Source organism: Enterovibrio gelatinilyticus, from assembly GCF_028683095.1.
Lineage (GTDB): Bacteria > Pseudomonadota > Gammaproteobacteria > Enterobacterales > Vibrionaceae > Enterovibrio > Enterovibrio gelatinilyticus.
The window spans coordinates 57,672-115,342 of sequence record NZ_JAJUBC010000017.1 but is presented as its reverse complement, the minus strand read 5'-3'; the positions used below and the strand labels follow the sequence as shown (position 1 = coordinate 115,342).

The following is a 57,671-nucleotide window of genomic DNA, read 5'->3' as shown; positions in this document are numbered from 1 at the left end:
TTACGTGCTCTTTGCTCTGCCCATCCACCGTCAGGTGGTCATCCACTTTGATGTGCGAAAACCGCTCGTTCTCCACATCCAAATGCAAGTCATGTTTGATGTTGTCTTTGCGGTCATTTTCGACCAGCAAGTTCATGTCCTTTTGGGCATGCACGTAGATTTCTTCTTGTCCTGCTTGGTCCTCGAAACGCAACTCGTTAAAGCCTTCCCCCTGATGGGTTTCTGTTCTGATAACCGTGCGGGTTTTGTTTGCTGGCAGCGGGTAGGGCGGTACATTGGTCGCGTGATAGGTGCGGCCAGTAATAATCGGTTGGTCAGGGTCACCTTCAAGGAAGGACACAATCACTTCATGGCCGATGCGCGGTATCGCCATCATGCCGTATTGGCCGCCTGCCCAACCTTGGGAGACACGCACCCAACAGCTTGATGCTTCATCACTGTTGCCGTATCTGTCCCACGGGAACTGCACTTTCACTCGCCCGTGCTCATCACAGAAAATTTCTTCGCCCGCAGGGCCAGTGACTATCGCGATTTGTGGACCATGCACACAGGGTTTGGCTTCTGGACAGGGGCGCCAAGGGCGATGGCCCGGAATGACCGAAAACGTATTGTGGAACGAGGTCATGCCTTCGCCGCCATGCTCTTCTAGTGCTTGAGGCTGGGTGCCTTCACAATGCAGGGTGACCACAATCCAATCACGGTTGGTGGTGTCGTCAGGGTGATCCTCAAGGTTAAATACCATGCCCACATCCACCTGCATGATGTTGCTGGAGGCTGTCGCGGTTAACGCATCACTGCGAAGGTGTTCTAAGCGGTATTGGGTAAATGGCTTGCCCGCTGCATCGCTTTTGAAGCGACCCGGGTAGTCATAGTGTTCATAGGTGCCGCGCTGGAAACTCATTTCTGTGCCAGCTCTGTCGTGCAAAAAACCGTAAGCCGGTTTCTTAAAACTGTAATCTTTCAGCTGAGCTGAAGAAGGGCGCGTTTGTGCTGAAAACTGCCAACCTTTTACAAAGGCTTCATCACTCTTACCGCCGACATTGGCGTTGTAAGGGAATGCTTGCCCTGAGGCGGTTAAGGTCTGGGTATCATCAGAAAATAGGACCGTGTGCTTGTCTTTGTCATGCAAGAAGCAATAGAAAATACCTTCTTCTGCCGCTAAACGCTGAAGGAAATCCAAATCCGTCTCTCGGTACTGGACACAATACTCACGGACTTGGGGTTGCCCTGAAATGGAAAAGGCATAGTCATCAATACCCATCTCTTGTAATAGGATACTCATGATTTCAGGGGCAGATTGCTGCTGGAAAATGCGGCTGTTATGACGAAGTGATAAGCGAGACAGCGCTGGTACCATCTCAAGGGCATATCGGGTGTGGCTGAAACCCGTGTCACCGAGAGTAAAGCGGCGCACAATGCCGTGATAGCGTTGTTCAAGCTCGCCATTGCTCCACAGCATGAGGGTGACATTGCGGTCAACAATCTCGTCTTGAGAGACAGATTCATTGCGACTGGCCAGTTTGACCTGATACAAAAAAGGCGTAGAGAGTGCAGACTCTCCCGAGAATTCGACTACCGCAAAGGTGTCGTCAGGTAAGCCTTCAACAGCAAGAGTAAATTGGAGACCGCTTTCCGTAGCCATAAACCATCCCAGCAAGACCCTGTGTGGTCAGAGTTGATACATCAATAAAATCCGGTCGTCCTGCGTCATGGCTTGACGACAAAACCCGCCCAGAAGGCGGGTTGGTCACAAAGGGCTTACGCCCCTTGCGAAGAAGCCTTAGGCTTCAATCGGCGCACGCCAGTCATCAGCACCCGAAGTACCCGCGACAGTGTGTTCCCAATCAATCTTGCGGTAAGCCACAGACACGGTCACTAGCTGGGTGAACTCTTTCTTGCCTGCGTCCTGACAATGCGGCATTTGGCAATCGATATCGATGATGGTGCCGTCAGTGAGAATGGTCGAGAAGAAGTGCTCTTGTTTACCTTCCACAGACGTGCGGTACCACTTCAGTTCAATTTTTGGAAGCATTTCGCCAGACGCGAGGGAGTTGTACATCAGCGGTACGGCTTTGTTCAGTGCGACAGTGAACTTGAACGGCTTATGCACGCGTTGGCCTGAAGGCTGGCCGCTTTGCGGGTCAGTCGGTACGGTTACAATGTGGTCAAAGGCTTGAACCAGCATTTGGTCTTCGTGGCCTTCGACGTAGATGTTACCGACAGAGTCAGCAGTGAACGCACCAGCAGTGATGTTGCCCTGAGTTTTGCCTTCGATGGCGATATAACATGGAGTTGGCATTGCGATGTCCTTATGCATTAGATACCGACCAAAAAGGCAGGTATAGACGTTAGTTTTGATTACAACGAAAGAGATAACGCAAGGGGTGTGCCAACTATATATCTTAATTAAAACAATGACTTATGAATCCTCGTGGAGGTGGAGAGCAAGAAGTTGCTTAAATGCTGGGCGAAAAATTGCTCGCTGAGCAAGAATTGGCCGAGTTTTGAACATAAAGGGTTATAGCTAAATAACCTGAAATTCCGGATCTTCAGCTTGTTTGGGTATATCAATTCAAAATTACATTCAGGGTATAGACTAATAGAAAGGTTCAGGGATGAGGATCAATCTGTGCGCACAGAAGAGCAAAAACAATACCATACCTTTCTTACAACACCTTTGCTGGCGATGGGGCAGGACATTTCAGGTGAAGGCGACCTAAGAATTGATGAAACGGCGACTCGTGCCAGAGCGGGTTTACTCAATATCCTTTCTGCCGTCACTATGTTCATTTTAGTCGTTCGCCCTGAGTGGGACCCTGTTCTCTATGTTGGCCCGTATGTAATTTTTGATATGACGATGGCCGCCTTGTTTGGGCTTACACCACTCAGTCCTAGCGGTGTGTTGGGCACGGCGATCACCATGAAAATTAAGCCAGTTTGGAAGCCTATAAAACCAAAACGATTTGCTTGGATTTTGGGCGCAACGATGGGGTTCACCTGTTTGGCATTCCGATTGCTCGATTTCTCTAGTGTATGGCTGTTTTCGGTTTTAGGTATGTGTTTCATGCTGACATGGCTTGAGGCGGTTCTGGGTTTTTGTGTGGGGTGTTGGATGCATAGCAAACTCTTTGGCTGTGAGGTGTGCAAGACAGAATGAATCACCCAGTGATTCGGTAAATGTCATGACAGCGGGTAAAACAATAAGAGCGCCAGCAAGACGAGTTTATGTCGTTCTGCTGGCTTTTTCGGATCTGAACTCCGTAAACCTATACACTGCCCTCTTGTTTCCCCGTTTCAAAGCGTAGAACCCATGCTAGAAAAAGAAAATATGCTCAAACTTGCTCGAATGAAAATGCCGTTTGGTAAATACGCAGGAAGGGTGCTTATCGATTTGCCAGAAGAATACCTACTATGGTTCGAAAGACAGGGATTTCCGAGTGGAGAGCTTGGCAAGCTGATGGCGCTTTGTCTTACTTTGAAAATTGAAGGGTTAGATGAGATTGTGAAACCGTTGAAGAACATGTAACGCCATATAAGTTCTCATTATCAGTCGCTCCAGCTGAGGTGAAATCGTTTACATTTGTGGGTGATGATCACGAAATTGGGACTTAACTGCTTGATAAAATGTATCGCTATTGCCATTAATCATTGAGTTCTTGATGCAAATGAGAGAAGAAATGTTACCCCATCTTTCCCACATTCATGCTGCAATGACGTCGCATCCTGCTGCGGACAATCGCCTTGCGACGGTTGTGCACCTTCAAAATGCGGGAGGGATGACAGCATCATTCATGGATATGGGGGCGACGTGGCTTAGTGCAAATTTGCCAGTGGGTAGCGAGCGCCGTGAGGTGCTGCTTCGCTCTCTTGATATGCAAGCGCATTTGGAGCAAAGCGCTTACTTTGGTTCGATTGTTGGTCGGTATGCGAATCGTATTAAAGGCAGTCGTTTTTCGTTGAATGGTATCGAGTATATTTTGGCCTCGAATGAAGGCAAGAATACCTTGCATGGAGGGCCAAAGGGATTTGACACTTTGCGTTGGGAAATTGTTTTCAAGGCGCAGCAACAGGTGACCTTTCAATTGAACTCCCGTGATGGTGATCAAGGCTTCCCCGGTAACTTTAACGTGACAGTGACTTACACCCTGACGGATGACAATGCTGTAGAAATTCGATATGAAGGGCTGTGTGATGCCGATTGTCCGATCAGTTTGACCAACCACGCCTACTTCAACCTTGATGGGGAGAGCAGCGGTGCTAAGTGTCTTGACCATTCGCTGCAACTGCGCGCAAGCCATTACTTGCCAACACGCGATGATATGACGCCAAAGAGTGAATGGCTGAGCGTGATGGGTACAACGTTTGATTTCAACACCTCAAAAAATGTTGGTCGTGACTTCTTGCAAGGTGATGATCAAGTGACGGCAGGCGGGTATGACCATGCTTTCATCCTGGAGAGTGCGTGTTGCGATGGAAAAGCAGTCGTGGCCTTGGTTAGAGCGCAAGACGAAGTTGTCTCTATGGCAGTGAGCACCACCAAACCATCAATTCAATTTTACTCTGGAAATTTCCTTGATGGCTCTTCGGGTGCAAGCCATGCGTATGACAAATATGAAGGTTTGGCACTGGAGACGCAATATCTTCCCGATGGCCCTAATCAACCGCAATGGGGCACCTTATGCGGCATCCAAAAAGCGAATGTGCCATATCAACACCTGACGCGTTATCAGTTCATTTTTTGATGTGCTTGCACACCCATGATTCTCTATTTTTCGTGAAGAGAAAAAGCAAACCCCAAGACGAAAGCTATCCGTTTTGGGGTTTGGAGAGGTGATAGATCGATTGCCTTGTTCAGCCCTGTCGACGAATCAAGATTCACGATTACCGTATTGGGTCATCGAATCCAAGTACACATCGAGTACTGCCTGATCGTTAACCGCAATGGCAACTTGTTGTGGTCTCTTCTCGGCCCATTCATCGGTTTTGTGCTTGGTGGGTTTGTGTTTTTGTATGGTCAAACCTTCAGCGGGGCCGTCACAGACTACTCGGATTGGACCTTTGCGAAGCGTAAATAAAGATGGGTCGATGACATAAGCGATGGCGGAAGGGTCGTGAACAAAACAGCCATCAACATCCATACGAGATTTGTAAAAATCTAAGTAGAAGCGGCTAATATCCCACATAAATTCACCCACCTCACCGCAAGTATCTCTAAGTGTGTCGATGTAATCCGTTGAGAAGAAGGTTTCATGAGTCACATCGAGGCCAATCACGGTGACAGGCCAGTCAGCAGTAAAAACGATATCAGCGGCATGCGGATCATCATGCACATTGGCTTCTGCAAACGGCGTGACATTGCCTGTGTGATCATGCGTACCAAACGCTCCGCCCATGATCACCACTTCTTTTACCAAGTCACCGATCTCTGGGGCTTGGGTGATAGCCATTGCCAAATTAGTCAGCGGACCAACAGCCACCAGTGTGATTTCTTTTGGTGCCGCTTTCACAGTATCAATGATGTATTGATGAGCGGGTCGAGGATCTGCTGCGATGGTTGGCGCGTCCAACGCAATATCACCAAACCCATTCTCTCCGTGAACAGCGGTGCTAGCACCAACGGGATCACGTAGCAAAGGTTTGCTCACCCCTTTGGCGACATCACAGTTCATGCCAAAACGTTGTTTGAGGTAGAGTGCGTTGCGCGTGCTGGTTTCAATATCAGCGTTGCCAAATACCGTTGTAAGAGCAACCAAATCTACGTTTGGATTTGCTTCCGCAAACAGTATGGCCATTGCGTCGTCGATACCTGGGTCGGTATCAAGGATAATTTTTGTTTTCATTTTGAATGTACCTAGCTCTGCATATGCCTTGAGTATACTGCCAAAGCAAATTGAATCTGTTGGCATTTATTATGAGAAACATCAACAAACAGAACAAAAAGCGAAACGGATTGACCTGTTGATCGAGAAGGGTGAAATGAGAGGGACATCAATGGTTCTACCCCCTCAGTTTTCTATGTGCCTATGCGTCTATGCGAACGTTACTCTTCGACTTTTAAGCCTGACTTCTCTGCGATCTGCGACTCAAAGCCATCCAAGCTGGTTTGGTTTTTCTTAAGCCAGTACTTTTGAATACCTTGCTCTCCTTGTCTAGTTGACCACTTTTCCAGTTCGTGACGATCGCCTTCGTAGCTAAAAAAGGGAACTGACATGCCGCATGATGCTTGCACTAAATCGATATCTAACAGGAATATTTGACGTGATGCGATGCTCTCGGGAAACAAAGAGATATAGATTTCCCACTCAGGATCGTTGCGGTGAATCGCACGTGCATGACCGTAGGCACGGAGAATGAGTGGCGAGCCTTCGAAGGCACAAAACATCACCGTCATGCGAGGTTCTTGTAACACATGTGCCGCTGATTCGTTTCCGCTGCCTGTTAAGTTGAGCCATGCCAGTGTTTTATGGTCGATCACGCGAAGAGAGTCGCCACCTTTGGGCGAAATATTCACTGTGCCAGTCGGCGCTGCCGTACCAACAAAGTACATTTTTTGCTGTTCGATAAACGTTATCTGCTTTTCGTTGAGCGATTTGGTGGTTTGCCCCATGGTCTTCCTCTGACGTGTGGTGATTGAAGTCACGAGTATATCAGGTGGTTATTAGTTAACCATCCACCGTGATGAATCGCTGTTTTTGAAAGGAAAAAGCTAGATACCACCTCGTACGTTGCCTAGGCTGTAACTACAGTCAATCTGAGGTGTCGAACATAATGGGTCAATCGTCTTTGTTTTTCTTTAAAGGGTATATGAAAGCGCTGAAAGTCGCGGCTAGCGTGATCCCTATCCCTCGACCAACATTGTTTGCTGGCGCAGATAGCACAGAACAGATGTGTGAAGCGATTGGTTTGATGAATCTCGGTAAATTGCTGATTGTGACTGACCAGCCGTTAGTGGATGTGGGTATTGTTGAAAAAGTGGAAGACCACCTGTCACAGTGCGGTGTGAGCTTCGTTCGCTATGCCAGTGTGAAGCCCGACCCAACCTACCCAATGGCAGAAGAAGGCCGAGAGATCTATCTGCGCGAACAATGCGCCGGTATTTTAGCGATCGGTGGGGGATCCCCCATGGACTGCGCAAAAGTGATTGCGGCGCGAGTGACAAACAAAAAATCGATTCGTCGGCTATCGGGTATTTTGAAAGTGTGGCGAACGCCAGCGCCACTGTTTGTTATTCCTACCACTGCTGGTACGGGTTCTGAAGTGACGGTTGCCGCAGTGATATCAGACCCATTTACCCATCAAAAAACACCGTTAATGGACCCGAAATTGGTGCCAATGATGGCAGCGCTCGATCCTGTCTTGATGACAGGGCTTCCACCTCAGGTGACTGCGGCGACGGGTATGGATGCATTGACGCACGCGGTTGAAGCTTATTTGTCTGTGAATGCCACCTCGGAAACCGATGGTTATGCTAATGCGGCCATTACGCTCATCAGTCAAAATCTTGTTTCCGCCTATAAAGATGGTCAATCGTTGAAGGTGCGGCTCAATATGGCAATGGCGTCTTACTATGCAGGGCTCGCGTTCACCAAAGCCAGTCTAGGGTACACACATGCTATTGCACACAATCTTGGCGCGAGATATGGCACGCCTCATGGTATTGCCAATGCGCTGGTATTGCCGCATGTGTTGAGGTTCTCTCAACCGAATGCAACGTCCCGCATGGCAAACCTGGCTAAAATGGTTAATGTTGGCGATGAGGGATGGGATGAAGCCACCAATGCAGTCGCGTTTGTTGACTATGTGGTGTCGTTACAAGATGTGCTTGGTTTACCTAAAACGCTGGTCGACATCCAAGCGTCAGATGTGCCATTGATTGCTAAAAATGCCATTCAAGAAACGAAATGGAACTACCCCGTCCCGCGTTATGCGACTCAACAAGAATGTGAGCAAATCATCGAGAAAATCATGGTGTAAGCGATGTTCCCTGAGCGGTACTTTTGTGGTGTAGAAGTCCGTGAATAGACATTGCTCTGTTTTTCAAATCACTCGTGCTAGAATGCGCGCCCTTTGTGGTGGTGTTATCTGCCATACTTGTTGTCATTTCTTTTTACGCCGAGATTTCTCATGCCATTCTCCAAGCTGGGCTTAAGCCTGCCGATTGTTTCTGCTGTCACTGAACTTGGGTATCAAACCCCAACGTCGATTCAGGAAAAAGCCATTCCAGTGATCTTACGTGGTGAGAACCTGCTTGCTGCGGCACAAACAGGTACTGGCAAAACGGCGAGTTTTGTATTGCCTATTTTAGAGATGCTAAAAGGCGGCGAAACTCAGCGTAAAAAGCGTGTACGTGCATTGATCCTAGCTCCGACTCGAGAGTTGGTGGCGCAGGTAGAAAAGAATGCCGAGCAGTATGCTAAGAACTTGTCGTTGACCACGATGGCAATGTATGGCGGTAAAGAAATCGCCGCGCAAAAACAGCGCCTGATTGAAGGCGTTGATATTTTGGTGGCAACGCCTGGGCGCTTGTTGGACATGTATGCGCAGCGCGCTGTCCACTTTGATGAAATTGAAATTTTGGTGTTGGATGAAGCTGACCGCATGCTAGACATGGGTTTTATCGAAGACATTAACAAGATCATCGAACGTTTGCCTGTTGAACGCCAAAACCTGCTTTTCTCAGCCACCTTGTCGGACAAAATTCGCTGGTTGGCGAAAACAGCGGTGCCAAACCCCGTTGAAATTTCAACCGCGAGCTCTCAAAGCAAAGCCGAGATCCAGCAATGGTTGACCACCGTTGATAAAGACAGAAAATCAGCGCTACTTAGCCATCTCATTACCGAGCATCAGTGGGATCAGGCGTTAATCTTTTTGGAAACCAAACACGGTGCCGCTAAGTTGGTAGAACAGCTTGGTAAACGAGGCATTGCGGCTGAGTCTTTCCATAGTGGTCGCAGCCAAGCGGTGCGTGAGCAGTTGTTGGAAGATTTCAAAGCTGGTGACCTCAAATTCCTTGTAGCGACGGGTGTTGCATCACGCGGTATTGATATTGAAGAACTGACTCGCGTCGTGAACTACGATTTGCCGTTCCCTGCGGATGACTATATTCACCGCATTGGACGTACGGGGCGTGCGGGTGCGAAAGGCGAAGCGATCACTTTCTTGTCGAAAGATGACTTCAAAAACCTATGTATGATTGAGAGCCGTTTAGGGCATTTGATTGAGCGTCGAGAAATTGAAGGCTTTGAACCTCGCAAGCCAGTGCCAATTTCTGTGTTGAATTATCAGCCAAAGAATAAGCCAAAACCAAAGGCCAAAAGTGAGCGATCTGAACAACGTGATGGTCGCAGTGAGAACACATTCTCTGGCCCATTAAAAAGCCGTTCAAACGATGCCAAGCGTTCGTCGGGTGATAAGCGCCGCTCTGATAGCAAACCGGCTTCGCGTCCAGTACGTTCAGATTCCGGTCGCACTTCCCCTTGGGATACGGTGAAGCCGCGCTCTGGCCGATAAGTCGGCAGCCAACGATTCGCAGCGCTAAATATTCTGAAAATTGCATTGATAGAAAGTCCGCTTCGGCGGGCTTTTTTTATGTCTGTTACCTACGATATTGACGTACACCAAAGAGCAGGAGAAAGTGAAAGTTACCTTTGCTCATGTTGTCGTATCAAGGGTTGATGTCACGGTGACAAACAATAATGATAAACATTTTGTTGCGCATGTGCTTGGTCACCCAAGAATCAAACGAATAACGTGAACCCAAAGAAGGGTTGGTTTATGTTAATAATATGAAAATCAATGTGGTGTATCGCTGTTGTTTATCGGCAGGTTGAATGTCCGTGTTGGTGGAAGAGCGACCAAGATGGTCGTGATTTATAGGGATAGTATGATGTACCGTTGTTTTTCAGCGACATCATTAAAGGGAATTTAGGTGGCCGATTGAGACAAATAACGTACGTATTGACGGCAACCGTGCTCGTTGGCTGTGTGAGTGCCCCTCTAGATTGGGTGGCATTGAACGGTGCAGAGTTAACGCAGAGTGACGTGATAGGTATTGAAGGCCAGTGCGAGGCCGATCAAAACACGCAGATCGAGAATAGCAATTTAGGAGAATTTGATGCCTGTATGCTGTCCTACGGACTTATTCGGCAAGACGCCATTTATGACGCTGCTCCCTATCTTGTGAAAGCCGCTGCGGTGCGCCTTAGTCGCAATCTACCCGCAATGGTTGATGAGGACACTCGCTTAGATTCGGTGACCCATGAAGGGCGTACGTTGCGCTTGAATCACACCATTGTCGATGATGTTGCCGACAACATTAATATTTCTTACTTTCTGCAAGTCGTTCCTCCTCTTGTTGCTAACAATGCCTGTAGAGCGCGCTCGACTGTTTTGCTTTTTGAGAATGATGTTGTTTTTCGTTACAGCTACTTTGATGCCTTAGGTGCGAAAATTACGCAATTCGATGTAAAACACTCAGATTGCCATGACAATACGTCTGCCAGTGCGCCTTAGCTCTTGAATATTGTTTTCTCAGTAGGCTGATTAGCGATGAGAATTTTAGAAGTGTGCCGCACAAAATGGCACTCTTCGCGCTATTTTTTGCTCACTGTGTCATAAATTACACTCCACTCAATAGTAGCCACTTTGAGAGGAGTTTTTTATCAGCAATCCACTGCCTTTTCTCGCTGATTTCAACGTGAGTGAAAAATCACCCGTTGAAAATTCGTCCTGATTGACGAGCGCCCGGCTGAATGCATCTCGATGAGATAACCTTCAGCACGGGTGGTTTCTTTTCTGCTTTTATTTCAACTTCCTGATGATCCTGATGATTGGCTTGCTGCAATGAGCAAGCCGATTCAATCAAGCAAATTTTGTCGCCGCATGACGAGCAAGCCCCGACGTTACCGAGCCAAAATAGTCCCCAGCAACAATAGGTACACCAGGTAAGGTGGTTTCGAGTAAAGCACGTAAGATCGGTGACCTAGCACTGCCTCCGGTCATGAAGATGACTTCAGGCTTTGTTTCAGCTTGCGCCAGCGCTTCGGTGACCAATTCAGCGATTTTCGTCACTGGCTTGATAATGGCATCCGATAGTTGCGTCGAAGCTATATTAACTGCCAGTTCTTTACCTTGGATCGGCAATGTCACCCTTGCAGCTTGTTGCTCTGAGAGCAATATCTTAGCTTCTTCTGCGCTGCGAACGATCTGATAGCCAAGCGTGTCGCGATGGACTTTGATTAAGCGCTCAATCTTCTCTGGCTCGGTGGCATCGCGCATCAGTTGTTCGAGAGCTTTTCTGTTTGCAGAAGCGTAAAAGTCAGATTGCGCTGCTACGTTGTTAATGGCAATGGGGTTCCAAAACTGCGTGACAGGCATTTCAATGCCACGTTGCAGTGTTGAACCTTTGCCAAACAACGGCATCAGTTGTTCGAATGCTAAATGGATATCGAGATCGTTACCGCCAACGCGACAGCCCGAGTGCGCTAGTAATGATGCTTGTCGATCGTCTTGGTTTATCCAGCTTGGGCCCATTTGAATCAAGCTGCAATCGGTTGTACCACCACCAATATCGACAACCAAAACGGTGCGGTCTTGGGTTAATGTGCTTTCATATTCCAAGCCAGCAGCCACTGGCTCAAATTGGAACAGAACATCTTTAAAGCCAGCACGTTTTGCTGCGGCAGTGAGAATAGATTCGGCTTGTTGGTTCGCTTTCTCGCCACCACTCCCTTGAAAGTTAACAGGGCGACCAATCACGGCTTGCGTAATATCATCTTGAAGGTCGGATTCAGCTTGCTGTTTGATGTTAGACATCATGGCGCAAACGAGATCTTCAAAGAAGCTCACCTGCACATCGCGCAGCCCAGTCGCGCCAAGAAACGATTTTGGCGATTTAACGTAGTAAACCTCTTCAGGATCTTCTAAATAGGTGGCAAGTGCCGATCGCCCGAAACGCAAATCACCTGACTCTACATCAATGCCTTCTTCGCGATTAAATGCAACAGCACGGCGTAATAACTGCTCACCGACTTGATCGCTAGGTTTGATATCAAAGTGACGCCAAAGATACTCGCTCACCGCTTCACGTGTTGGTGCGCAAAGTGTTGAGGGGATAAAAGGGCTGTCGCCTTCTAAAGAAAGCAAGCGCGGTGCGCCATTCTCAATGACAGCCACAGAACAGTTAGCGGTTCCGTAATCGAAGCCGATAAACATTAGAACTCTCCTGCGTCAAAAAAGTCGGTCAGTTTACGTGAATAGGAAATCATAACAAGCAACTAAACGTAATTATTGATGGTGAAATTGTCGTTTTTTGATGTTTTTTGCCCTTGATTGAAGCCAATCAGCATCATGACTAAGAGGTTGAGTCTGAACGTCACAACCTGAGCAATAAAATAGAAAGAGAAGAGGCTGAACTGGCCAACGAAGGGTGTCATTAAACTGTTGGCTTTTTGCCCAATAAAACAAAAAAAGCGAAATATTTTTCTTATTGATATTGAATGCGTTAGCCGTTTGCGAAAGATCGATTCAACAACAATCAATAAGATAGATATCATGCGGTAAGCGACGTTAATTTGCTTTTCCCTCCACTCTGCTAAATTAGTAAGACAACGTTATTTTTTATTGGCTGCTGCCTTTTCCTATCGTAGCCCTAACGTTCCTGTTGACCTAAAACTGTGCATTCGAAACGTATTTCTCTTCCAGATAGGGCTAACCCTTACTGCGCAAGCCTAAGTGCATTAAAGGCTGCGTTCTTCAACTAATCATGACCTTGGAGTGACCTATGTTGCCAGCAACAGAGGTGAAAGCCGTTGTTTTTGAATTGGATGGTACCCTGGTTGATACTGCCGAAGACGTCTGTATGGCAGCGAAAGAAATGCTGGCAGATTTGCATCTGCCCAGCTTAAACACTGAGCTCGTTCGTGACTGGATCGGCGATGGAACAGACAGGTTGGTTCATCGTATTTTGTCTCGCAAGATTGACGGCGTGGTGCCCGACTCACTCTTTCGAATTGGAAGCGCACTATTTTTGAAAGCCTATCAACGGCGTAACCATGCGGCTGCCGAGTTGTATCCCGGCGTGGAGGCGTGTTTACGTCAACTTACACGGAAAAATGTCCCAATGGTGGTGGTGACGAATCAGGCCACGTCGTTGGCGAATGACATATTGATTCGTTTGGGAATTCGAAATCACTTTGCTTTGGTGCTTGGTCGAGACGCGCTTCAGGAGCCCAAGCCTTCTCCTGACGGTTTATTAGAAGCAGCATTGTTGCTTCAATTAAACCCTGATGAATTGATGGTGGTAGGAGGCAGTGTGAATGATGTGAATGCTGCACGAGCGGCGGGATGTCCTGTTGTGTGTGTGAGCTATGGGTTTAATTATGGTGTTGATATTCGCTATTCGGCGCCAGACGAAGTGTTGGACTCCCTTGCTTCGTTTCCTGCCTACTTGAATAAAGGTTTGTCGAAGCCAGCAAAAACCAAGCTCGGTAAGTCTGGGCTTGCCCCAAAACTGGCTAAACCGATAAACCGATAACACAGGCGCGTTCATCTTCCGAAATGTCTAAAGAGAAGCGCTGGTTGGCGCTTCTCTTTTGTCTGTTTTTTTCTGAAACTGCTGGAGGCACTAATACATATTCACCATATGGATCGTCTTGGCCTGCGTCTTGTTATGAGAGAACTTTATCATGTCAAAGGTTGGAGGACCTTGAAGAATCGGGTTGTTACTGAAGCCAAACCCTTCCGATGGAAAGCCGCTAGCGTTTAACGACAGCATCATGTTTTTGTCTAAATCCTGAAATACCAAGATGGCGTAGTCTCCAGACTGTATCGGTGCTAGCGTAACACCATTGCGCATTTGCTCTGTGGTATAAGTTCCGAAATGCTCGCTCGGTGCGCCCGTTAAATCATCGGCGTCTGTATATATCAGAAGTATCATGTCGGCATCGTCTTCTTTGATATCTTTAACTGTGACAGTCAGAGGGTAGCTTTGATTAACGTGCAATACTTCTGTAATGGCTGGAGAGGCGTCCTGTCTGGTACTCACAAAACTCGCGGCCAGAATTAAAGCAAATGTGGACGCGAGTAGAGCAGTTTTTGGTAGTGTGTTTGATGCTTTATTTCGACTGTCCTGCCACCACGCTACCACCCATAGTGTCGCGGTGCAGGCTAAAACCAGAGCAGTGTAGTAAGGAGAAAGCCTGACCGAATTTAAGAATGGCGCACAGGCGAAAATCAGTACGGTTTGCCATGTGAACACCTGAAGCGAGTATTGACCGACATAGCCAAGCGGTTTGAATACTAGAGCATTGGGAGCTGTGCGAATAACTACAGCGATGAGGTAAATCCAAGCGGCAAGATTCAGTAGTCGTAGCCAACCTAATTCGGGTTTATCTGCGAGGTTATAAAGCACACCCTGATGAATTCCCCATGACAGAAAAGTACCGTGGTGTGCTGCAAACATGCCAATTGCAAACAAGCCCGCAATACCCGTTATGATGGGGTGATGCCAATTCAATGTACCTTGTCGCTGCTTGAAGCCTAGCGCTGCGCCTGAGACAAAGAGAAGCTGCCATGCAAAGGGGTCAAAGTAACCAAATTGCGCCTTGAAATTGGGTGCAACGGATGTAAGTAACGCAGATAGTGCAGATGAAGTAATGCTGCCACTAAAAGCCCAAACCACAACACTTCCAGCCAATACAAGCCATAAATACCCTTTTCGAAAAGCGACTAGCACGAGCGGCAGGATCAACATGAACATGATATAGAGTGGTAAAATCTCTAAGAAATCGGGTCTGTTGATGAGTAAGGCACTCAGGGCAATCGTCGCAATAGGAGCTTCTAACAGATTATTGAAACTACTTCCAAGAGACGTGGCTGCAGAAGGAAAAGCAAAGATGCATAAGGAGAACCAGAGCATCACAATAAATAAACTGGCAATGTGATACTTGTAAATAGTGAAAGCACGGTTCAACACTTTTTGGGTTGTTTCACGGTTTGAATACTCACTGCGGCAGTACACCGCCCCTGCTAAAAGACCCGAGATAAAGACAAACCCTTCCGCAGCACCAAATTGACCCAAAGGTTGCAACGAGAAGTATTGAAGTACACTTCGACCACCGCTGATCCAAATCAGATGGTTGATGGTCATTATCACCAGCAGTAGTCCGCGAATACTGTCCAGTGCAGGTATCCTATTCATTGTCTTTCTCCTATCAATCCATTGCGAGAGATTCTATTGAAGGAAAAATCACGAAACATGATGGAAATTGCGGTTTCGAATGAAAAAGAGTGGGTTTTATAAGCAACTGTTAAATGGATCTAAAAAGGCGAGAGAGTGATCGAGTGTGGGTTAAGTAAAAAGCACTCTCACCTGTATGTAATAACAAAAAGGGAGCACGAAGTGCCCCCTTTGGGTGTTTTCAGTAAGCGGGAATTAAACCGTGAAATGGCTGACCATTTTGTCGAGCGACTCTGCGGTTTCTTTCAATTGGTGGTTACTGCTTTGTGATTGGTTTGCAGCGTTTGATAGTTCTGTTACCACTTGGCTGATTTCCACCAAATCTTGGCTGACTTGTTCGGATACCATGCTTTGCTGAATCGCAATGCTGGCAACTTCGGTATTCAGTAAAGAAATATTGTCCACTTCATCGGTCATTTGTGTCAGTTGAGCGGCGGCGTCATTGGCCAATTCTACGCAGCCTTGCGCACTTTGACTTCCAGAGTCCATCGCTTCTACGGCACTTTTAGCATCCACTTGAAGCTGAGTGATGAGGTCATAGATTTGTTGTGTTGATGACTGGGTACGCAGTGACAAAGAGCGAACTTCATCTGCTACGACCGCAAAGCCGCGACCATACTCTCCCGCTCGTGCGGCTTCAATAGCGGCATTTAACGCAAGTAAGTTGGTTTGGTCGGCAATACCTTTAATGACATCAATAATGCCATGAACGTTTTGGCTGTTTTCACCTAGGCGGGCGATAACACTAGACGCTTCCAAAATTTCAGTTTCTAGCTTCACGACAGCTTGCTGAACGTCAGACAGCATACGCTGACCTCGGGCTGCCGCATTCTGCGTAGTGGATGCTGCACTGGCGGCACTTTCTGCATGTTCCGCAACGGTTTGGGCTGTTGTGCTCATCTCTGTTGCAGCAGTGGCAACTTGATTCACCATTTGCATTTGACGGCTTACGCCTTCAAGCGTTTGTTGAGAAACCGCAGAAGATTGAATTGTGCTATCAGAAACCGCGTGGCTGGTGGTAATCACCTGTTTGATCACTTGTTGGGTTTGATCCAAGAAGGTGTTGCAGGCACGAGCAAGTTCGCCCGTTTCATCTGTCGCCTTTGCTTCTTGGGTCAGCCGACGAGTGAAATTGCCGTCTGCGACTTGAAGCATAAACTGCGAAGTACTTCGAAGTGGAGACGCGATACGACCTGCAATCATCCAAATCAGCGCGATGTTAATCAGCAATACGGTCACTCCCATCATGAGGGAAATTAGCGTTTGGTCGCGTTGATCTTCAATCGCTTGAGCTTGTAGTGCGATAACATTTTTGAGCACTAAGGTCTTGTCGAGTGTCACGACCAATGACCACGGTGCGGTGTCAGCATTAGGCTTCACTGGGATCATCGCGGTAATGCGTTGAGCATCGTCACTGATGAAACTCTGATAGCCATTGCGACCCAGTCGTGTTGACCATTGCATCGCATCACCACGCAGTGATTTGACTGATTTCCCCAACGCTTCGTCTTCGCTGTCTGCGGCGATAGTGCCGCGATCAGTAACCAACATGACGTGACTTTGGCCGCTATACAGACGCTGACTTAGCGATTCTGCCACTTGTGAAAGAGATTGGAGCGAAATATCCAGTCCTGTGATCCCGACAAATTGACCGTTAACTTTGATTGGAGATACCACGGAGGTAAGCAGGACATTCTGCCCGTTAACTGGATACACATACGGATCGAGTAGGCAGTTTCTGTTGCTGTCGCGGGAGCAAAGGTAATATTCGCCGACTCTAGCCCCGCCATCAACGCGGGATTCATCTGCATAACCTGTCAACGGCGCCAGTTGGAAGCGTCCAGAAACGTCGCGGGTCCAGTTGGGGATAAAACGTCCAGAACTGTCATGCCCGATCTGATTAGCGTAAAGGCTGTCATTTCCATCCAATGCATTCGGTTCCCATGCGGAGAAAACCCCGAGCGCATTATCGTTGCTGTTGAGCAAACCTTGTAGTTGATGGTTTAGGCTTGAACGGAGTGTGTCGCGAGTATTTGAATCGTTGTTACTTTGTATACGAGAGAAGTTTTCTGCCAGTAATGAGGTTTGAAGAAAACTGTCTGAAAGTTCGTCAGCAATGAGTTCAGCAGCGTTGCTGAGTTCTGCCTGCAACCCGTTGTTGAACATTTCTAGTAGCAATGCTTGATTTCGTTCATTCGACTGTGTTTGCAATTGCGTGGAAGAGTAGAGAGAAAAAGCGGTCATGGTGCTAATAGCAACGAGAGTGGCAATGCCAGTGAAGAGCGTGATTTTATGTTTTATGGACTTCATAAAGTGTGTCTTTAGGACCGTAAATTAAGGAACTAAATTAACCCATACTTCTACAAATGGAGGGTTTGTATCAACTAGGGCGTAAAAGGCGCGCAATATTCATTTAAGTTGTCAAAAATGTCCACATAATGATGACAAATAAATCCATATATATAGATGAAAATGACTCATATGTTGGACGATAATGGGTATTTGTTTACCTTTTAAAACTTTAATTCGATTTTCTTATTAAGGTAGGTGAAAAAATCGATTTCTATCTGCAGTGAGCCCTCTGTAGTGATCGTGTCGAACTCATGCGGGCAAGGGAGGTGATATGAGCGAATGTGTAAGCAACTTCGACCTCCACAAGGAGGCCGAGATGCAGTATTTACAGTGAGGAATTTTGGTATTGAGACTTTACGTTAGCGGGTGGGTGCATTTCGTCCAACGATTGTGGTAAGCCATGATCATTGATCATCTGGGCATGAAATCGTTTTAAGCGACGAGGCTCTTTTACACCACACGAATGCGCAATGACCCCGACTTCGTACATCATGTTTTTGGCGTAATGGGCCACACGCTCAGCTTTGTCCGTTACGACCAGCCCTTTTTGTAGTTTCGGATCATGGGTAGTGATGCCAGTAGGGCAGGTGTTTTTGTTGCATTGTAGTGCTTGAATACAACCGAGCGAAAACATAAAACCACGAGCCGATACGATGAAGTCGGCGCCAATACACATTGCCCAAGCGACTTCGGCAGGGTTGATGAGCTTGCCGGAGACGATCACTTTAATGCGTTGTTTCAGGCCATAACTGTTCAGAATGTCGACCAATAACGGCAGACTACGTTTGATAGGGAGCCCCATGTAATCCATGAGTGATTGTGGTGCAGCACCAGTTCCCCCATCTGCAGAGTCAAGCGTAATAAAGTCGGGGGCCGACTTAATACCTCGGGCATGAATCGCTTCCATTAAATCATCTAGCCAACCGTATGCACCAATCACTGCTTTGAAGCCCACTGGCTTTCCTGTGACTTCTCGTACTCTGGCGATCATATCTAACAATTCATCAATGCTTTGAATGTCAGTGTGACCATTGGGGCTGATGGAATCTTGCCCTTCCGGTATGCCCCGAATGGCAGATATTTCTGCATTGACTTTGTTTCCAGGGAGAATGCCACCTTTACCTGGCTTCGCACCCTGACTCATTTTGATTTCGAACATACGGACTTGGTCGTGCGCCGCGATTTCTTTAAGCTTCTCATCACTGAGGTTGCCGTTTTCATCGCGTACGCCGTATTTAGCGGTGCCAATTTGAAATATGATGTCAGCGCCGCCTTCTAGGTGGTAAGGCGATAAACCGCCTTCACCGGTATTCATCCAAATTCCTGCTTTTTTAGCGCCTTTGGAAAGAGACAACACCGCAGGTACGCTCAGTGCACCGAAACTCATACCTGAAATGTTGAAGAAGCTTGACGTGGTAAAAGGCTTACGCGCGACGCTTTCGCCAATTGTCACTTCACTGGCGGGGGCTGTATCTTCTGTCAGTGTTGGAAACGGACAGTTAAGGAATATGATATCGCCTGGTTGATTCAGTGGTCGGGTTGAACCAAATGCAACGGTGCTATCTACGTTTTTGGCTGCTCGGTATACCCAACTGCGATGCGCACGATCAAAAGGGAGCTCTTCACGATCCTGTGCGAAAAAGTATTGGCGGAAGAATTCACCCATGTGTTCAAACCAGTAACGGAATCGCCCAATTACAGGATAGTTTCTGCGTATGGCCTGCTTGGTTTGGGTTACATCTCGAATATAAATGTAGATAATCGCTAATAGTCCGCAGCCGATAAAAAACACGAACAGTGCCGCGCTTATCTCGAGTATGCGTGACGCCCAATGGGTAACAACGTCCATTTTGTATCCTTCTTGGTTGATGCTAAAGCGTAACTAGGTCGCTTGATGAGATTGACTACCTCCAAAGACCGGACTGAGCAGGATAAGCTTTCTCATTTTATCGAGGGCCTCGTAAACTGAACTGAGAGAATCTTTTTGATTTCCACGATCAAAGTGCCATTTTCTTTTTAGACCACTTTTTCACTTGCGTCCTAAGACATGTTTTTAACTATCTCGCTTGTTAGAATGACAACTTGCTTTTGGCGAACCGAAGTACCGTAGAACACGTATCAAATTATCTGGCATGTGACAGTACAAATTGCCGGTTTACACTAAGCTGAACGTCGAGGACATTCGTCGAATAATGGCAGGGAGAGTGGCAATGTATAGAAAAGTGCTGACATTTTGGTTCGAAGAACTGACCTTAAAGCAATGTTTTGCTAAAGATGAAAGTGTTGATCAACGCATTGAATCGCGTTTTTCGGGAGTGTTGGAAGCTGCATCGCGGGCAGAGTATTTTAATTGGCGAGAAGAACCAACGGGGCGTCTTGCTGAAATCATCGTACTGGACCAGTTTTCCCGCAATATTCATCGAGATACGCCAAGGGCATTTTCTCAAGATCCGCTGGCCTTGGCGTTGGCACAGGAGGCGGTTTCTTTAGGGATTGACAGAGAACTTCCCCCGCTCCAACGAAGCTTTCTTTATATGCCTTATATGCACAGTGAATCCGCGTTGATTCATGAAGAAGCATTGCGGCTTTTCAATCAGGTGGGGCTTGAAGACAATTATGAGTTTGAGGTTCGCCATAAAGCCATTATTGATCGCTTTGGTCGCTACCCTCATCGTAACGCCATTTTGGGCCGCGAAAGCACGCCAGAAGAACTCGCATTTTTGGAACAACCGGGGTCTCGGTTTTAATTTCAAGTCAGGGACGATCTGATAAAGAGAACCCTCGAAGGGTTCTCCTTTGTCAGTCGGCGTGATTGCCTCGAGATGACACCCAAATACTGGCAAGCGCAAGTAATCCTGAAGCCACCATCAAGAGCAGAGACACTGCATTGATCACGGGCGTTGAGCCTTCTCTAAGTCGGTCAAACATGGCAATGGTGAGTGGCGCGTCTGAACCCACTAGCATTAAGGTGGTGTTAAAGTTCTCAAACGACATCAAAAACGCGATGATCCCTGCACCTATTAATGCCGGTCGTAAGAAAGGCAGTGTGATGGTGAAGACAGCTTCTGTCTTCGTGGCACCAAGGTTGAGGGCGGCTTCCTCTAGGCTGAGATCAAATTTACGCAAACGTGCTGCGATGACCAAGGTGCAGATGGTCGTAATAAAGGCAAACTGGCCCAATACGACCAGCACTAACCCTGGTCGCATCCATTCTATGTCCCAACCAATATTATCTTCTATTCCATTGGCGATGGTGCTACTCATCAACAAAATTGACACCCCTAAGATCACCCCCGGAATGACTAAGGGTAATAACAAGAGCACGTAGCAAAATCCTTTGAAGCGAAAATCGAATCGTTCGAACAAAAAAGCGTTGGTGGTCGCGAAAACTAGTGAACAGAGAGTGACTGCAACAGCCACAAACAGACTAACACCAATACCATCAGTGAGTTCTCTGTCGTTGAACACGCCAAGTTTGGGAGCTTGTGTTCCGGTGAACCAGTCAATCGTAAATCCGTTCCAGGGTAGTGATGGAAACAAACTGTCGTTAAAGGCAAACACGGCCACGACGACCAGTGGCAGCATCAGAAACAGAAAGAACAACGCCACATAGGCTTGATAGACACGACTGAATGATTTGTTGGTAGGTAGTGAAGGGATCATTTTGTCACCCCATAGTCTTGACGAAGGATTGGCGAGTTAGCTTTAAGCCGCCCCAAACCATCAATGATGAAAGCGCCAACAGCAAAATGCCGAATGCTGAACCTTGTTCCCAATTAAAGCGGGTAATGAATTGGGTAAAGATTTGCTCGGTAAACCAAAGGCTATCTTTGCCGCCCAGTAATGTTGGGGTGAGATAGTTGCCGAGGGTAAGCATAAATACAACAATACACCCAGCAACGATGCCGCTCATGGCATGGGGTATAACCACCTCTCGCATGACATCCCAACTGCTTCCGCCCAAGTCATATCCAGCTTCTATTAGGCTATTGTCCAAACTGTCGAGTGTTGTAATGAGTGGCACCACCATAAATAACATAGAGGTGTAAACTAGGCCCACCATGATGGTGGCGTCGTTGTACAGTAATTCAATCGGTTGATCGACGACGCCAATCGCTTGAAGAAATCCACTCACTAACCCAGACTCACGGAGTAATATCATCCAACCATATGAGCGCACCAGTTCACTGACCCAAAATGGCAGTAAACAAGCAACAAACAAAAGGCTCTTAGCTTTTCCCTGACACACCTTGGCAATGTAAAAAGCGATGGGGAACGCGATGACTAAGGTCAAAATGGTTGCAAGCAAAGACATCACAGCGGTGCGCATAAATGTGCGCCAATACAGTGGCTCACTAAAGAATGTGGTGTAGTTTTCCATGCTCAACACGGTGGCACCGCCAACCGCGCGATCATGGATAGAGATGGAAAACATCTGCATATGGGGCAAGATGATCAGCAGCAACAGCCAGAGCAAAAAAGGCGTAAGCAACAGAAACAGAGCTAGCCGATTGCCTCGTTCAATCATGGTTTTCTCCTATTTCATCGACGGCAAACAACGTGATAACTGCGCCTGCCAATGAACAAAAAGGGTGTCTCCAGGACGAACCTGACGGAATGCTTCGGTTTGCGGCAGTTGCACAGAAAACTGTGTTTGGTGTTGTGGGCAATCCACCACCAGTTGGCTGCGAGAGCCGTCAAACAGAATTTCTTTTACTGCGACATCAAAGCCATTGTCAGCATGGGTCGGTTTGGCGTCGGGCAAGGCAATGCTGATGGCTTCTGGGCGGACAAATACATCGGAACGTTCACCAACACGCAATGGGCTTCCTGCCGTTGCCTGCATGATGTCGCCGCCTTCGCCAGTTAAAGTCACGATGTTGCCATTGATTGCCGTTACTGTGCCTGAGCGCTGATTGTTTTCGCCCACGAATTTGGCAACAAATGCTGTGGCGGGTGAATAGTAAAGATCTTGTGGCGTCCCAACCTGTTCAAACTCACCCTGATTCATGACAGCAACTTGATCAGACATTACCAGCGCTTCTGATTGGTCATGGGTGATGTAGACAAAAGTGGTACCAAATTCTTGCTGCAAATGCTTCAGCTCGACTTTCATTTGCTCGCGCAATTTTAAATCCAGTGCGCCGAGAGGTTCATCAAGAAGCAATACATCAGGGTTGAGCACCAAACAGCGAGCGATTGCTATACGTTGTTTCTGACCGCCTGACAGTTGTGAAATTTGCTTTGGGCCACTGCCTGAAAGGCCGACGCGTGCGAGCACTTCATCGACTTTTTTATTGATTTCAGAGGTGGGCGTTTTGCGGCGGCGAAGGCCGTAAGCAATGTTCTCTGCCACTGTCATGGTTGGAAACAGCGCCAAATGCTGAAACACCATATTGACGGGGCGACGATTGGGGCTGATGTCGTTTACTCGTTTACCTTTAATGAAAATGTCGCCGCTGGTGGCTTGCTCGAAGCCCGCTAACATGCGTAAGAGAGTGGTTTTACCGCATCCGGATGGACCAAGAATGGAGAAGAAACTGCCATTTGGTACAGTAAAGTCTATGTTGTTAACCGCTGTGAAATCAGCGAAGGATTTGGTAAGTGCCCGACATTCAAGATCCGGAATTTGTTGTTCATCCATGAGCGTACCGCCAGTAGGTTTGTTCTAGTCACTATTCTTACCGGCTTGACTAACGGCTTGACGATTAAGAATGTGATAAAAACGGCCTGTGTGAGCCACAGGCCGTGATAGGAAATAGTGAAATTAGTTGGCTGCTTTGACTCGGTCGAGAACTAAACCTTCCATTTCCTCTAACCCAGCAGGCACGGTCGGATACCATTTGATGTTATCGATATCTGCTTGAGGGAAGCTGGCTTGGAACTGTGCCTTGGCAGTATCGTTGACAAAGTTATCTGCGCCCTTCGATGCAGTGAAATTACCAGCGGACTCAGTGATTTTTGCTGCCACTTCTGGTTGGTTTACAAAGTTTATCCATTGATATGCCGCATCAACAGCTTTGGATTTTTTCGGAATCGCAAAAGTATCAATCCAACCTAGAGCGCCTGATGCTGGCGCGACAAAATTGATGTCCTGATTGTCACGATTGACCTTCCAGCCGCCAGCATCCCATGCCATTGCGCCTACAACTTCGCCCGAACGCACAAGGTTGAGCAATTCATCACCACCTGACCAATATGCTTTTACGTTTGGCTTACATGCGACCAATTTGGCTTCGACTTTATCCAAAATGGCTTTGTACTCTTCTGGATTGTTGTATGCAGCAAACGGGTCTTCACCCATGGCGAATGCAAAACCGATCAAGGTAGGACGTTTAAGACGGTAAGAAACCTTTCCTTTGAACTGTTCGTTACAAAGGTCGGTGTAGTCTTTGATGATGCCTGCGTCTTTGGTGTTAATGACTAAGCCGCTGGTACCCCAAATATGTGGAACGCCATAGACTTTTCCATCTAATGCTGTGTTTTTCTTGGTTGCGTCAACCATCGATGGGATAAGCAGCGAGGTATCGACTTTATTCATGTCGATTGGTTGATAGATCCCAAAATCGCGTTGCGCACCAGTAATACGGTCTTGGCTGGGCTGAACAAGATCAAAGCCTGCTCCGCGTGTTGCGCGAAGTTTTGAAATCATGTCTTCGTTGTTTGATTTGGTGACCTTAACTTCAATGCCAGTTTCTTTCTCAAACTGATCAATCACTTCTTGTGGCGCATATCCACCCCAAGTCAATAATCTTAGTGTTTCAGCATTCGCAATGGGTGCAGAGAGTAACGTTCCTGCTGCGAGCGCAACAGTGATCTTTAAGCTATTCATTTTATGTTCCTTTTTATGGGTACAGCGTAGGCGTCATCCTTGCTGCTCGGAGCCAAATCAGCACGTTCGGCAGCGAACGTTACGAATATCTCGTTTCATTATTTTTACAACACGGTGAATTAGCTATGATCCAAAGACAGGTAAATCGCCAATATGGGATGCAACTTCTGTGAACGGAGTCACCGGATAAACACAGAAAATATTCTTAATTTTTAATTGCTTGACCGTGTCTTACTAGCGATGCGCTTGCATCGAGAGTGACGAGTTGTTCGCATTAAATGTCGAAGATGCTCTCGTCTAAAGCGGTTGTCATATGGTTTCTGATCACTCTTTGGCTGTTCCATTTTGGCTTTCATCATCGTTGAAAATGATACTGTTAATAGCGAGCCAAGAGATGTCTTTGCATGTGTAACGAGCGAGTCTACTCATACGTGGGGTACGCAATGAAAAATGAACTTAATGCAGCCAAGTTGTTAGCGGCTTTTGAAGTGGTGATGGAAAAAGGGACTGATACCGAATTTGGGAAAGTCTATCAAGGGATCGAAGCGTATACGGATTACGATGGCTACAACGTGTTTTTGAAGGGTAATGGCGTTGAATTGCATATTGGTTTTCACAACACGTATGATCTCAAATACGATCAGGCCCATTTGAAAGACAGTTTTCTAAAGAAAATTGACAACTTAATACGTGACTAAGTTATTGCTGACTGCCATGAATGAAAAAGTCCGGAAGCCCGGACTTTTCTCTTTATGACTATTTACTTGCCTGTTGAATAGCGACTCTTTGTTCATCTCGTTTTTGTGTTGCCGTTGAGACTTTATTTCATCTTACGGCCCACGGTGTTTTAGGTTAAGGCGCACTCTGTTTGGTAACGGAGAGGGAGCCTTTGTTTTCCATTTGCACTAAGACACGAGTGAATGGAAGCTTTTCAAGCAATACCACGAAAGCAAAAGACAGTAAGATCGTCAGTGGGGCGAGTAGGATATCTTTAGTTGGACCGTCAATACCGTATGCGCCAAAAACGTTGAACAATAAAATCATAATGACAAAGTGTGCAACGTAAACACCCAGTACGCGCTGGCTCCACGCCATTACAATCGGCTGGTTTCCCCATCGTGGGTTGTTTAGCAGCAGGCAGAAAATACCGATAGCCATGATTGGCGTTCCCAGTAAGAAGTCATGTGTCGCCATCCATATATCGTATTGACTCAAAAACGCACCTTCAGCAAGGCACATCGATAAACCGCCGATAAACATCGCGAGTGAGATGTTTGATGAAAGCATAATGCTTCTGCGACGCAGTTCGAACCCGGCAACCACCATGATTAAGCTAAAGAAAGGTCCGTTGCGTGTAAATATTGGCGCGTTACCTTCAAGAATGATTTGATAACTTCCTGCGCCTAGCCCCCAAACGTAAAGCCCTAAAGCCAAAGGTACCATGAGATGTTGCTGATGATACTTGATAAGTAATGCCATAATACCTAGCGCGCATAGCAAGCCTGGAATGTACCAAAGATGAACCATTCCGCCTTCAAAAAGCGTATTGAGAGGCGCTTCTAACAAGTAATTCCAGTACCCACTTCGCTCCGCCAAATACCCTTCACTCATGACGACATCGAGTCGGAAAGGTAACAGTAGATAAATAACGCTCCAAGCAAGCCAAATGGTCATCAGTGGCTTGGCATAGCGACTGAAGGTTTGTATGGGATCTTGTATCAATTTTTGCTGGACAAAGTATCCCGTTAAAAGAAAGAAGAAGGGGACAGCAAAACGAGACAGTTGATTGAGCGCATCTGAGACTATATTGATGCTTTGACTATAGGCTTCGCCGCGCAATGGTCCGGCGTGGATGATGATGACGGCGAATATGGCCAATAGTCGGCCCATCTCCAACGATGAGATACGAGCAGAAGACATGTAAATTCCTTGGGCTGTTAAATACGCGCAGACTATAGGGATTTATCTATGCAATAACGAGTCGTTGATCTCGATTGTGAGAGAGAAGCACTCAAAGAGGAGTAATAGAGATTGGTTTGGTTGAAAAAAGGTCGGTTTGCAACCACAACACAGTGTCTTAATGCTCCATTAGAATCAGGACTAATACATACGCTGCTACGTTTTTGTTTGGTTTGGCGGTTAGACCTGAGGAAACGGACGTGATTTGCTCTGAAAAGTGTACAGAAATACAGCGAAAAAAACTTATCGTATATCGCTGCGTACTACATGTTTCTTTACGCGACAACGCCTGCTATAATCCACGCCCTTATATAAGCCAGTAATTGTTTATAGAGACGAACAATGACAGATCTAAGTAAATACAGAAACATTGGTATTTTCGCGCACGTTGATGCGGGTAAAACCACTACTACCGAGCGTATCCTTAAGCTTACCGGTCAAATCCACAAAACTGGTGAGGTTCACGATGGTGAATCTACTACCGACTTCATGGAACAGGAAGCTGAGCGTGGTATTACCATCCAGTCTGCAGCAGTTAGCTGTTTCTGGAAAGGCTACCGTTTTAACGTTATCGATACTCCGGGACACGTTGACTTCACCGTTGAAGTTTACCGTTCACTGAAAGTACTCGATGGTGGTATCGGTGTTTTCTGTGGTTCTGGTGGTGTTGAGCCTCAGTCAGAAACTAACTGGCGTTACGCGAATGACTCAGAAGTTGCACGAGTTATTTTCGTAAACAAACTAGACCGCATGGGCGCAGACTTCTTCAGCGTTGTTGAGCAAATCAAGAAAGTGCTTGGCGCAACTCCGTTGATCATGACTCTACCAATCGGCCGCGAAGACGATTTCGTGGGCGTTGTGGATGTTCTAGAGCGTAAAGCATACGTTTGGGATGACTCTGGTCTTCCAGAAAACTATGAAGTTCAAGATGTTCCTGCGGACATGGTTGACGACGTAGAAGCATACCGCGAAGAGATGATCGAAACTGCGGTTGAGCAAGACGACGAACTAATGATGGCTTACATGGATGGCGAAGAGCCTTCTATTGAAGACATCAAGCGTTGTATCCGTGCTGGTACTCGTACTTGTACGTTCTTCCCAACGTTCTGTGGTTCTGCGTTTAAGAACAAAGGTATGCAACTTGTACTAGATGCAGTTGTAGATTACCTACCTTCTCCTACAGAAGTTGATCCACAGCCGCTAACTGACGAAGCTGGTGAGCCAAACGGCGAATACGCGATCGTTTCTGCTGATGAGCCTTTAAAAGCTCTTGCGTTCAAGATCATGGATGACCGTTTCGGTGCACTTACTTTCATCCGTATCTACTCAGGTGTGATGAAGAAGGGTGATACCATCCTTAACAGCGCGACTGGCAAAACTGAACGTATCGGCCGTATGGTTGAGATGCAAGCAAACGACCGTAACGAACTGACTACTGCACAAGCGGGTGACATCATCGCTGTTGTAGGTATGAAGAACGTTCAAACTGGTCACACTCTTTGTGATGTTAAGCACGAGTGTACGCTTGAGCCAATGATCTTCCCAACTCCAGTAATCTCTATCGCTGTTGCTCCTAAGGACAAAGGCGGTTCTGAGAAAATGGGTATCGCGATCGGTAAAATGGTTGCTGAAGATCCAACGTTCCAAGTTGAAACTGATGAAGAAACTGGCGAAACCATCCTTAAAGGTATGGGCGAACTTCACCTAGACATCAAAGTAGACATCTTGAAGCGTACTTACGGTGTAGACCTAATCGTTGGTCAACCTCAGGTTGCTTACCGTGAAACTATCACTCAACAAGTTGAAGATAGCTACACGCACAAGAAACAGTCTGGTGGTTCTGGTCAGTTCGGTAAGATCGACTACCGCATGAAACCAGGTGAGCCAAACTCTGGCTTTACCTTCAAGTCTGTGGTTGTTGGTGGTAACGTTCCTAAGGAATTCTGGCCAGCAATCGAGAAAGGCTTTAAGAGCATGATGGACACCGGTGTTCTTGCTGGTTTCCCTGTTCTTGACGTTGAAATCGAGCTGTACGACGGTGGTTTCCACGCAGTTGACTCATCTGCAGTAGCATTTGAAATCGCAGCACGTGGCGCATTCCGTCAGTCTATGCCTAAAGCTGGCGCGCAACTTCTTGAGCCAATCATGAACGTTGACGTGTTCACTCCAGACGATCACGTTGGTGATGTTATCGGTGACCTTAACCGTCGTCGTGGCATGATCAAAGATCAGCAAGCTGGTGTTACCGGTGTTCGCATCAAGGGTGACGTGCCATTGTCAGAGATGTTTGGTTACATCGGTACTCTACGTACTATGACTTCAGGCCGTGGTCAGTTCTCTATGGAGTTCTCACACTACGCAGCTTGCCCAGCTAACGTTGCTGAAAAAGTAATCGCTGAGCAAAAAGAGAAAAACGCTAAGAAGTAATTCTTAACGACTTTCTATAAAAAAACCCGCAGGCGAAAGCCTGCGGGTTTTTTGTTTTTTGTCGATTTGTAAAAAAGTGAAAAACCAAAGCTAGAAGGCTAAGGTGAAGGTTGAGTCGCCAGCTTAGCTAAAGAAACCAACGCTTTTTCGGCCTTTTTTACGGACAAGCCGCAATTATCTATGCGATGACGCTGAGCGACATAGTTAGGGCTGTTGTAGCCTAACCAAACTTTCCCTTTGGCATCCTCCCAAATTAATGCTTTTTGCGGCAAATCAATACCCGCGGACTGGCTGCATTCCATGATTGGCGTGCCGACTTTTGGGTTACCAAAGATCACCAATTCAGTTGGACGTAATGTTAAGCCTGCCTTCTGCGCACCTTCTGCATGATTGACACGTCCAATGACTTTGAGCCCGCGAGCCTTTGCCGCGACGATCAGACGTTCTGTTGTGACGGGAACACTATATTGGCTTTGAATCTGAACCATTCCTTCTTTTGCGAGTGAAGGGATGGCGATGAATGCTGCCAGAATAGTGACTAGTCGGAAAGTCAATTTCATAGTCAATTCCTTATTGCGAATACCAGAACGATAAAACGAATAAAAAAGCTCCACTTTTCAATTAAGTCAGTAAAGTGGTAATGCATGCCGACACATATAGACTAGCAAATTGTGCGGAATGTCACTGAAATACACGGAGGAATATTAGCAAAGGCAGAAATATATAGCGTTTGTGGTGGATATTTAACGAGTGTTTGTAAACTTCGTTGGGCTTTGTAAGTATAAAATAATGAAATCAAGTGACTATGGTGTTGGGGAGCTAGCCACTAATCAATGGCTGGCGGCATTCCAAGCTGGATTTAGTGTGCTGATGGTGCGACCACGCTGATTACCTATGACAAGATTGCGAAGACACTCGCTGAATATCAGCGCTCGATGGTGTTTGTTAACTCCCCGGGCACAACTATCTTGATGGAGACACTACGGCATGACCGATCCTTGTGTGCTTAATCGAGAGTGAATGAGTGATTGGATAGCCGATGAGGTCGATGACAGTCCTGATGATTAAGCACTGATCGCGACAGATGAGTTTGGTGTACTTCTTCAATACGAATAAAAAACCGATGTCAGACAGCTTTGTAAGAGGCCTCACATCGGTTTTTGTTACTCAAAAAGGTAACGTAATCACGCGTGGTGAATTACGCTTTCTTTAGCGCCTTTTTGATTTGTTTTACTTTCGCTTTTGCTTTCTTCAGTGATTTTTTCAGTTCTTTTTTCGTCTTAGCCATGTTGATTCTCCTTTAGTGGCTGACAAGAGAAACTCAACGGTACTGCATACTCCGATAAGCTCATTTCTACTGGGTCTTCGACCCATTTTCTTTCAAAAATTGTTTGATGAATCGACGAATTTCCCGCGCGGCTGACGTATCGAGGTCTTCACACAGTGATACGAATTCATCACGTTGTGCGCTATTAATACGAATGATCAGCTGGCTGTCTTTCTTGTTCTCTGCGTTCTTTTTTTTGCTGCTCATTGTGGGCACTTGATGTAATGCGTTTGCTATATGATGTATATACATTTTTGTTTGTGGCACAAACAAGAGGGCGATGAATCGCTGGGAGTAAGTTAAAGAAAAGCCACGCTTGATGAGTGGCTCTATTACATTGATGTGAGATGTTACCCTAAAGTGTTATTTTTTAAGCTGTTCCAACAAAGAAGGGAAACCCCAGCCGTCTTCCCCGACTTTCACGGGCTTATCCGACAGATATTCATACAGCGTGGGTGCGAGTGATCCATTCACGGCAGTAGGAATACGCGTTTTACTGGTGACGGGTGTTCCCCAGAACCCGATAAAGGCATCTTTCTCGTGGAAATGCTCACCCGCATGGCGGCCCGGCACTTTGGTGTTGTAGCCTACGCCCATGGCAGGAAACAAATTGATGGTGCCAGCGCGGTCTTCGTCATACAGGTGAGCCAACTGGTTCACGCTATCAGGCCGCGGTGTTAGCCTTGTGAGTTGCTGCCATGTGCTTTCATCACACCAGGTTTGCGTGTTGGTTGGGTCTGCATTGTTCATGCACTGGTCAATTAACGCAGATTTTTCCCGCTTATCTGATTTGCTCAGCGCTGCAGCGTAAGGGTTGGCCTCATAGAGATTCAACAGCACTGGAGGTTGCCCGTTTTTCGCATGATACAAGGTGCGGTTGCCTTGGCGAGTAATGAACTCATCATGTCGAACGCCGTCTTTTACGGCCACCAATCGCAACGTACAGGCCGATAAGCTGCAGTCTTGTTCGCGAACCGCAAGGTAATCTAGGCTGTCACCAAGACGTGAAGCGGTTTCGTGCACCATGTCTATCGCAGGGTCATCTTTCCCTGCGGACAATGGTTTCCAGAAGGTTAATTCGCTATACAGAGGCTGTGTTTCCCAGCCTCGCTGGCTATTGAACAGATCCATCATGTAATTGCCACCTGCAGTGGATGCGACAATCACATCGATCCCTTTGTTGCTTGGGTAATCAAAGGTATTAGTGATTTTGGGGCCTTCCCCTTCGTCAGATGAAATCTTACGAATTCGCAGTGACATGTCGTAATCCGATTGGATACCCTCAAACACTTCTTTCTCTGGGCTGACGATATGGTAGATAGGCGACAAACCATGATCGCCCGCTATGCCCCAAAGCACCTGATCGTAAACCCCAGCTTTTCGGTAAACCGTTTCCATTTCTCCAAGCCAGAAATCTAAGCGATTGAGCTCGCCCGTCGGTGCGAGGATTTCATCTGCAAAGGGGCCAGTGAAGTGAGCGAAATGATCAGCCCATGGATTGTAGGCTAGAACAAAGTCAGGCAACCCTTTTTGGGAAAGCTGGGCGTAATCTTCCAGTTTGTCTTTAATGGTCAAGCGCTTGGTAGTGCGCGTCAGTGGTGTCCACCATGAGATGTCTTGATACGACTTAATGTCTTTAATCAAGCCTTCGCGCATTGTGTGAAGGGAGACTTCTAATTCGCCGCGCTTACGCAGATCTTTTAAGCAGCGTTGTTCGCCAAAATCACGGATTGCTTCGCCGAGACCAAGGTTAATCAGTGGATCGTAACTGGATTGCGCGTACCAATCATATTGAGCGTTGCAGTTAAGCGTGACGAGAGGGACAAGCCGCTCGAATTGCGTCTTTGCGCCGTTACCGCTAAACAAGGGATCCAACTGGATAGCATCGTTACCAAAGAAGTAATAGGCGCGATCTTGTTGGCGATCGACGAAGTGGAAATTCGGGATGCCTGTGCCGCCATCGCCAGCGACGTTTGCCCCGGTTTTGATGATGGGCAGATTGCGTACGCTAATGGTTGGCGTGGTAGAAACGCCATACTCGACAATGCCTTTCGCCCCTTCTTGATATAGTCGACTGAAAAACGGCAAGTAACGAGGGTCGGTATATGGCTTCTCAGCAATCTCAAACAAGAAGCTGTTATCGGGAGTGTGTTCTGTTTGAGTAATGTCGACGCCTTGTGGAGCAAAGCTTTCGATGTTTTGTTCATCGCGCTTTACTTGCTGCAAAAATGGCGAAGGTTGTTTGCTCACCAAGCCTTGAATTAACCCTTGTTGCAAACCATCGACCGTCATTTGCACGGCAAAGGGACGGATGTTTTGATGGGTGAGATAGGAGAGTAACCCGTTAGGGTCATCGTCGAGTGAGTCTTGCATCCACGCGTTTAATGCGTCGACTTTCGCGCCTTCAAGAAGGTACTGGCGATAGCCTTTCAACACATTGAGTCGCACAAAGTCGACCAAGCTGATGGTAATGGCTTGGGCACGATTGTTCTTTTTGGTTTGATTTTCTGGCTTAGCATCATCAATGATGCCGAGAATGGCCGCTTTCATGTCGCCGTCTTCAAGGCTTTCACTGTATTTAGTGAGCATGTTTACCAGCACTTGCTGCACGGTGGCGACCGTTTCCCTATCAGCTTCGCTGTCCGTGAGGTATTGATATTGATCCGGCAGGTCATCGCCATAGAGCAGCTTGTCTTTGCCAAAAAGGGCATCATACAGCGTGACTAGTGCGGCGATGAACTGTCGATTCAGCAGGGCTTCTTCTTCGCTTTTCGGGCCATGGCTGCTTGATTTGGTCGCTTCTTTTTTGTCATCGATTGAGAACAATGAATGCTGCCATTGCGCGAGTTCAGCCTCGCTAAAAGTGTCTAGCAAATACTGTTTGAAGATGTCTTGGTTAACCACTTCGCCGGTGTAGCGATCGTAAAAGCTATAGAGCAAGTGCCCGAGCTGAATCGCGTATTTCGGATTGGATAATTGAGAAATAACTCTGGCCTTAACGCTCGCATCGAGAGGCAAGGTCAATACCAAGGCATCGAGCGCGACACCGCCTACCGTAAACAGCGCGATGTCTCGACTGGTGGCTGCACTGACATTCATGGATTCATAAATACCCGAGAAAACCAACTGGCTGCTGTTGTAAATAGTGCCGACGATCGGTGTGCTGCCGAGATCAGGCTGTGTGTTTGCAAAGGCAGAGAAAGGAGAAAGGGTCAGTGCGAAAGAGACTGCCGCTGCACAGCGTTTTATCGATTGAATGCGCGTCATGAGCTAATTTCTATGTCATTGAATATGACATAGAGCTTACTAGAGATATCAGATTGTTAGAAAGGAAGGCGGTGCAGATTTGCGCAGTTGCTCCGCCAACAATTGAGAACAAAACTCAGATTTCGCTATCGACGACAGTTAACTGCTGCCAGCTACCCATCGTAAATTGTTCGCTGTAAATGGTTCGCTATAAACTATTCGCCGTAGAAAGTGGCGAGATAATCAAGGACGCGTTCATGATCCTCGTCTTCAAGTTCATCCATGCCTTGCTCATCGACCATCCATTCCAAGGTTTCGTCCCAACTATCGCGACTCAGCCCTTGCTGTACAACAAGGTGCAAGGAGTGACACACAGAACAGGTAGAGGCAACGAGGGCCATGTTTTCATCTGGAGTAAGGATGCCTTCCCCTAATGCTTTCACAGGCATCGCTTCATCGCTGCTTTGCCAATTTGGCGGCGTCGGATTTTTTGTGGCGAGCCACGCAATGATGGCTGCGCGAGCACCGGGATCTTTCACACCGGGATACACCATGTTCGTGCCTGGTGCGAAATCAGCCGGTGACGTTAAAAAGGCATCAAGGGATTCCGCATCCCATGTTTTCCCTTCAACACGGTTCGCTGAAAGGCCATCGCTGTAATTGAAGCCCGAAAACGCGGCGATTTCTCGATCCGCGAGTCCGTAGAGGGGAGGGCCAACAACCGTAATGCCGTCAGGTTCGACTTGGTGGCACGCTTTACATACGGCGGCTTGTTGTTCCCCTGCTGCAATCAAGGCATCATCTGCGGCGTTTGCTGCGAGGGGAGAAAATAGGAAAGCAGCGCCGAATAACGACGCTGTGGTTGATTTCATCAAAGCCATTCCACCTACCCTTTTACAACGAGTGCGATACGGTGAAAGCTGTTGTTGAGGTAGCCTTTCGGGTTCCATGCAATCGCGAACGGTTGGCTTACACCTTGGTCATCGGTCGCTTTTGCCCACACTTCGTAATAACCGGCTTGTGGGAAAGTGACTTTCGATTCAAAGGTTTGCCATGCTCCTTCGTTAGCGGGATCGGAAAGATCGGCATCGATCCATGTTGCACCGAAATCATTCGAAAGCTGAACCTTGGAAACGTTGCGATCCCCAGACCACGCGTGACCGCGAACCAAGACTTCTTTGCCAGCCACTTCGCTGTTCGTTTGTGGCGAGGTGATCAGCGATTTCACGGGCATTCTTTCGATGATCACAAAATCGTCTTTATCGACTTTCTCACCGGGCGCAACTGGGCGGTTAGGCACGCGATAGGCTTTGCCTGTCATTTTTGGCCCATCATGCACTTGGTCTCTGACGGTGATTTTGGTGAGCCATTTCTGCGAACACGAACCCGGCCAACCTGGCACAACCAAGCGAAGCGGCGCACCGTTCATGTCGTGCAATGCTTCGCCATTTTGTGCGAAGGCAATTAGATTTTCACCGCCCAAGGCTTTCTCTATCGGTACCCCACGAGAAATGGGCAGTTTGCCTTCCTTGCCCGAAAGGTGTTTATCCGCACTGTAGTGGGCGGTATACACCGCACCTTCTTGCACGCCAGCGGCTTTCAATACGTCAGCCAAGCGCACGCCTGTCCAAGATGAACACGCAACAGCACCCAGGGTCCATTGATTGCCTTTGGCTTTCGGTTCAAAATACGCGCGGCCATTACCGCCACATTCCACAACCAATTGCTGCTCTACCACCTCGAAGTTCTTTTTGAGGTCTTCAATGGTGAGTGTCATGGGTTTGTCGACTAAGCCATCAATGGTCAGGGTCCATGTATCAGCATCGACAGCAGTGGGCGGAATACCGTTGTTACGAATGAAATGTCGTGCCGTTGGTGTGACATCGTCATTAAGCAGGTGAGGCGGCGTTTCTGCGTTTAATGGTCTGTCGTTAAGCACGATCAGGCCATCTTTTCCTGCAATGGTGACATCGTCTAATCCTTCCGCAAATGCGGCGGGAACCATGCCTGCGGGCATGTTGCGATGAAACGGAATCGCACCGCCAAGCACGGCAGCCATGGTGGCTAAGCCTGCACCTTTTAGAAATCCACGCCTGTCAGAGTGGCTCTTACGTCCAAACACCGTTTCGTCTGCGGTTTCTGGGTGTTTGTTGTAGAGATCGTAGATGCCTTTCGTTTGTTGCTCGTCCGTGTCTGATGATCTTCCTTTCTTATCTGACATGGTGCCTCCTACCTAATGGGCCAACTGAACCTTATGGAATGCTATATATGTAAGCGGTTACATTTATGGTAATAAGTATAGACACAGCATTGATTAGGCTTTAGGGCGACTTGCAGAGCTTTCTTAGTAGCGGGACATGGATGCGACGCAATACCTTGAAAATTGCGATGGCTGCTTGGTTTTCCGCAAAATTTAACCACCAAAGATCAACAGACCCTAGTCTGGTATGTGGCGAGTCAGCTTAATTTTGGCGTGTCGAACTTCTGGAAGCTTTATTCCGAATAGTGTCATCGCTGATCTTGGGAGCACCAAATAAATAGGTAAGACGATGGCTTATGGAAGTCTTGTCAGGCGAAAAGGCCAGTGTGAAGAGCGTTTTCCATTGGTGAAAGGTCGCCACAAAGGGATTCCAACTGTTGATAGCGTGAGGAATACCGTAATCAATGTTGATGTCGTTTCTTTCTTCCACAAATGTGCCAAATAGTTTGTCCCAGATAATGAGTACGCCTGCAAAATTACGGTCGATGTATTCTGAGTTTCGTGCGTGATGCACTCTGTGATGAGATGGTGTGTTGAAGATATGCTCGAACCAGCCGAGCTTGCCAACAATTCGCGTATGAACAAAGAATTGGAAGCCGAGATTAAGTGCAACCACAACGATAACGAAAGTGGGGGGGTAACCGAGTAACATGAGCGGGGTCCAGAACAGCCACATCCCAGAGAGTGGATACGTTAAGCTCTGGCGAAACGCAGTGGTGAAATTCATGCGTTCAGAACTGTGGTGTGCGATATGTGAGGCCCATAGCCAGTGCACATTGTGTGATGCTCGATGAAACCAGTAATAGAAGAAGTCTTGTAAAATAAATACGCTGATGATTGAAAGCGGAGTGAGAGAGATTTCAAAAACGCGGAATTGATAGAGCCAGAGGAAAAAGGGCATGAGCAAGAGAGTAGCGATGATGTCCGAGGCTTGATGAAGTCCCGCCAAGCTGAAGTTGCATAAGAGTTCTTTCAGCGAATAGTCGTCGTCTCCTCGTTTTCGAAGCAATCGATACTCAAGCACCATACATATAAGAAAGAGAGGTGCGAGCAATACAAGCGTTAAAGACTCCCAGCCTGATCCCATGTCGTCTCCATACGAGGTATTGGCTTATGACAATCCAATATATACCACGAGCACGTAGACGACAAATCGATCAAATAGCTTGATAGTTCGACTATTTCTCTAGCTTATTCAAAGCAGCTGCCCACGGATCTGCGCTTTCTGTTTGGCCGCAGAATGTGTCTATATAGAGCTGTTCTGTTTTTTCTCTTGCCCATGGTGTTTTACGCAAGAATTTGAGGCTTGATTTAACCGAAGGATCGCTGCGAAAACAGTTGATAGCAATCTGTTGACCTAGTGATTGCCAACCGTAATGTTCAACTAATTTGTTGACGATTTGCTCAAGTTTAAGGCCATGTAGAGGGTTATTGGGTTGGTCGTTCATGCTAATGCCGCGGGTATGAGTGAATTCGGGAGCGACTTTGCCACAATGTACGTTTTGCTTCAATCAGTCATGCAAAAAGAAAGGGAGCCTAAGCTCCCTTTCTTTTTGCAATCTAGCCAACTTAGCGGCGCATTGACAGGCTTTGTTCGGTAAATTGGCTCATATGAAGACGTGTTTTAATGTCTTCACAGGCACGTTGAACACTAAAAGTTTGCTCTGCAGAAAGGTGCATGGACAACGTGCTCTTGAATCGAAAATCTTCACAAATGGTCGCCAAACCAATCAAATCAGTTACTTTAGCGTCTTCTGGATCTTTCAGTAGTTTCTCATGTTGCTTCTGAATTTGTATGACATAAATTTGATTGGAGTAAGTGATCGATGTCAGTGTCATCGCTATCATTGCGAAAAACAAAATCAGTGCCACGGTAATCAGAGGCTTATTGTTCATATAATATATAGATACCATTAATGGAAGTGTAAATTCATATTTCTATGCTGAGGAGTCTACCCTTCTAGGCAATGATTACGCAACAGTTTCAAATGCTTAAACACGGATAATGTGGGAGGCACGTCTAATTTTCCCTACCTTACTCTCAAACTAAAACCATTGTGGTGCGACGGTTTTGTTTTTGGACAATCAGTTGAACTCAGTATTAGATCTTTCTGCCAGGATATGACAGTATAATGAGAATCAATATCATTTGAGCGGTGGCAATGTGCCGGAACTACTTCTCGTAGAAAGCAGACTTTCACTATGCGGTTGGGTGAAGACGACACTTAATCAACACGGCTGTAAAGTGACTCGTGTTCTTGATATCCAGCAGGCTGAGTGGGCGCTTAGGCAGTGTGATTTTGATATGGTTTTAATCGCGTCTGATACCATGTTGTCGTGTTTAGCTGATGTTCAACACGTAAGGGAACGCTCAACGCGGCCGCTGTTTGCGTTGTTGCCAAGTTTGACTGATATAGATCATGCGGCGCTTATTCAGGCTGGTGTCGATGAGTTAATCTGCGACAATACTTCGCGGGAGACTCTCTGGACTCAAACCGAAGCTTGGTTGAGCAAAATAGCTCATCGTTCTGAACGGCATCGATATTAACAAACGAGATGTTGTCATCGCATAGGTTGTAAAGCTGGCGATAACTCATCGTTTTAGAAAGTGCATTTGGGTAAATCGTCTCAATAACTAGTGAGATTTTTACACTGTAAATGCTGCAACGAACTTAGAGACACAAAATTTCATGAAATTCATCACGCAAGCGATAGTGATTCCCTTGATCAGCCTGTCGCTCCCTGTAGTCGCCAATACTCTTGATACTGCAGCGGCTATCGAGGCCACAACACTCCAATCGGCGGTTGCGTCGCAACAACGTATCGACGTCAGTGACGAACGCGCTCAAAAGATGAAAGCGGAAATCGCGTTGCTTCAGCAAGATGTTGAAAATCTCTCTGTCTATCGTACGCATTTACAAAATGTCGTCCGTGACCAAGGCCTTGAAGAGAAGAACCTGAACCGGCAATTGGAAGATATCAATCACACAAGACAAGGCATTGTGCCCTTGATGTATATGATGATTGATGGCTTGGAATCATGGGTAGAAACTGATTTGCCAATTAAGGCAGCACATCGCCAGAAACGTGTTGATACCTTGAAGAGCCTGATGTCGAAGTCCGATGTGAGTGATGCAGAAAAATTCCGTCGAATTTTAGAAGCGTATCAGATAGAGCTAGATTACGGTTCTAAGCTTGGTAGCTATCAGGAAACTGTTGTGTTGGATGGTGTTCCTCGTGATGTGGACATTTTGCACCTTGGGCGAATCTCCCTTATAGCAAGACGTTTGGACGGCGAAGCGTTTTGGTTCTTCAACAAAGACGAATCAAGGTGGCAACCCGTTATCTCTTCTGACCTCGAATCACTCGAGCTTGCCTATCAAGTCGCCGATAAAAAAATAGCGCCTACTCTGTTGACCTTGCCTCTGTCAGTGTCTTCGTTGCAGGAGGAGCAGAAATGAATATGAAACGAATATTTCCTGCGTTGTTTATTTTAATGTCGCTTGTGGTAGCGCCTGTCTATGCAGATTTGGTGAGTGATACCCAAGCAGCCCATGTGGCTGATAAGTCGCATAACAGTGAGCGAGAGTCTGCGTTTGAAGAGCAAGAGACAGCGCTGCAACGTCAGTTGGATGCATTGAAACAGCAACAGCGTACGTTAGAGAGTGACATTGAACGACTAAGCGATGACTTTGCCGATAATGAAAAAACATTGGCTGACCTAGAACAAACCTTGGTGCTTGAAACAGGCAGTTTGGGTGAAGTGTTTGGTGTTGTACGACAGGTCGCAAAAGAAACGCTACAAGCGAGAGATGGTTTACCTGTGATTGCCTTACAACCTTCGTTTGAGCAGGAACTGACGGCGATCGCAGATGCTAGTACTTTACCTTCTTTGTCTGATCTCACGGCTATGTATGAAGGCATTGTGGAAGATTTGTCAGCCAGCAGCCAAATTGGCCCACTATTGCTTAATGTGCGAGATGCCAATGGCATGATGAGTGAAAAAGAGATTCAGCATGTCGGTAATATAGCCCTCGTCGGGAAAGACGGATATCTCGAGTGGGATGGCAAACGTCAGCAAGCGAATTTGTCGCCATTTCAGCCTGAAGGCGGACTAACCGCGGCAGCGCTAGAACGAGATGTAACTGGTGATTTGGTGGTGATAGATCCCACCGGTAATGCAGTACTCAATCAACTTGCAGCGGCGCCAACCTTGAGTCAACGCTTCGAACAAGCTGGGCTTGTCGGAAAAGTCATCGCGGCACTACTCGTTATTGGTGTTGGCATCGCGTGTGTACGAGGCTTCGTCTTGTACCGCACAGGGCTAAGGATCCGCCGACAAATTACTACGCCTGAAACGCCAGGGGACAATCCATTGGGGCGTGTTTTGAACGTGTATCGTTTGGAACCTAATCGAAGTTTAGATGCGCTTGAGCTGAGACTCATGGAAGCGATTATGGATGAACAGCAGGGCTTTGAGAAAGGCCTGTCTATGTTGAAACTGTTGGCGGCATTAGCGCCGATGCTAGGCCTTTTAGGCACAGTAACGGGCATGATTGAAACGTTCCAGATAATCACGCAATTTGGTAATAGCGACCCAAGTGTGATGGCTGGAGGCATATCAATGGCATTGGTCACAACCGTCATGGGATTGGTTGCGGCAATTCCTCTACTCCTTGCTCATAACTTACTCACCACACAAGCAGAAATGCTGCGAGGAACACTGGAAAAAGTGGGCGTGAGCTTGGTTGCTCAGCAATCTGAGCTTCCCATTAAACCGACCGTTGTGGGCTTAAGTGCATGACCGACATCAGCCTTTATCAAGCAGGTTTAGCGACACAATGGTGGCTGTCGCTAGACAACTTTATGACTCAAGGTGGCCCTGTGCTTTGGGGGCTAGCACTGGTTGCTGGCCTATGTTGGTTACTTGTGATTGAGCGTGTTTTGTTTTTGGGTTTTACATTTCCAAGTGCTTATCAATCTTTCGTCTCGCGGTGGCAGGCGAGGGCTTGTCCTTCATCTTGGGCATCAAGTGTGATTCGTGATGGTTGGTTGTTTGAAGCGCATAATCAACTTTTCAGACACCTCAACTTGATTAAAGGTCTCGTGGCGATTTGTCCTATGCTGGGGCTGCTCGGCACCGTGACAGGCATGATCACGGTTTTTGATGTGATTGGTGCTGAAGGTGCGGGTGAAGCGAGAACCATGGCAGAAGGTATTTCAATGGCGACGTTGCCAACTTTGGCTGGCATGGTTATCGCGTTAGCGGGCCTGTTCGCACACGCACGTCTGTTCAAAGCTTGCGAGCGACGAGAAGCCGCATTAGCGAAAGCGTTGAGGGTAAAGTGATGAGATTTCAAAGACATCAAAAGCCGAGAGAAGATGCTCAGGTAGATCTTACCTCCATGCTCGATATCGTCTTCATTATGCTTATCTTCTTCATTGTGACGAGCTCTTTTGTGAATGAATCGGGTGTTGAAGTCAATCGTCCGTCTGCTAATCACGCTTCATCGCAAAAAGGGACCAGTATTCTTGTTGCGATCACGGCTTCTAATGAAATTTACATCAATAAGCAGCGTGTCGATGAAGAACGTTTAGCGGCGACCTTGGCACGCTTAAGTGTAGAACAGGCAGATGCAGCATTGGTTATTCAAGCCGATATGTTGGCGTACAATGGCACCGTTGTGTCAGTTATTGATGCCGCGAAAGGTGCGGGTATTGAGAAGATCGCACTGGCAGCGGAGCAAGGTTGATGTTGCGTTGGATTATCGCGCTGGGCTTCTCAATAATTTGTGTCATTGGCTTGTTTGGTTTGATGGCCGAAATGGTGACACCTTCAGAAACAAAGGCGAAGCGAGTGGGTGACTCATTAGCGTTTGATATTGTGATGGTGGAATCTGAGTCTGATCTTGCGCGTAAGAAACGAGTGTTGCCACCTGAGCCACCAGTGCCGCCTGCTACACCACAGGCCCCTGTATCTAACTCCCAGACGCTTAATACGCCCAATCTGTCTAATGCCAACTTGGATCAAGTGTTGCCTGATGTGTCGATGGATTTGAGTGTGTCGGGTATCCAAACATCAATGCCGGCTGTTTCTCAATCGGTTGATGTGAGCAGCCAGTTAGCGTCCATAGATACTGGGGTTGCACAAATGGCGACGCCGATTGTCCGGGTGAATGCGACTTATCCGCCCAAAGCTCTTAAGCGAGGAATTGAAGGCTATGTCGTGATCTCATTCACCATAGATAAAAATGGACGGCCCACCGATTTGAACGTCATTGAAGCAAAACCCAAACGCATGTTTGAGCGCGAGGCAACACGTGCCCTTAAAAAGTGGAAATACACGCCAAAAAAAGTTAATGGCGAAGCGATAGAACAAAAAGGACAGACCGTTAAATTGGAGTTTATGTTAGCCAAATGATGACTTGTTTTCGCACTCGTATATTTTGCTTAGCGGCTACGTTATTCATCGCGGCAAGTTTAATGTCGCCGCCTGCGTATTCATCGCAGCTTTCCAATTATACCGCTGTTAAGGTGCAGCGTGCGATTGCGCTGCAGCAGCAAGAGAAATGGCAAGACGCCGCTGAAGTATTGGAAAATCTGCCTTCGCTAGCAGGGTTTGACTTGGCGTTTGTTCAGCGCATGTTGGGTGGGTTGTACTGGCAATTGAATGAGCCAAGCAAAGCCATTGACGTATTGGGACTCGCTGTAGATAGTCATCAATTAGAAGCGAATGACCAGCGCTCTGCAGAGCGTATGCTTGCGGATATCCTGTTGTCCCAATCACGCTATAAAGAAGCGTTGTCTCGTTACTATCCATTGGTTAAACAGGCCTCCACCACGTCGGAAGCCAAAGAACTAACTCAGAAAGAGCGAGCAGATATTTGGTTTCGTATTGCACAGGCTCATTATCAAGTTAAGCAAATGAAATCGTCTCTTTCTGCCATAGATAAGCACCTTGCATTGACAGCACCCAACGTTCCTTCTTTATCGCTGAAACTGATTGCTCAAATTCAGTTATCACGCTGGAAGAGCACTATTCCCACTCTCAAACAACTCATTGCAATCGATCCTAACAACAAAACGTGGTGGCTTCAGCTTGCTGGCAGTTACCAGCGGTTAAAGCAACCAAAGGAAATGCTTAGTACTCTCGTATTAGCGGAGCGACAAGGTATTGTGTTGTCATCATCAGAAAAACAAATGATGGCGCAGCTGTACCAACAGCAAGGTGCGCCAGAAAAGGCAGCAGCCTTGATGCATCAATTAAACAAAGAAAATGCTTCAGTGACATCGCTTGTGATGGAAGCGGGTTACTGGCAACAATCGAAAGAATGGGATAAGGCGATCACGACTTGGTTGCTTGCAGCGAATCAAGATAACCAATACCGTCTCTCTGTTGCTCAGTTGCAACTTCAACGAGGTTACTATCGTGATGCATTGGCGAGTCTGGCTTTAGTCTCTTCAAAGGAGCACTCGGCTCAAGTCGCACTTTCTCAAGCCATGGCCTACGACAAACTTGGTGATATCGACAGTGCTTTCGTGCAGGCCAGTCGTGCTAATGATATTGAGCCAACCAGTCAAAGTCAGAGTTGGATTGAATACCTGAATCACAAACGAAAAACCTTCAATCAAGCGCCTCTTAGCCCAAACTAGGGTGTCCATGAGGGAACGGCGCTGGTTCACGAAGCTCACTTGGGAATATATCTTTATTAGAGGTTGATAATCGCATCATTATCGCCTTATTATCAGCCTGACCTTGTTTTACGCCGCAAAGTTGCGGTTGCGCTGGTTAAATATTCGGCAGCATAATGTTAATCATTGCCGAAAAAGAAAATCGAAAACCTGAGCCTTTCATGCTCCTCTTTTAGAGAATATCCCTGAATGACGTTAGACCTCATCACAGAAATCCTTGGATGGACATCCGTTGCTTTCTACATTGGTATTACCATTTTTAACACCATGAAATTTACACGTTTTGCCGCGTTTGGTTCGGCGACGAACGATACGCTTTGGGCGTTTCTAATGGGATGGTGGCCGAAAGTCATTCTGAACCTGTCAGTGGCTTCACTGAACACGTATCGCTATGCAAAAGACTTCACCAATGCCTCCAAAAATGTGATTGCGGGTCTAGGTGCAGTGATGGCTGCGGGCATCATCTATATTGCATATGTGGCTGTTACAGCTTTTATTGCTGAGCCTACACTGCCTGTTGCATTACAGTTTGTCGATTTGGGCATCATTTTATTGGCACTGTATATGACCACCTTGACCAACTATCGCAAACTGATGCTGATTTCAGGTTTTGTAGGCATGGCGGCGTACTACGGTAATACCCAAATGATGATTATCAAAGCCATGGTTATTGGCATCATGACCTTTAAGCTTTTGTTTGATAAATCACAGAAGACAGAGACTGCCGACGCGGTATAGCGTCTTCTCGTTTCATAAAAATGGCACCTCACAGAGGTGCCATTTTTTTATCCAATTGTTGCATATGGTTTTTATTGTGGTTACGTTGTGTTCAATGTGATGTTTGTAACGTTAGTGTGTCACCTGCCAGTTGTATTCAGTCGTTGTGAAGGTTTTTGGAAGGTAGCAGCATATTTCAATAGCAATGAGGAGATATAAATGAAAGGAAGCTGTCTTTGTGGCGAGGTTCAATACGAAGTAGATACATTGAGTTCACCCATCATGCATTGTTCTTGCAAGACTTGCCGCAAGGCGCATTCAGCGGCATTCAATACCTGTGCAGCAGTGAAACCCGAAGATTTTCGCTGGTTAAAAGGCGAAGACAAACTGTCTCAATTTGAGTCTTCTCCAGGTAAGTTAAGAAAATTCTGTTCAGTGTGCGGCAGTCAGCTGATCTCAACCAAAGAAGGAATGCCCGTTCATGTGCTTCGTGTGGCGTCTTTAGATGACGATCCGCAACAAACCCCTGCATTTCGTATTTGGAAATCTGATGAAGTGAGCTGGTTGGGATATGAACACGACATGCCGCAATACGAAGAATGGCACCCAAACCGATAAGAACGATTTGATATATCGGGACGGAATAAAAAAGCACCGGAAGGTGCTTTTTGCAATGGGTTGCCTGAGTGTTGTGAAGAATTTCTAGTTTACAAATCCGTCATCAATACAGACTCGAACACACTTCTCGGCAGCAATTGCGGCTTCTTCTTTGCTTTTAAAAATAGACAGTGACTTGTCTGAGTTCATAAGTTCGTACGCTTTTTGATTTGCGTTATTTTTGCTTGTTTCAGTCGGAGTGAAGGAAAAAGAGGCAGAGTAACCACCTAACTCTTCTTGCTTATTTACCTTCACAAGATAATCGATATTGAGATGACTTCCTTTCATGGCACTGTCCTTTTATTGTTGCAAGTGTGTTAAAAAATAGACAATGAATTCTCGTTCGTCAAAAAATAACCGAATTAATGACTGTATAGGCATTATTTCGATGAAGCGCTTAAAAAACCAATGTGTGACGGCGTAACCTTTTAAAGGCCGGAAGAGAGTTAACTACGGTTCGTTGTGGCTATTGAAAAAGGTCAGGTTGTTTCCCCTGAACTGTGCTGATCAGCCCACCTGCAGCCATATCTTGGCATCTTGGGCACTCAGGCGCGCACTGTGTGATTGTTGGGTTAACCGAGATTGCACGTGCACTTTCTTGTATTAACGCTGCGAGTGGATAGCTTGTCCATTGACCCAGCCCTACATCAATGCTGGTGGCGATGGGTTGCAATGTTTTTTCAAGCTGATGAAACCCTTCTGAACAGCTACCTACACAGACTTCGACATCACCGCGTGCTTGAGTTCGAGCCCATCGACGAAATAGCTGTCGCCCGGATATTTGCTCGGCGAAGTGGATAGGAGTAATGCTGTTTAATGTGACACCCACTGACAGCACGATCGCGTCTGTGGCATTAGTGCAATATTGGTAATGACCATATACATCGATGTCACTCTGGTGTGATAACACAGCTTCTGCTTTTGGCCCAACCCCTGCGAAACTGCCAATTGGGTGATCTGTTCGGAAGCGTTCCTGATGGCTGACGACGGTGGCGGCAAATTTTCCCATCGAGACTTCAATGCGATTGTCATTGCGGTCAAAAGGGCGAATATTGTCGAATTGCCACTCCCCACGGTGTCCATTCTGCTGGTAGTTATCGTCTTGAGGTGGGTAACACAACGTATCATAGTTAAACGAAGGGACGATAACCGTACATCCTTGTGCGAGTAGCATGTTCAATAGTGTACTTGCTCCTCCTTCAAGTTGACCTAAGGAGCGCATGGAGGCGTGGACAAAAATTACTTTATTGGCGAGCGAAAGCGCATCAATCGCGGATTTTACTTGGTCTTTAGTATTCATTAATGAACAGCCTCTGTTGAATGTTGGGTCGTTGGCGACTCATCCAGTAGTGAGAGTAAATAAGAGAGTCGTCCGCTGCTTTGATTCACCCCACCGGGCCGATAATATTCAGTCCAGAGTTGACGATACGTGTCCAAGAGAGTTTGTATTTTTGGGCGTAGTGCGCTTTTTCTTTCCGCCGAAAAGTCTTCAATTTGACGGTGGTTCTCGTCGGCATATCCTTGAACGATCTGGCAGGCAATCTCAAGAGCATCGATGGTCCAAAGTAGATCTGGAGTCAATTCGCTGGCTCTAAGCGGCTCGAGCTTCTGTCGCCATTGGGTCAATTCATTCATTGCAAGATCAAGGGTGTGAGATTTAATGCCAGTCGCGCGTTTTATGTGTCTGCGTGAATGTTGGTCGAAAAGGACAGGACCAAAAAAAGCACAGTTTGGGGTTTGCACGCCCGTGACGAGATAGATATCTTGCAACGCAATAAGTGCGTCTACTTCAACCTGTTTAGCATCGGGGTAAAACCACTTAACAGCTTGACTGACATTGCTGTCTAATTGCTGCTCCTCTCCCCAAGCCATTGCTGCGCCAAACGCGTAGGCTGGAATAGGCATGGCAAACTGTTGTCCGTGTCCCATATCTCCCCATTCAGTCACCATATACCCTTCGGCACCAAAACGCTTCGCGGACTTTGCAGCTTTGCGCATATGTGAAACGGCGGCATGCCAGCGTCCTGACACCGAGGCGAAGCAATCCGTTGAGACGACGACATGGAATGGATAGCCAAAAAGTGCGAGTTGTTTGTGCTCTGCATCGAAAGGGTGATCGGGTTCGTATCCCCAATTTAGCAAAGTAAGGTCGTTGGGGAGTTGGTCAATCAGATTAGGGTAGCGAAATAGCATGTCACTAAATATCTGGCTTTGTTTACCCTTCGATTTCGCTAATGAGATGATCTTGTTGAGGTAGGTTAAATAGACTTTTCCCTTACCAAATATTTCGCATGCCGATTTGCTTGCGTTTTCACCAAGATCCATGGTTTCGTCAAAGTTGATATTTATTGTATTACTCGAGAAATTTGGCAGCAATTCGCTAAGTAGCTCGTCGATAAATACTTCGGTTTGTGGGCTGATAGGATTTAACCCAAACGCTCCTTCCCGAAAATCCCCGCGTTGATCAGTAAAGCCTGACGTTTGCTCTGCGAGATGATGGTATTCAGGATGGTTGAGCCACTTTTCCATGTGACCAAAACACGCTTGGTTGGCCACCAGTTCAATACCTAATGATTGGCAGTACGCATCGATTTCACGGATTTCTTCACTTGTGATTGGGGAATAGTCAGCCCAAACACGAGCATGTTTCTGATAGGCAAAAGTGTGTTCTGTGTAGAGCTGTAACTGGTTAAATCTTAAATGGGAAAAGTATTCGATCAAACGCTTGAGGGTCGCCATCGTTGGCACACGATCACGGCTAATGTCGACTAATACTGAGCGAGTGGGAAAATCAGGCCAGTCTTCAATGATGATATCGTCTCGAAGTATCGCTTTTTGTTCGATCAATTGATTTATGGCGAGATGGGCATATCGGATGCCATGAAGATCCGAGTAATCGACAAGCAAGCAGCCGTCGGCAATGCTGATACGATAGCCTTGCTTAGGCAGTGAATCGTCATGCTGATAATTCAATGTTGTTAGGTTGACCTTCGCACCAAAACTCACTGGGCAAGATGAAGCAAATGCGGAAATACTGACATTTTTCGTCGAATATCCTGCTAGGTAGCGTTTAGGTAAAGGGAAGATCATTGCCATCAGTCGTCCTTGTGAGTCGCTCTTAAATTGAAAGATTTCCGTTCTCGGGTAAGCGAAGGCTTTCCGCAAGTTTAAGCTCAGCCGTGAGTAATTTTTGCCATGCCATTGAGGCGGCGCCCATTGCGGCGGCTTGTGGGCCAAGAAGTGAAAATTCGATATTAGGTTTTGCAATCAGCAAGCCAGATAGCCCATCGCTGTGGTTTCTTAACGATGCGGCGAGTTCTGAGCCAAATGACATGCCATTTCCGCCAATCACGATTCGACGGATACTCATCAAACCGCAAAGATTCACGGCCAGTGCAGAGAATTCCTTAATGATGACGCTCGGTGTCGCTTCCGTACCGCGAATCAGCTCCTGACTGTTGAATTGGCCCGCCATGAACTGTTCACCATAAAAGAGTTGGCGGTTGAGAATCATGCCTACGCCAATTCCAAGCTGGTGGTAGTGTTCCCTGGCATGGTGAGTTGAGAGCAATACATAGAGAAAATGATCATAGGGGAGGCTGCGCTGCTGCATCAGCTCTCCCCAAGCACCACAATTGGCATCGTTGTCGATAAACACAGGATAAGGAAAATGACGCTTAAACAGTGGGGCGAAATTAATAGACGAGCGAATATTGAGAGAATGAGACACCAGAAGTTGGCTTTTGTCAGGGTCGATAAGACCTGGCATGCCGATGCCAATAGCGAGAATGCGGGGGAATAAACCTTGTATTGTGTTAACACAGGGAACCAGTGCTTCAATTAGCGCAGTATCAATAGAAACTTGTGTGTTGATCGGGAGCATATCGTGGTAGATAACTTGCCCGAGCAAGTTTACAACGGAAACTTTGAGTACATCAGAGTTAACATCAACACCAATGATTACCCCAAAGTCAGCATTAAAAACTAAAGACATTTTGGGGCGTCCCCCTTTACCAGACACGGCTTTTGGTTGTTCTAGGATCATGCCGATATCAAGTAAGTGGTTCACTGCTTTGGTGACAGTAGACTTGTCTAGCCCCAATTTTGTCGCCATATCAATGCGTGATACCCCAGGCGACTGCCAAAGAGAATTGAGGATGCTTGCGGTATTGCTGGTACGACTGAGTTTTATCGACAAAGCATTAGTTTCCAAAATCAACTTAACCAATGTCATGTTATTGATAGCGTGATAAAAAACAATCCAATGTCTTAAGTTCACGCTATGAATGTGGATTTATATTCAATAGATTGAAGTCAGTCGAAATTACTTTGAAAATAGTATTGGAAATATCAAGGTCTTTACGAGTGAAGGAGGTTGCTATTTGCAACTGTCATTTTTTGCGAGGTTGTTAAATTCGTTAATCAGTATACCCAAGCAATCCGAAATCGGACATCTTCACATTGCTGGGTATCTTACTGGCCACCAACTGGCACTGAGGTTTATTAAAGTGAGTGGCATTAGAAAAGAATTGGGTCAATAGGGCCAAGGTCATCGGTATTGAACAGATCACTCATAGCGACTTCTTGACTGTCAATGCCATGTAAGATGATAGACACCTTATCCTGAAAATCGATGACCATATTTGCGCCTTTCTGTGTGACGATGAAAGACGTGTCCGCATTCGTTTGGTATTCATCACCATAGAAGTGAAATTTTAGGCTATCAATTCCGACATCGAAGTCTTTGATTCGCACGATGGTGTTGTTTGGATCTGCATCTTCTGAGGCTTGAAATTCGAAGAAATTGAATGAATCTTTCCCTTCGCCACCAATGCAGTAACTCACACCAGATTGGGCAGCCCCAAGATCTCTAAACGAGAAGAAATCATTTCCAGCACCGCCATTCATGGTGCAATTTTGCGAACTCTCAGAAGCTAAAACATCGTCTCCAACGCCACCATCCATCACATCGCGATAGTCGCCTCTTACTGTTCCATGATCAATTTTACTGAGTAGGTGGTCGTTTCCTGTGCCCCCTCGTAATGAATTACTGCCAGCATTAGCAAAAATAAAGTCGTTGCCAGCTCCGCCGACGAGTATGTCATCACCAAGACCTGAAAAAATAGTGTCGTCGCCATGAAAACCAATAATCTTAAGATCATCGTCGTCACGACTTAAATCGAAGTAGTCATCGTGAATTGAGCCATAAATAAAATCGAGATCTGATTCGCCGACAATTCTTACTGGGCTTTTTGAAACCACTGACATATCCAATACCATCCTTGAGTTTAAACACTGATACGAGTTGCCTTGCTACCTATTACAGATTCACACAATTCGCTGATTTTTGGTGGCTTAATATCGAGACAGTGATGTTAGAAAGCCTTACAGGCTGATTTGGCTGTCATTCATGTATGGAAAGGCTTGTTTCAGTGTAAAAAGAGACCAAAAGACAAGGCATCGAATATACCCGCTAAAGGTTGCTGTCATTAACGCTGTGCGGGATACTCGATCTTTTCGCATATACATACGGTGTTCACGGAATGAATAGAAACGTCTGGTTGTTGGCGCTATGCCAAGCTCTTCTGATGAGCGGCAATATTGTCCTGATTTCGGTTAATGGGCTTATCGGTCAACAACTGTCACCAAGTGACACTTGGGTTACTCTGCCTGTATCGACACAGTTTGTTGGCCTGATGCTCGCGACGATTCCGGCTTCTCTCATCATGGCCAAAATTGGGAGAAAGAATGGCTTTATGCTAGGTAACGTAATTGGAATATTGGGTGCGATGCTCTGTGTGTATGCGTTGAATCAAGCCGCGTTCTGGTTGTTTTGCTTTAGTACTTTGTTGTTAGGCATTGGCATTGGGTTCGGCACCTTATACCGCTTTGCTGCGATAGAAGTGAGTAATCCTGACAGTCGCGATAAGGCGATTTCTCTTTCTATGGTTGGTGGCGTATTGGCAGCGGTGTTGGGGCCGAATCTCGCTATTGCCAGTCAGCACTGGCTACCGGGAACGCATTTTAGTGGTGCGTTCGTTGGTATTACTGTGCTGTATGTGCTTTCTCTTGTTGTTCTTCAGTTCATTGGTTTGCCTCCAGTGACTCCCGTTGAAAAAGACAGCCAACCGCGTGCTGTGTCTCATATCATTCGTGCGCCGGGTTACTTGGTTGCGGTGTTTGCTGCCGTTGTGGCTTATGCCGTAATGAATCTACTCATGACGGTTACACCGATTGCAATGCATAAGCATGGCTTTCATTTTGAACAAGCTGCGTTAGTCATTGAATGGCATGTCTTGGGGATGTTTGTGCCTTCTTTCTTTACGGGGTCGCTCATCGGAAAGATCGGCAATCGAATGACGATCATTCTGGGAAGTTTGTTTTTCATCGCTTGTATTTTGGTGAACATGAACGGGGTGTCAGAATGGCATTTCCGTATTGCTTTAGTACTACTCGGTGTAGGCTGGAATTTCATGTTTATCGGTGCAACCAGCAAACTCACTCAGACGTATTTACCTCAAGATAAATCTCGTGCTCAGGCCATCAATGAATTTGCAGTGTTTGGCAGCGTGACAATTACGGCGCTATTAGCGGGTAACTTAGAAGTTACGTTAGGTTGGCAAGCGCTTAATTTGGCGGTGCTACCTTTCGTCTGCGCCGTGCCTTTGATTTATTTGTTGTTCACACGCACACCGACGAAGGTGAAGGCGTAGTGATGTACCGAGTCTTATTTGTTAGTGACGTCAACTCGGGAGAAACTCAGCAACAAGGATCAAAAGATCAGTGCATGTTGTCGTCACAGGTCAATGCTAGGAAAGTGGTACTTTAGATGGTATCGGCTATTTGTTTCGGAGAATACATTTTGCAAGACACATCAAATTCAGCACCTTCGTCGAAATCAACGTTTCAACTCGCTAACATATACCGCGGAAAGGTCGCGGAACGTTATGGTATTCAAACCGCGATGGACAAGGTTGAGATTCAAGGTGATGTATTTTTGTCTAATACCGGGTTGGAAGGAGATGAAACCGCGGATAAAAAGCATCATGGCGGAACAGAAAGAGCACTTCATCATTACCCGCAGGAACACTATGCATTCTGGCGTGAAAAACATGGTGACGAACAGGATTGGCAAGCACCGGGTATGGGGGAGAACATCAGTACTGTCGGGATGACGGAAGACACGGTATGCGTTGGCGATCGCTACCAATGGGGCGATGCCATTATTGAAGTGAGCCAGCCGCGCTCGCCATGTTTCAAGCTCAATCAACGCTGGGAAGTTGAAAACCTGTCGATCGATATGCAAGCCATCAGCCGCTGTGGTTGGCTTTATCGTGTGGTTCAGACGGGCACTGTGAGTGCGCAATCGCCCCTCGTGCTTCTCTCTCGCCCTGAGCATGCCATGACGCTACGTGAAGTGTGTGACGTGTTCTTTGGCGACCCTTTAAATCTCGAAGGGTTAGCGAAGCTGCGTGAGCAAACTGCCCTGTCTGAAAGTTGGATGAGCAAAGTCATTCTTCGCCAGGAAACGCATGAAGTGGAGAATTGGTACTTTCGATTGTTGGGGCGTGCTGCGCCGTAATTCGTGTTTAACCACGTCATTACGTGACAGAGAATTAAGCGTCAACATCGATAAACAGCAGGCATGAAAAAGGGCATCTACGACAACGTGGATGCCCTTTGTGATCTTACTCGTCGAGAAGACGATTACAGATACATTTTTGCCAGTGTTGCGGGCTCAATTTCTTTGCCTTCTAGCTCAGCGTTCCAGTTAATACCAACCAGTACGCCGTCTTCGTCTAGCGTGATCAGCCAATCTTGAACGAAAACGTCTAGCGGGATTTCTTGCACTTCGAAATCTGCCCACTCTTCCACGTTGTGAAGTTCTGCATCTTCTTTTGAAGACCAGAATGGCATGATTTCGCTGTTTTCAAATTCGGTAGAATCGCATGCCAGCCAACCTTCTTCATTGGTTAAACCCCAAACTTTGGCGGTTTCTTGTGTTTCTGCAATGAAAAGCGTCAGGTTTGCTTCGATGTCAGCAGTCAATTTGCTCATTTTTAGATTCTCAGTGATTCAATGCGAGCGCTAGAATATCACTTTAATCCTAAATGCGCTTGTATGATGTAAAACCACTAAATTTTAGTGTATCCCCGGAACATCTTACGTTATTCAAAACGGTGCCAAAGACACCTCGTGACTTTCAAGCAACGCCTTTAAGGCTTGCAGCCCTTGCGTCAGTGCATCGTTGTTCTTTATCGACATCAAAGACAGGCGAACGCAATTGGGGCTGGAGTCTCCCGCCGAAAAATAACTGCCACTGGTAACGATCAAATCTCGCTGTTTCGCTTCCATCACAAAGCGCTCTTGTTGCCAATGTGCCGGCAAGGTTACCCAAACATGGTAACCATCAGATTCCGATATCATGGCACCGAGAATTTTGCTGGCGATCGCTTGCCGTTGCTTGGCAATATCACGCTGAGCTTCAGCCATAGAAAAAGCCTCACCGCTATTGATTAACTGTTCCGCGACGATGAAGTTTAATGGAGAAGCCAACCAAATGTTGGCGCGTATATGGGCATTCAGTACGGGCAATAAATGATCTGGGGCAACGACAAACCCGCAGCGCATGGCAGGGCTAATTGCCTTCGATAAACCCGAAATGTGAATGCCTTTCTCTGGGAGCCAATGACATATTGCAGGCAAGGTGTCTTCGTTCAAAAAACCGTAAATGTCATCCTCCACTAGATAGGCAGATGAATTCTCAATGATGATCGCAATGGCCTGTCGACGTTGCATTGGCATGGTGATGCCAGTTGGGTTTTGGTGAGACGGAATAGCGATAACGAGCTTGGGTTTGTGCGAATTCAATACGTCTTCGAGGGCTGATGGGATGAGCCCATCGTCGTCCATGTCAACGCCAATCACTTGGCGTCCTGCCAAACTTGCGATGGCCAAGATTCCGGGGTAGGTAAGCGCTTCGACCGCGATAACATCACCAGGCTGGGTCAGCGTTTCTATCAATAATGACAGGGCATGTTGTGCGCCGTTGGTTAAAAGCACATTGTTCGTGGATGCCGACTTCAATCCATAACGTTGAGCCCAGATTGCGCCCGCTTTACGGTGTGGTAGGTGTCCGGAGTGGTCGGTATATGCGAGCAACTCGGGTGTGAACGTCATGGATGCTTTTTGATATGCCGTACGCAAAGAAGCGAGATTTTGCGATACATAAGGCTGAAGAATCGAGAAGTTAAACTCGGTGTCATTGTCAGCAGGTTGGATGGCCTGATTGAGTTGTGACTCTCCCACGACAAACGTTCCTCGCCCCACAAATGACTCTACGCGATTGATTTCCGCGAGCAGTTTATAGGCTTTAGATATGGTTGCAGGCGTTGTTTCTAACTCAGCAGCCAGCTCGCGATGCGGCGGCAACTTGGCATTAGGTTGATATACACCTGTATCGATACGTTGTTCGATTTGACGGGCGATGTCTTTAAATTTGGTTTCGCTCACAAGCATTCCATGCGTTTTCTGACACTGGAATAAATTATGGCGAGCTTTATCCTAAATTGAAATAGCCTATTGCAATCAAATTCAATATTGACATATGTCAATCGATGCAATTATAGTCACCACAACACGCGAGTTAACTCGAGACTTAGGTCGAGCACTTTTCTACATGACGGGTGCAGAGCTTAACCGCATTGACGATTTTGGTTTGGCGCTTTCTTTGCTGTGAAACAAGCAGCGATGTCGCCCATGCACCCGTACAGAGAGGATAAGGATATGTCAGAGAAAAAGGTTTCGTTTATCGGTTTGGGTGTCATGGGGTACCCAATGGCGGGTCATCTTACTCGTGCAGGGTTCAATACCACAGTTTATAACCGCACGACCGCTCGTGCCGAAGCTTGGTCGGCAGAGTATCAGCAGCCTTTTGCCGAGACCCCGCGTGAAGCGGCAGCAAACAGCGATATCGTGTTTGTGTGTGTCGGCAATGACAATGACGTTAGAAGTGTCATTTATGGTGATGATGGTGTGCTCGCGAGCATGAAGCCGGACAGTGTTTTGGTCGATCACACGACGACTTCCGCCGAGTTGGCAGAAGAGCTAGCGACTGCGTGTAAGGCAAAGGGCGTGCATTTTATTGATGCCCCTGTTTCTGGCGGTCAAGCGGGCGCAGAAAATGGTGCGTTGACCATTATGTGTGGTGGCAATGAAAATATATTCAACCTTGTATTCCCAGTCTTCGATGCTTACGCCAAACAAGCCGTGTTGCTGGGCGAGAACGGACAAGGTCAGCGCTGCAAAATGGTGAACCAAATTTGTATTGCAGGTATTTTGCAGGGGTTGAGTGAAGGCTTATTGTTGGCTCAAGCGTCAGGCCTGAATATCGAGCAAGTGACCAATGTGCTGAAACATGGCGCAGCGGGTTCGTGGCAGATGGAAAACCGTGCAGTGACCATGGCGCAAGACAAGTTTGATTTTGGCTTCGCCATTGATTGGATGCGTAAAGATTTGGGGATTTGCCTCGATGAAGCCAAGCGTCATGATTTGACGCTATCGCTGACGCAGGAAGTAGATAGCAAGTATGCCAGCTTGCAAGAGCAGGGTTTGGGGCGTATGGACACGTCAGTGCTGATCAAAGCGAATTAATCTCCGCCAAAGAGTCAACGCCTGACAATTAATGCAATAGAGCGTGGTGAGTATCGCTCTCGACAAATAAAAACGCTCATTGAGGTCATCAATGAGCGTTTCTTGTTTTCTGCGAGCGCGGGGCAGTCAGTTAAGCGACGTGCTGTTTTTTCGCCTGCTTAGTGGCAGTGAAAAACTCGTCATGCAGAGCACGAATTGTGCTGTCATACACATCATCTTTTACGACAAATTGAACGTTTACGTTGCGCATTGAAGAGTGCACAGCAATCGGCGCAATGTCGTGATTCATCAGAGCCAAAACACCGCGACTCAGTGTCGTATTGGTGTTGATCTCAGCGCCAATGGCAGAGATGAGTGCGACCCACTGACCAGTAATGGTCGAGCTTGGGAAGCGTTTCTCGGCTTTGTATAGTAAGTGATTGAGGTTCTTCACGGCACCACTGAGGTAGTAAGTAATGGAGTTTGCGTTCATTTCCTTACCCACCAAACTGACTCGTGCATCGGCAATGATTTCCATCATCTCGTAACCCACGTTATCAACTTGCCCTACCATGGCTTGGTCGAAAATATGCAAGGCAAAGACTTTGTTTTTACCCGCAATGATTTCGATTTTCTCTGCATCAGGTTGGTATTCCTGAGAGATCAACGTGCCTTGGTGTTCAGGTTCGAAGGTGTTTTTGATTTGAAGTGGAATGTTGTTTTGGCGCAGACCTGAAGCCGCATTCGGGTGAATCGCTTCCATGCCTAAATTCGCGAGTTGATCCGCGACATCAAAGTTCGATTTACCAATCGGCAGTACATTTTCAGGCCCAACAATGCGTGGGTCGGCACTGCTCAAGTGATACTCTTTGTGGATAACAGCAAGATCGGCAGAGGTTTGGCATGCGATGCGGCTGAATGTCATTTCACTGTAGCCGCGATCATAGGTTTTCATTAAACCTTCATCACAGTAAGCATAACCCGTCACGATAGGCAGCTCTTTGGTGACATCAATGTCTTCAAAGGCACTTTTGATGACTGTATCCAAATTGCCTGAAAGGTTGTTATCCCACCCAGATAAATCAACAAAACGTGCATTCACGCCAAGAGTTTTTAGCTTCAGAGCGGTGTTAAACGCACTGTGTACTTCGCCGATCGAAGATAAAAATTCTCGAATTTGTGGAAGGTACTGGCGAAGCGTGAACTGGCCGTATTCACACGTGGCCAAAATGTTAGTGATGCAGTTTTGCGCGTCATCCAAACGTTCGGTGATGAACTTGTCTGCTCGGGTGCGGCTTAACGGATCAGCAAACATGTTGCTATTGATTAGCTGTAGGCGTTGCTTGAGGGTATGAAATGCTTCAATCCAGCGCTCGTCGCGTTTCGCCACGAGTTGGTATATACCCGGTTCGCCAGAGCGTTTGCATTCGAGCAAAGCATCCGTGATACCGCCGTACGCTGAAACGACAAACACACGGTTATACGGTGAAGCAGGGCGAAGAAAGATGTTGTCCAATACAGCATCAAATGCTGACATTGATGTACCGCCGATTTTCTCTACGGTATAAGTCATGAATACGTCCTTTGTGTATAAAAAATAGGGAGCAAATCGCTCCCTAAAATTGATGATTTAGATTAGTCGACGAGGGGATAAACACCGTCTTTGTCGTGAACTTCACGACCTGTAATAGGCGGGTTAAACACACAAGCCATGACCATTTCTTTACCTTCACCAGAGTAAGCGCGAAGGTAATGCTCATCATGTTTATCCAGAATGTACAAAGTGCCAGGCTTGATTGGGTACGTTTCACCACCGACGACTTCAATTTCGCCTTCGCCAGACATGCAGTACACAGATTCAAGATGGTTCTTGTAATGGATGTGTGTTTCTGTGCCTTCATAAATCGTTGTAATGTGGAAAGAAAAGCCCATCTGATCGTCTTTTAGGAGCATGCGAACACTTTCCCATGTTTCTGATACAACTCGACGTTCGCTGTTTTTACACTCTTCCAGAGTTCTTACAATCATCTTTCCTAATTCCTTACGACGCTTTACGGGTGGCAGCATTTGAAACGTGTTCAGCTGCTTGTTCAAAGATATGCAGGCCTTTTTCTAGCTCGGACTCACTGATAGTCAGTGGCGAGAAGAATTTGACCACTTCATCATCTGGCCCAGCAGTTTCAATGATCATACCGTTCTCAAAACAGTGATCAGCAATGTCAGATGCAAACTCTGGGCGCTTGCACTCAACACCCTGCATCATGCCGCGGCCTTTCGCGCGTACAAAAAGGCTTGGGAAGCGTTTTAAAACGCGCTCGATGGTCTTTGTCAC

Annotated in this window: 51 protein-coding genes and 1 pseudogene (2 of these 52 cut by a window edge); 21 read left to right on the top strand and 31 right to left on the bottom strand. The window is 46.8% G+C overall.

Annotated features, from left to right (window positions below; all coding sequences use genetic code 11):
* Together LRP50_RS15420 and LRP50_RS15415 are read right to left on the bottom strand one after the other, a co-directional pair.
* A protein-coding gene (locus LRP50_RS15420; protein ID WP_274165348.1) for a type VI secretion system Vgr family protein crosses the window boundary here: on the bottom strand, positions 1-1,642 show its 5' portion. It extends 470 nt beyond the left edge of the window; 1,642 of the gene's 2,112 nt are visible here — the first part of the coding sequence; the start codon lies at positions 1,640-1,642; its stop codon lies beyond the left edge, outside the window.
* A gap of 138 nt (positions 1,643-1,780) precedes the next feature.
* A complete protein-coding gene (locus tag LRP50_RS15415) occupies positions 1,781-2,299 on the bottom strand; it encodes an Hcp family type VI secretion system effector (protein ID WP_274163645.1) in 519 nt (172 codons plus the stop codon).
* A 330-nt stretch (positions 2,300-2,629) separates the two neighbouring features.
* Here LRP50_RS15415 and LRP50_RS15410 point away from each other — a divergent pair, with 330 nt between their 5' ends.
* The 3 genes from LRP50_RS15410 to galM all read left to right on the top strand — a co-directional run bounded on the left by LRP50_RS15410 (position 2,630) and on the right by galM (position 4,742).
* Entirely contained in the window at positions 2,630-3,157 is a 528-nt protein-coding gene (locus tag LRP50_RS15410; RefSeq protein WP_274165347.1) for a DUF4395 domain-containing protein, read from the top strand.
* A gap of 153 nt (positions 3,158-3,310) precedes the next feature.
* Positions 3,311-3,526, top strand: coding sequence for a DUF3820 family protein (locus tag LRP50_RS15405; RefSeq protein WP_274165346.1), 216 nt, complete (start codon positions 3,311-3,313; stop codon positions 3,524-3,526).
* A gap of 151 nt (positions 3,527-3,677) precedes the next feature.
* Complete coding sequence (galM, locus tag LRP50_RS15400; protein WP_420791229.1) at positions 3,678-4,742, top strand: galactose-1-epimerase; 1,065 nt, start codon at positions 3,678-3,680, stop codon at positions 4,740-4,742.
* A gap of 126 nt (positions 4,743-4,868) precedes the next feature.
* On the opposite strand, the gene LRP50_RS15395 is transcribed toward galM, so the two are convergent.
* Together LRP50_RS15395 and LRP50_RS15390 are read right to left on the bottom strand one after the other, a co-directional pair.
* On the bottom strand, positions 4,869-5,840 hold the full coding sequence (locus tag LRP50_RS15395) for a nucleoside hydrolase (RefSeq protein WP_274165345.1): 972 nt from the start codon (positions 5,838-5,840) through the stop codon (positions 4,869-4,871).
* A 200-nt stretch (positions 5,841-6,040) separates the two neighbouring features.
* Complete coding sequence (locus LRP50_RS15390) at positions 6,041-6,607, bottom strand: pyridoxamine 5'-phosphate oxidase family protein (protein WP_274165344.1); 567 nt, start codon at positions 6,605-6,607, stop codon at positions 6,041-6,043.
* Between the two features lie 161 nt (positions 6,608-6,768).
* On the opposite strand from LRP50_RS15390, the gene LRP50_RS15385 reads away from it, so the two are divergent.
* The 3 genes from LRP50_RS15385 (at position 6,769) to LRP50_RS15375 (ending at position 10,512) form a co-directional block, all read left to right on the top strand.
* Positions 6,769-7,974 (top strand): iron-containing alcohol dehydrogenase, encoded by a 1,206-nt coding sequence (locus LRP50_RS15385; RefSeq protein WP_274165343.1) that lies wholly within the window; start codon positions 6,769-6,771, stop codon positions 7,972-7,974.
* Between the two features lie 150 nt (positions 7,975-8,124).
* Positions 8,125-9,510: a DEAD/DEAH box helicase gene (locus LRP50_RS15380; protein WP_274165342.1), complete on the top strand. Its 1,386-nt coding sequence runs from the start codon at positions 8,125-8,127 to the stop codon at positions 9,508-9,510.
* A gap of 426 nt (positions 9,511-9,936) precedes the next feature.
* Entirely contained in the window at positions 9,937-10,512 is a 576-nt protein-coding gene (locus LRP50_RS15375; RefSeq protein ID WP_274165341.1) for a hypothetical protein, read from the top strand.
* Positions 10,513-10,860: 348 nt separating this feature from the next.
* Here the strand turns inward: LRP50_RS15375 and yegD are convergent, their stop codons facing one another.
* Positions 10,861-12,213, bottom strand: coding sequence for a molecular chaperone (gene yegD, locus LRP50_RS15370; protein ID WP_274165340.1), 1,353 nt, complete (start codon positions 12,211-12,213; stop codon positions 10,861-10,863).
* Between the two features lie 568 nt (positions 12,214-12,781).
* Between yegD and LRP50_RS15365 the strand changes: the two genes are divergently transcribed.
* The gene (locus LRP50_RS15365; RefSeq protein WP_274165339.1) at positions 12,782-13,534 is read left to right on the top strand and encodes an HAD-IA family hydrolase; all 753 of its coding nucleotides are present in this window, start codon (positions 12,782-12,784) and stop codon (positions 13,532-13,534) included.
* 90 nt (positions 13,535-13,624) lie between these two features.
* Here LRP50_RS15365 and opgC read toward each other — a convergent pair whose 3' ends face one another.
* The 3 genes from opgC to LRP50_RS15350 form a co-directional block, all read right to left on the bottom strand.
* Positions 13,625-15,199, bottom strand: coding sequence for an OpgC domain-containing protein (gene opgC / locus LRP50_RS15360; protein WP_274165338.1), 1,575 nt, complete (start codon positions 15,197-15,199; stop codon positions 13,625-13,627).
* Between the two features lie 234 nt (positions 15,200-15,433).
* On the bottom strand, positions 15,434-17,548 hold the full coding sequence (locus LRP50_RS15355) for a methyl-accepting chemotaxis protein (RefSeq protein WP_274165337.1): 2,115 nt from the start codon (positions 17,546-17,548) through the stop codon (positions 15,434-15,436).
* Positions 17,549-17,915: 367 nt separating this feature from the next.
* On the bottom strand, positions 17,916-19,439 hold the full coding sequence (locus LRP50_RS15350; RefSeq protein WP_274165336.1) for an FMN-binding glutamate synthase family protein: 1,524 nt from the start codon (positions 19,437-19,439) through the stop codon (positions 17,916-17,918).
* 361 nt (positions 19,440-19,800) lie between these two features.
* Here LRP50_RS15350 and LRP50_RS15345 point away from each other — a divergent pair, with 361 nt between their 5' ends.
* A complete protein-coding gene (locus tag LRP50_RS15345) occupies positions 19,801-20,337 on the top strand; it encodes a DUF924 family protein (RefSeq protein WP_274165335.1) in 537 nt (178 codons plus the stop codon).
* A 52-nt stretch (positions 20,338-20,389) separates the two neighbouring features.
* Here the strand turns inward: LRP50_RS15345 and LRP50_RS15340 are convergent, their stop codons facing one another.
* From LRP50_RS15340 to LRP50_RS15325, 4 genes are all read right to left on the bottom strand, one after another.
* Positions 20,390-21,253 (bottom strand): ABC transporter permease, encoded by an 864-nt coding sequence (locus tag LRP50_RS15340; protein ID WP_274165334.1) that lies wholly within the window; start codon positions 21,251-21,253, stop codon positions 20,390-20,392.
* Positions 21,254-21,257: 4 nt separating this feature from the next.
* Positions 21,258-22,118: an ABC transporter permease gene (locus LRP50_RS15335; protein WP_274165333.1), complete on the bottom strand. Its 861-nt coding sequence runs from the start codon at positions 22,116-22,118 to the stop codon at positions 21,258-21,260.
* A 9-nt stretch (positions 22,119-22,127) separates the two neighbouring features.
* Positions 22,128-23,234: an ABC transporter ATP-binding protein gene (locus LRP50_RS15330; protein ID WP_274165332.1), complete on the bottom strand. Its 1,107-nt coding sequence runs from the start codon at positions 23,232-23,234 to the stop codon at positions 22,128-22,130.
* Positions 23,235-23,357: 123 nt separating this feature from the next.
* Positions 23,358-24,422 (bottom strand): extracellular solute-binding protein, encoded by a 1,065-nt coding sequence (locus LRP50_RS15325; RefSeq protein WP_274165331.1) that lies wholly within the window; start codon positions 24,420-24,422, stop codon positions 23,358-23,360.
* 443 nt (positions 24,423-24,865) lie between these two features.
* Between LRP50_RS15325 and LRP50_RS15320 the strand changes: the two genes are divergently transcribed.
* Positions 24,866-25,120, top strand: a complete 255-nt coding sequence (locus LRP50_RS15320) for a DUF3081 family protein (RefSeq protein WP_274165330.1) — start codon at positions 24,866-24,868, stop codon at positions 25,118-25,120.
* Between the two features lie 154 nt (positions 25,121-25,274).
* Here the strand turns inward: LRP50_RS15320 and LRP50_RS15315 are convergent, their stop codons facing one another.
* Complete coding sequence (locus LRP50_RS15315; protein WP_274165329.1) at positions 25,275-26,342, bottom strand: acyltransferase; 1,068 nt, start codon at positions 26,340-26,342, stop codon at positions 25,275-25,277.
* 381 nt (positions 26,343-26,723) lie between these two features.
* Between LRP50_RS15315 and fusA the strand changes: the two genes are divergently transcribed.
* Positions 26,724-28,808 (top strand): elongation factor G, encoded by a 2,085-nt coding sequence (gene fusA, locus LRP50_RS15310; protein WP_274165328.1) that lies wholly within the window; start codon positions 26,724-26,726, stop codon positions 28,806-28,808.
* Positions 28,809-28,906: 98 nt separating this feature from the next.
* Here fusA and LRP50_RS15305 read toward each other — a convergent pair whose 3' ends face one another.
* The 8 genes and pseudogenes from LRP50_RS15305 to LRP50_RS15270 all read right to left on the bottom strand — a co-directional run bounded on the left by LRP50_RS15305 (position 28,907) and on the right by LRP50_RS15270 (position 37,537).
* Positions 28,907-29,368 (bottom strand): DUF302 domain-containing protein, encoded by a 462-nt coding sequence (locus LRP50_RS15305; protein WP_274165327.1) that lies wholly within the window; start codon positions 29,366-29,368, stop codon positions 28,907-28,909.
* 794 nt (positions 29,369-30,162) lie between these two features.
* Complete coding sequence (locus LRP50_RS15300) at positions 30,163-30,342, bottom strand: hypothetical protein (RefSeq protein WP_274165326.1); 180 nt, start codon at positions 30,340-30,342, stop codon at positions 30,163-30,165.
* A gap of 156 nt (positions 30,343-30,498) precedes the next feature.
* Positions 30,499-33,234, bottom strand: coding sequence for an alkaline phosphatase family protein (locus tag LRP50_RS15295; RefSeq protein WP_274165353.1), 2,736 nt, complete (start codon positions 33,232-33,234; stop codon positions 30,499-30,501).
* Positions 33,235-33,596: 362 nt separating this feature from the next.
* Positions 33,597-34,253: a c-type cytochrome gene (locus tag LRP50_RS15290; protein ID WP_274165325.1), complete on the bottom strand. Its 657-nt coding sequence runs from the start codon at positions 34,251-34,253 to the stop codon at positions 33,597-33,599.
* A 14-nt stretch (positions 34,254-34,267) separates the two neighbouring features.
* Positions 34,268-35,602 (bottom strand): molybdopterin-dependent oxidoreductase, encoded by a 1,335-nt coding sequence (locus tag LRP50_RS15285; RefSeq protein ID WP_274165324.1) that lies wholly within the window; start codon positions 35,600-35,602, stop codon positions 34,268-34,270.
* A 241-nt stretch (positions 35,603-35,843) separates the two neighbouring features.
* The gene (locus LRP50_RS15280; protein ID WP_274165323.1) at positions 35,844-36,728 is read right to left on the bottom strand and encodes a sterol desaturase family protein; all 885 of its coding nucleotides are present in this window, start codon (positions 36,726-36,728) and stop codon (positions 35,844-35,846) included.
* Between the two features lie 151 nt (positions 36,729-36,879).
* Positions 36,880-37,089 (bottom strand): annotated as a pseudogene (locus LRP50_RS15275) (VF530 family protein); the annotation flags it as partial.
* Between the two features lie 121 nt (positions 37,090-37,210).
* The gene (locus LRP50_RS15270) at positions 37,211-37,537 is read right to left on the bottom strand and encodes a hypothetical protein (protein ID WP_274165322.1); all 327 of its coding nucleotides are present in this window, start codon (positions 37,535-37,537) and stop codon (positions 37,211-37,213) included.
* Between the two features lie 794 nt (positions 37,538-38,331).
* Between LRP50_RS15270 and LRP50_RS15265 the strand changes: the two genes are divergently transcribed.
* From LRP50_RS15265 to LRP50_RS15230, 8 genes are all read left to right on the top strand, one after another.
* Positions 38,332-39,102, top strand: a complete 771-nt coding sequence (locus LRP50_RS15265; RefSeq protein ID WP_274165321.1) for a DUF3450 domain-containing protein — start codon at positions 38,332-38,334, stop codon at positions 39,100-39,102.
* Positions 39,099-40,445 (top strand): MotA/TolQ/ExbB proton channel family protein, encoded by a 1,347-nt coding sequence (locus LRP50_RS15260; protein WP_274165320.1) that lies wholly within the window; start codon positions 39,099-39,101, stop codon positions 40,443-40,445. The genes LRP50_RS15265 and LRP50_RS15260 overlap by 4 nt, the downstream gene beginning before the upstream one ends.
* Positions 40,442-40,990, top strand: coding sequence for a MotA/TolQ/ExbB proton channel family protein (locus tag LRP50_RS15255; RefSeq protein WP_274165319.1), 549 nt, complete (start codon positions 40,442-40,444; stop codon positions 40,988-40,990). Before LRP50_RS15260 ends, LRP50_RS15255 begins: the two co-directional genes overlap by 4 nt.
* Positions 40,990-41,394 (top strand): ExbD/TolR family protein, encoded by a 405-nt coding sequence (locus LRP50_RS15250; RefSeq protein ID WP_274165318.1) that lies wholly within the window; start codon positions 40,990-40,992, stop codon positions 41,392-41,394. The genes LRP50_RS15255 and LRP50_RS15250 overlap by 1 nt, the downstream gene beginning before the upstream one ends.
* Positions 41,394-42,062 (top strand): energy transducer TonB, encoded by a 669-nt coding sequence (locus LRP50_RS15245; RefSeq protein WP_274165317.1) that lies wholly within the window; start codon positions 41,394-41,396, stop codon positions 42,060-42,062. Before LRP50_RS15250 ends, LRP50_RS15245 begins: the two co-directional genes overlap by 1 nt.
* A complete protein-coding gene (locus LRP50_RS15240) occupies positions 42,059-43,294 on the top strand; it encodes a tetratricopeptide repeat protein (protein WP_274165316.1) in 1,236 nt (411 codons plus the stop codon). The genes LRP50_RS15245 and LRP50_RS15240 overlap by 4 nt, the downstream gene beginning before the upstream one ends.
* Before the next feature lie 228 nt (positions 43,295-43,522).
* On the top strand, positions 43,523-44,071 hold the full coding sequence (locus LRP50_RS15235) for a hypothetical protein (protein ID WP_274165315.1): 549 nt from the start codon (positions 43,523-43,525) through the stop codon (positions 44,069-44,071).
* 198 nt (positions 44,072-44,269) lie between these two features.
* The gene (locus LRP50_RS15230; RefSeq protein WP_274165314.1) at positions 44,270-44,668 is read left to right on the top strand and encodes a GFA family protein; all 399 of its coding nucleotides are present in this window, start codon (positions 44,270-44,272) and stop codon (positions 44,666-44,668) included.
* A gap of 84 nt (positions 44,669-44,752) precedes the next feature.
* Here LRP50_RS15230 and LRP50_RS15225 read toward each other — a convergent pair whose 3' ends face one another.
* The 5 genes from LRP50_RS15225 to LRP50_RS15205 all read right to left on the bottom strand — a co-directional run bounded on the left by LRP50_RS15225 (position 44,753) and on the right by LRP50_RS15205 (position 49,975).
* Positions 44,753-44,995: a hypothetical protein gene (locus LRP50_RS15225; RefSeq protein ID WP_274165313.1), complete on the bottom strand. Its 243-nt coding sequence runs from the start codon at positions 44,993-44,995 to the stop codon at positions 44,753-44,755.
* Between the two features lie 178 nt (positions 44,996-45,173).
* Positions 45,174-46,007, bottom strand: coding sequence for an AAC(3) family N-acetyltransferase (locus LRP50_RS15220; RefSeq protein ID WP_274165312.1), 834 nt, complete (start codon positions 46,005-46,007; stop codon positions 45,174-45,176).
* Entirely contained in the window at positions 46,007-47,803 is a 1,797-nt protein-coding gene (locus LRP50_RS15215; protein WP_274165311.1) for a family 20 glycosylhydrolase, read from the bottom strand. The genes LRP50_RS15220 and LRP50_RS15215 overlap by 1 nt, the downstream gene beginning before the upstream one ends.
* A 22-nt stretch (positions 47,804-47,825) precedes the next feature.
* Positions 47,826-48,941 (bottom strand): ROK family transcriptional regulator, encoded by a 1,116-nt coding sequence (locus LRP50_RS15210; RefSeq protein ID WP_274165310.1) that lies wholly within the window; start codon positions 48,939-48,941, stop codon positions 47,826-47,828.
* Positions 48,942-49,225: 284 nt separating this feature from the next.
* Complete coding sequence (locus tag LRP50_RS15205) at positions 49,226-49,975, bottom strand: calcium-binding protein (protein ID WP_274165309.1); 750 nt, start codon at positions 49,973-49,975, stop codon at positions 49,226-49,228.
* 275 nt (positions 49,976-50,250) lie between these two features.
* On the opposite strand from LRP50_RS15205, the gene LRP50_RS15200 reads away from it, so the two are divergent.
* Together LRP50_RS15200 and LRP50_RS15195 are read left to right on the top strand one after the other, a co-directional pair.
* Positions 50,251-51,420: an MFS transporter gene (locus LRP50_RS15200; protein ID WP_274165308.1), complete on the top strand. Its 1,170-nt coding sequence runs from the start codon at positions 50,251-50,253 to the stop codon at positions 51,418-51,420.
* Positions 51,421-51,569: 149 nt separating this feature from the next.
* Positions 51,570-52,289, top strand: coding sequence for an MOSC domain-containing protein (locus LRP50_RS15195; RefSeq protein ID WP_274165307.1), 720 nt, complete (start codon positions 51,570-51,572; stop codon positions 52,287-52,289).
* A 125-nt stretch (positions 52,290-52,414) separates the two neighbouring features.
* Here LRP50_RS15195 and LRP50_RS15190 read toward each other — a convergent pair whose 3' ends face one another.
* Both LRP50_RS15190 and LRP50_RS15185 read right to left on the bottom strand, forming a co-directional pair.
* Positions 52,415-52,765, bottom strand: a complete 351-nt coding sequence (locus LRP50_RS15190) for a DUF2750 domain-containing protein (protein WP_274165306.1) — start codon at positions 52,763-52,765, stop codon at positions 52,415-52,417.
* A 114-nt stretch (positions 52,766-52,879) separates the two neighbouring features.
* Complete coding sequence (locus tag LRP50_RS15185) at positions 52,880-54,220, bottom strand: aminotransferase-like domain-containing protein (RefSeq protein WP_274165305.1); 1,341 nt, start codon at positions 54,218-54,220, stop codon at positions 52,880-52,882.
* Between the two features lie 246 nt (positions 54,221-54,466).
* On the opposite strand from LRP50_RS15185, the gene LRP50_RS15180 reads away from it, so the two are divergent.
* On the top strand, positions 54,467-55,360 hold the full coding sequence (locus tag LRP50_RS15180) for an NAD(P)-dependent oxidoreductase (RefSeq protein ID WP_420791228.1): 894 nt from the start codon (positions 54,467-54,469) through the stop codon (positions 55,358-55,360).
* Between the two features lie 130 nt (positions 55,361-55,490).
* Here LRP50_RS15180 and LRP50_RS15175 read toward each other — a convergent pair whose 3' ends face one another.
* From LRP50_RS15175 to ectB, 3 genes are all read right to left on the bottom strand, one after another.
* Positions 55,491-56,912, bottom strand: coding sequence for an aspartate kinase (locus tag LRP50_RS15175; RefSeq protein ID WP_274165303.1), 1,422 nt, complete (start codon positions 56,910-56,912; stop codon positions 55,491-55,493).
* A gap of 62 nt (positions 56,913-56,974) precedes the next feature.
* Positions 56,975-57,367, bottom strand: a complete 393-nt coding sequence (locus LRP50_RS15170; RefSeq protein ID WP_274165302.1) for an ectoine synthase — start codon at positions 57,365-57,367, stop codon at positions 56,975-56,977.
* Positions 57,368-57,380: 13 nt separating this feature from the next.
* A protein-coding gene (gene ectB / locus LRP50_RS15165) for a diaminobutyrate--2-oxoglutarate transaminase (RefSeq protein WP_274165301.1) crosses the window boundary here: on the bottom strand, positions 57,381-57,671 show its 3' end. The gene runs 975 nt beyond the window's last position; the window shows 291 of its 1,266 coding nt (coding positions 976-1,266); its start codon lies off the right edge, out of view; its stop codon occupies positions 57,381-57,383.

Coding starts and splice junctions, on each gene's coding strand:
- LRP50_RS15285 (WP_274165324.1), bottom strand. CDS start 35,602: ATGTCAGATAAGAAAGGAAGATCATCAGACACGGACGAGCAACAAACG.
- LRP50_RS15235 (WP_274165315.1), top strand. CDS start 43,523: ATGACGTTAGACCTCATCACAGAAATCCTTGGATGGACATCCGTTGCT.
- LRP50_RS15335 (WP_274165333.1), bottom strand. CDS start 22,118: ATGATTGAACGAGGCAATCGGCTAGCTCTGTTTCTGTTGCTTACGCCT.
- galM (WP_420791229.1), top strand. CDS start 3,678: ATGTTACCCCATCTTTCCCACATTCATGCTGCAATGACGTCGCATCCT.
- LRP50_RS15245 (WP_274165317.1), top strand. CDS start 41,394: ATGTTGCGTTGGATTATCGCGCTGGGCTTCTCAATAATTTGTGTCATT.
- LRP50_RS15260 (WP_274165320.1), top strand. CDS start 39,099: ATGAATATGAAACGAATATTTCCTGCGTTGTTTATTTTAATGTCGCTT.
- LRP50_RS15190 (WP_274165306.1), bottom strand. CDS start 52,765: ATGAGCAAATTGACTGCTGACATCGAAGCAAACCTGACGCTTTTCATT.
- LRP50_RS15390 (WP_274165344.1), bottom strand. CDS start 6,607: ATGGGGCAAACCACCAAATCGCTCAACGAAAAGCAGATAACGTTTATC.
- LRP50_RS15385 (WP_274165343.1), top strand. CDS start 6,769: ATGGGTCAATCGTCTTTGTTTTTCTTTAAAGGGTATATGAAAGCGCTG.
- LRP50_RS15205 (WP_274165309.1), bottom strand. CDS start 49,975: ATGTCAGTGGTTTCAAAAAGCCCAGTAAGAATTGTCGGCGAATCAGAT.
- LRP50_RS15255 (WP_274165319.1), top strand. CDS start 40,442: ATGACCGACATCAGCCTTTATCAAGCAGGTTTAGCGACACAATGGTGG.
- LRP50_RS15250 (WP_274165318.1), top strand. CDS start 40,990: ATGAGATTTCAAAGACATCAAAAGCCGAGAGAAGATGCTCAGGTAGAT.
- LRP50_RS15180 (WP_420791228.1), top strand. CDS start 54,467: ATGCACCCGTACAGAGAGGATAAGGATATGTCAGAGAAAAAGGTTTCG.
- LRP50_RS15340 (WP_274165334.1), bottom strand. CDS start 21,253: ATGATCCCTTCACTACCTACCAACAAATCATTCAGTCGTGTCTATCAA.
- LRP50_RS15170 (WP_274165302.1), bottom strand. CDS start 57,367: ATGATTGTAAGAACTCTGGAAGAGTGTAAAAACAGCGAACGTCGAGTT.
- LRP50_RS15330 (WP_274165332.1), bottom strand. CDS start 23,234: ATGGATGAACAACAAATTCCGGATCTTGAATGTCGGGCACTTACCAAA.
- LRP50_RS15320 (WP_274165330.1), top strand. CDS start 24,866: ATGAAAAATGAACTTAATGCAGCCAAGTTGTTAGCGGCTTTTGAAGTG.
- LRP50_RS15415 (WP_274163645.1), bottom strand. CDS start 2,299: ATGCCAACTCCATGTTATATCGCCATCGAAGGCAAAACTCAGGGCAAC.
- LRP50_RS15220 (WP_274165312.1), bottom strand. CDS start 46,007: ATGAATACTAAAGACCAAGTAAAATCCGCGATTGATGCGCTTTCGCTC.
- LRP50_RS15405 (WP_274165346.1), top strand. CDS start 3,311: ATGCTAGAAAAAGAAAATATGCTCAAACTTGCTCGAATGAAAATGCCG.
- LRP50_RS15175 (WP_274165303.1), bottom strand. CDS start 56,912: ATGACTTATACCGTAGAGAAAATCGGCGGTACATCAATGTCAGCATTT.
- LRP50_RS15305 (WP_274165327.1), bottom strand. CDS start 29,368: ATGAAATTGACTTTCCGACTAGTCACTATTCTGGCAGCATTCATCGCC.
- LRP50_RS15280 (WP_274165323.1), bottom strand. CDS start 36,728: ATGGGATCAGGCTGGGAGTCTTTAACGCTTGTATTGCTCGCACCTCTC.
- LRP50_RS15345 (WP_274165335.1), top strand. CDS start 19,801: ATGTATAGAAAAGTGCTGACATTTTGGTTCGAAGAACTGACCTTAAAG.
- LRP50_RS15365 (WP_274165339.1), top strand. CDS start 12,782: ATGTTGCCAGCAACAGAGGTGAAAGCCGTTGTTTTTGAATTGGATGGT.
- LRP50_RS15290 (WP_274165325.1), bottom strand. CDS start 34,253: ATGAAATCAACCACAGCGTCGTTATTCGGCGCTGCTTTCCTATTTTCT.
- LRP50_RS15315 (WP_274165329.1), bottom strand. CDS start 26,342: ATGTCTTCTGCTCGTATCTCATCGTTGGAGATGGGCCGACTATTGGCC.
- LRP50_RS15225 (WP_274165313.1), bottom strand. CDS start 44,995: ATGAAAGGAAGTCATCTCAATATCGATTATCTTGTGAAGGTAAATAAG.
- LRP50_RS15295 (WP_274165353.1), bottom strand. CDS start 33,234: ATGAATGTCAGTGCAGCCACCAGTCGAGACATCGCGCTGTTTACGGTA.
- LRP50_RS15355 (WP_274165337.1), bottom strand. CDS start 17,548: ATGAAGTCCATAAAACATAAAATCACGCTCTTCACTGGCATTGCCACT.
- LRP50_RS15240 (WP_274165316.1), top strand. CDS start 42,059: ATGATGACTTGTTTTCGCACTCGTATATTTTGCTTAGCGGCTACGTTA.
- LRP50_RS15395 (WP_274165345.1), bottom strand. CDS start 5,840: ATGAAAACAAAAATTATCCTTGATACCGACCCAGGTATCGACGACGCA.
- LRP50_RS15230 (WP_274165314.1), top strand. CDS start 44,270: ATGAAAGGAAGCTGTCTTTGTGGCGAGGTTCAATACGAAGTAGATACA.
- LRP50_RS15300 (WP_274165326.1), bottom strand. CDS start 30,342: ATGAGCAGCAAAAAAAAGAACGCAGAGAACAAGAAAGACAGCCAGCTG.
- LRP50_RS15350 (WP_274165336.1), bottom strand. CDS start 19,439: ATGGACGTTGTTACCCATTGGGCGTCACGCATACTCGAGATAAGCGCG.
- LRP50_RS15380 (WP_274165342.1), top strand. CDS start 8,125: ATGCCATTCTCCAAGCTGGGCTTAAGCCTGCCGATTGTTTCTGCTGTC.
- opgC (WP_274165338.1), bottom strand. CDS start 15,199: ATGAATAGGATACCTGCACTGGACAGTATTCGCGGACTACTGCTGGTG.
- LRP50_RS15325 (WP_274165331.1), bottom strand. CDS start 24,422: ATGAATAGCTTAAAGATCACTGTTGCGCTCGCAGCAGGAACGTTACTC.
- LRP50_RS15210 (WP_274165310.1), bottom strand. CDS start 48,941: ATGACATTGGTTAAGTTGATTTTGGAAACTAATGCTTTGTCGATAAAA.
- LRP50_RS15265 (WP_274165321.1), top strand. CDS start 38,332: ATGAAATTCATCACGCAAGCGATAGTGATTCCCTTGATCAGCCTGTCG.
- LRP50_RS15215 (WP_274165311.1), bottom strand. CDS start 47,803: ATGGCAATGATCTTCCCTTTACCTAAACGCTACCTAGCAGGATATTCG.
- yegD (WP_274165340.1), bottom strand. CDS start 12,213: ATGTTTATCGGCTTCGATTACGGAACCGCTAACTGTTCTGTGGCTGTC.
- fusA (WP_274165328.1), top strand. CDS start 26,724: ATGACAGATCTAAGTAAATACAGAAACATTGGTATTTTCGCGCACGTT.
- LRP50_RS15270 (WP_274165322.1), bottom strand. CDS start 37,537: ATGAACAATAAGCCTCTGATTACCGTGGCACTGATTTTGTTTTTCGCA.
- LRP50_RS15200 (WP_274165308.1), top strand. CDS start 50,251: ATGAATAGAAACGTCTGGTTGTTGGCGCTATGCCAAGCTCTTCTGATG.